Raw genomic sequence first — 56169 nt, forward strand, 5'->3', positions numbered from 1 at the left:
TTGACGCACCTCGCGGAAGCCCGACACTGACCCAGAAGCGAGCGGCCCAACGGCCACCTGCTCACTCCCTGGCGAACAGCTCCCCCGCCTCGGCGGCGTGTACGGCCCGCTGGGCCCACTCCTCCAGCTGACCCAGGTCCGCGCAGGCCATCACCCGCTCCCGGACGACATCGGGCACCGGGATGCCACGCCACTCCAGGATGCGGAGCGTCATCTCCTGACGATCCTGAATACGCCCCTGCTCCAGACCTTGCTCCAGACCTTGCTCCAGACCTTGTTCCAGACCTTGTTCCCGGCCCTCCTCGCGTACCTGTTCGGCCAGCGGGTGTCGCCAGAAGTACTGGATCGCCGTCATCAGATCCCTCCACATCTGCTTCGCCTGGGGATCGGCCAGGCAGGAGTCGACGAACTGCACGAAGACTGCGGCGCTGTCGGGGTCAATGGTCCGCAGGGCGGCGGCCAGGGATTCCAGTATGGCCGGAGCCTGCGGGCCACGCCCGTGTGTCATGGCCGAGAGCACCGCAAGGGGTACGTCCCGCTCGGCCTGCCGCTCGTCCGCGATCACCGGCACGTTGTCCGGACCCAGCACCAGCGGACGTACCGTCAGCGAGTGCCAGTCCCTGAAGCCGAGGCGGATCGGGCGGGACGCCCACCTGGCCGTAGCGCTGCTCTGGGTGATGACGATGAGCACCGGCTCGCAGCGGTACTTCTCGTACAGATAGGACAGGTAGTACGGCCAGCTGCCCCGCTTGCGCTCGTCCACCTTCCCCTGTGACTCCACCACCAGCAGATACGTGCCCTCGTCCGTCTCCGCCCGCAGCAGGGTGTCCACGCGGCGCTCGACCGGTTCGATCTCGGTGAGGTCGATGTTCAGTGCGGCGATCTCCCTCGGTTCGGGGAACGGCACGTGCAGAACCTTCTGTAACGCCTTCGTCAGCAGCGCCGGATCCTTCTGGAAGATCCGGTGCAGCGCCTCATGCGACGAGCCGACCATCAGCTCTCCTTTCCATCGCGCTGATCAACGAGCTACGCCGCCGCAAGTTCGCACCACACGTACTTCCCCCGGTCCCCGAACCGGGCCGTCGGCTGCCAGCCCCAGTAGTCCGAGCAGGCCTTCACCAACGCCAGCCCCCGCCCGTCCTCCAGTTCCAGGCCGGCCATCTGCTCCAGCGGGCGCGGCGGATCCGGCGGCGCCGGGTCGGTGTCCCACGCCCCGATCCACACCACCCCCTCCGGGCTGCGGCGGATCCTCAGCGCCGCCGGCCCCTTGGTGTGCCGTACGGCGTTGGAGACCAGCTCCGTCGCCAGCAGCTCCGCCGTGTCCACCAGTCCGATCAGACCGTGCAGGGTGAGGATCAGGCGCAGGGTGCGGCGGCAGACGGTCACCGCTCTGAGGTCGTTCGGGATGTAGAGCGTGTAGTCCCAGGTTTCGTTGTCGGGCATGCGTCATCAACTCCATTGAGGTGAAGGGGATTTCACGCAGGGTGGCAACGCCGCGTCCACGCGGTGCACTTCCGCTGCGTGTGCGTCGCGTCACTGACGGTAGACGTTAGAATTAAGGGCAGGCAAGTCGATCCCGTAATCTGACCCCCAACGAGTAGCGGAGCCCGGCACGTTGGACCAAGGAGCGGCCGATGGGGACCAAGCGCGAGCCCACCGCGCGTCAGATGCGGCTGGCCGTCGAGATGCGCAGACTTCGCGAGGCCGCGGGCCTCAGTTCCCGTGAGGCAGCGGCGCTGCTCGGCGTGAACGCCGTGCAGATCAGCCAGATCGAGGCCGGCACCTCGGGAGTGAGCGAGCAGCGTCTACGCCGCATGGCTGCCAACTACGCTTGCGCAGATGGTGGGTTCATCGACGGCTTGGTCGCGATCGCCACCGATCGAACCCAGGGCTGGTGGGAGGAGTACCGGGGTCAGCTAGCCACGCCGTTCATGGACCTGCCCGAGCTGGAGCATCACGCCCGCTTCCGCTGGGACGTGGAGTTCCTCCACATCCCCGGCCTCCTGCAGACAGAGGATTACGCCCGGTCCCTCTTCTCGTACGTCAATCCGGAGTTTCTGCCGAACGATGTCGAGCAGTGGGTTGAACACCGAATGAAGCGCAGGGTCATCATCGAGCGCCCGGACCCGGTGCCGTACGAGGCGGTCATCCACGAGGGCGCCCTGCGCATCAGGGTCGGCGACCGATCCACAGCACAGGCTCAGCTCATCCGCGTCCTGGAACTCTCCGAAGCCGACCACGTCACCGTACGCGTCATCCCCTTCGACCTGGACGACTTCGGCGGCGCGGGAAGCGCGATGGTGTACGCGGGCGGCCCCGTCCCCAAGCTGGACACTGTTGTCCGTGACGGACCCAACGGCCCGGTCTTCATCGATGCCGAAGCCCAGCTCAACCGATATCGAACGCTCTTCCGTAGGGTAGAGGCAGTGTCACTCGACCCCGACCGTTCGCGTGACTTCATCCACCGGCTGTCGAAGGAGCTGTGAGCATGCTGACCCCGGACACCTGGCGGAAGTCCTCCTTCTCCGGTGGCGGCCAGGGCGACGCCTGCGTCGAAGTCGCGCACCTGCACACCCACATAGCCATCCGCGACTCAAAGACCCCCGCAAGAGCCACCCTCACCTTCCCACCCACCACCTTCGCCTCGTTCATCAATGCCCTGAAGCAGCGAAGCTGAGAGTTGCTCAAGAACTGCACCGGAAACTGACGCGCCGTTCAGCAACGTGTGTCAGACTGCGGCGGTGGTGGATCAAGTCTTCACAGACCTCACGCTCGCCGCGCTCTACGACCACCTGAACCCCTGGGGACCGGGTGACGACTTCTACCTCGGTCTGGTGCGGGAGGCCCGCTCGGTGCTGGACATCGGGTGCGGCACCGGGCGGCTGCTGCGGCGGGCCCGGGCCGAGGGGCACCGGGGCCGGCTGATGGGCCTGGACCCGGCCCCCGCCATGCTCGTGCAGGCACGGCGCGCCCGGCCGGACGTCGAGTGGGTGCTCGGAGACATGCGCACCCGGCTGTGGGACGGGGAGTTCGAGCTCGCCGTCATGACGGGACACGCCTTCCAGGAGCTGGTCCGGGACGAGGACCTCCGCAGCTGCCTGCGCGCGGTCCGGGCGGCCCTCGCCGACGGCGGGCGGTTCGTGTTCGAGACCCGCAATCCGGCCGCCCGTGCCTGGGAGCGGTGGGTCCCGGAGCGGGTGTACGACATCACCGCCGACGACGGGACACCGGTGCACGTGTGGCACGAGGTCCAGGACGACGGGCCCGGCGGGGACCGGGTGCGGTTCACGGAGACCTACGAAGGCGACGGCTGGCCGGCCCCACGGGTGTGCCACGGCGTCCTGCGCTTCCTGGACGCGCACACGTTGCAGGACTTCCTGGCCGACGCCGGGCTGACGGTCGTGGCGCAGTACGGGGACTGGGAACGGGGGCCGCTCACCCCCACGGCCCCGGAGATCATCACCGTGGCGCGCCGCTCCTAGGGGCAGCCCCTTCAGTCCGCCGTGCCCTCCTCCAGCGCCGCCAGCGCCGGGTCCAGGACGATGTCCTCGTCCCGGGCCTCGGTGGTCGGCTCCTCCGGGAAGTGGCAGGCCGTCAGATGGCCGTCGTGGTTGCCGGAGATCCGGGTCAGCGGCGGCTCCTCGGTCGCGCACCTGTCCTGGGCCTTCCAGCAACGGGTGCGGAACCGGCAGCCGGACGGCGGGGAGATGGGGGACGGGACGTCACCGGCCAGGCGGATGCGCTCGCGTCCGCCCGCTTCCTCGGCCGCGAGGTTCACCTCGGGGACGGCGGACAGCAGGGCGTGGGTGTACGGGTGGCGCGGCCGGGTGTAGATGGAGTCGCGGTCGCCCACCTCGATGATCTTGCCGAGGTACATGACCGCCACCCGCTGCGAGAAGTGGCGGACGACGGCCAGGTCGTGGGCGATGAAGACGAACGCGATGCCCAGTTCCCTCTGGACCTTCTGGAGCAGGTTGACGACCTGCGCCTGGATGGAGACGTCGAGGGCCGAGACCGGCTCGTCCGCGACGATCAGCTTCGGCTCCAGGGCCAGCGCGCGGGCCACGCCGATGCGCTGGCGCTGGCCGCCGGAGAACTCGTGCGGGAAGCGGTTGTAGTGCTCGGGGTTGAGGCCCACGATCTCCAGGAGTTCCCGGACCCGCTTCTCACGGCCGCCCCCGGGCTGGATCCCGTTGATCTCCATCGGACTGGAGATGATCTTTCCGACCGTCTGCCGCGGGTTCAGCGACGAGTACGGGTCCTGGAAGATCATCTGGATCTCGGAGCGGATCGGGGCGAGCTGCTTGCGGGTGGCGTGGCTGATGTCCTGCCCGCGGTAGGTGATCGTGCCGCCGGTCGGCTCCAGGAGGCGGGTGATCAGCCGGCCCGTGGTCGACTTGCCGCAGCCCGACTCGCCGACCAGACCGAAGCTCTCCCCGGCGTGCACGGTGAGGTCGATCCCGTCCACGGCCTGCACCGCGCCGATCGTCCGGCGGACCGGGAAACCACCCTTGACGGGGAAGTGCTTGACCAGGCGCGAGACCCGCAACAGCGGCTCCCCCGTCGTCTCCCCTGTCGTCTCCTCTGTCATGACACTGTCCTCCTAGCCCAGACGGGGCTTGATCTCCTCGATGAAGACGGTCCGCTTCTGTTCCTCCGTGAGATGGCACGCGGAGGCCCGGTCCGGTGCCATCAGCGGACGCTCGCGCACACAGCGGCCCGTGCCCTCGACCCGGTCCTGGTAGGTGCAGCGGGGGTGGAAACGGCAGCCGGACGGCGGGGTGAGCAGTGAGGGCGGCGCACCGGGGATCGGGGACAGCTGGGCTCCGAGGTCGGAGTCCAGGCGCGGCATCGAGTTCAGCAGGCCCCAGGTGTAGGGGTGGCGCGGGGATCTGAGCACCTCGTCGACCGTGCCCCGCTCCACCGCGCTGCCCGCGTACATCACCATGATGTCGTCGGCCATGTCGGCGATCACCCCCAGGTCGTGGGTGATGAAGACGATGCCGGTTCCGAACTCCCGCTGCAGGTCCTTCAGCAGGTCCAGGATCTGCGCCTGCACCGTCACGTCCAGGGCGGTCGTCGGCTCGTCGGCGATGAGCAGGGCGGGGTCGCAGACCAGGGCCATGGCGATCATCGCGCGCTGGCGCATACCGCCGGAGAACTGGTGCGGGTAGTCCTTCGCCCGCTCAGCGGGGTTCGGGATGCCGACCTTGCCGAGCATCTCCACGGCACGCTCCCAGGCCTGCCTCTTGGAGGCGCCGTTGTGCTTCATGTACGGCTCGGCGATCTGCCGGCCGACCGTGTAGTACGGGGAGAGCGCGGTGAGCGGGTCCTGGAAGATTATGGCGACCTTGCTGCCGCGCAGCTTCTCCAGCTCGGACTCCCGGGCCGTGGTCAGCTCCTGCCCCTCCAGCAGGATTTCCCCCTCCACCATGGTGAACATGGGGTTGTGCAGGCCGAGGACGGTCAGGTTGGTCACCGACTTGCCCGAGCCGGACTCGCCGACGATGCCGAGCGTCCTGCCGCGCTCCAGGTCGAAGGAGAGCCCGTCCACGGCCCGTACGACGCCGTCCTCGGTCTTGAAACTGACGTGCAGGTCCCGTACGGAGAGGAGGGGAGTGCTCATGTGTCTCTCCTTAGGACAGCCGCACGCGCGGGTCGATGAAGGCGTAGGCGGCGTCGACGATGATGTTGAACAACAGGATCATGCTGGCGGAGAAGAGCATCACGCCGAGCAGCAGCGGCAGGTCGCTGAAGAAGACGGACTGGACGGCGAGGTTGCCCAGCCCCGGCAGACCGAAGGTGTACTCGGTGATGATGGCGCCGCCGAACAGCGAGCCCAGATCGATGCCGAAGATGGTGACGATCGGGATCAGCGAGCCGCGCCAGGCGTAGCGGAAGAAGACGTATCCGCGGGACATGCCCTTGGCCCGGGCGGTGCGGACGTGCTCCTCCTGGAGCTGTTCGATCATCGAGGAGCGCGCCATACGGGTGTACTGCGCGGCGAAGATCGTGGAGAGGATCACCCACGGAATGAGCAGGCCGGTGAACCAGGTGACCGGGTCCCGGGTGAACTCGTTGTAGGCGGGCTTGTCGAACCAGTGGGTCTGGTAGACGAGGACCGCCAGGGCCAGCGGGCCGAGGAAGTAGATCTGCAGCGAGCTGATCACCATGGCGCCGGCGGTGGCCGTCTTGTCGATCAGCGTGCCGCGCCGCCAGGCGGCGAGCAGCCCGGTGCCGAGCCCGACGATCAGGAAGCACACGGCCGCGCCCAGGGTGAGCGAGACGGTGGTGGGCAGCCGGTCCATCAGGGTGCCCCAGACCTGCTCGTTGGTGTGGTACGAGTAGCCGAAGCAGGGGGCGGGGCAGGGCCCCTGGTCGAACTGGCTGCTGCCCAGGACGAGGTTGTGCAGGAAGATCCAGTACTGCTCGGTGATGGGTTTGTCGAGGCCGAGCACATGGTGGATGTTCGCGATGCTGTCGGGGTTGCAGGTCTTGCCGCACATCATCAGCGCCGGGTCCCGGGGCACCCCGAAGAACAGCACGAACGTGACGATGCTCAGCAGGAACAGAATGACGACGGCACCGATGATCCGGCGGACGAGGAAGCGCAGCATGACAGGGCAGCTCTCAGACGTCGGCGGCCTCGGCGGTACCCGGCGCCCTCCGTCGACGGGAGCGCGCCGGGTACCGGGCGGGGACGGTTACTTGATGAAGAGGCGACGCGGGTCGACGCCGCCGATCACGTCGTCGTAGACGAGGCCGCCGACCTGGGAGCCGGCGATCTGGGCCTGCTTGTAGTACGCGGTCGGGACGACGTTGACGACGTCCTTGACGATGTACTGGTCGAGCTTCTCCCACTCGGCCGCCGACTTGACCGGGTCGGTGATCTTGTTGATCCGGTCTATCTCGCTGTTGATCTTCGGGTCGTTGACCTGCGAGTAGTTCTGCGCGCCGTCGGCGATCACCCGGCCGTCGTACAGCGGCGGGAGCACGGTCGAGGCGGACGGCCAGTCGGCACCCCACGCGGTGTGGAAGATGTCGTAGTTGTTGTTCAGCTTGGAGACCTGGTCGTAGTAGGTCTCGGAGGGGATCTCCTGGCGCTGGACGTCGAAGCCGGCCTTCTTCAGGCCCGCCGCCATGGCGGTGGAGTACTGCTGGCCCTCGGGGGTGTTGATGTAGCCGAAGGTCAGCTTCATGTTGAGCTTGCCGGCCTTCTTCAGCAGCTCACGGGCCTTGCCCGGGTCACCGGCGGGCTTCTCCTTCTTGCCCCACGGGTCGAAGGAGGGGTCGTAGCCGGAGACGGTCGGGGAGATCAGGCCGCCCGCGACCTCCATGGCGTCGGTGCCGCCGTAGGCGCGCAGGAACGGGGTGATCGGCAGCGCGTAGGCGATGGCCTCGCGGACCGTCTTGTCCTGCATGGCCTTGTGGCTCATGTTGATGTTCATCTGGCCGACGTAGGGCTGGTAGCCGGAGACCGTGCGGGACTTCATCTTCGGGTCCCTGAGGACCCGCGACAGGTTGCCCGCGTCGACCTGGTTGTTGAAGCTGATGCCGGTCCGGTCGGCGCCGCTGTCGGCCAGCAGGGCCTTGGTGGAGGTCTCGTACTGCTGGTTGAACGTGATGTTGAACTGGTCCACGTACTGGTGCCGGATCGGGTCCGTCTTCGGGTCCCAGTTCGTGTTCTTCACCAGCACCATCGACTTGCCGGACTTGAACGACTGGATCTTGTACGGGCCGGACACCACCGGGGCCTTGTCGTAGCGCTGCTTGGTGTCGCCCTTCTCCGAGACCACCGCGTAGCCGGCCATCGCCAGCGCGTAGGGCAGGTCGGGGTGCGGGGTCTTGAAGTGGAAGACGACGGTCTTCGCGTCCGGGGTCTCCAGGACGGAGTCGGGCAGGTGCTTGCCCTTGTACGGCCCGTCCGGCAGCAGCTTGCGGTAGGCAGCGCCGGAGGCGTTGGCGAGCCACTGCTGGAGGTAGGCGGGGCCCTGGTTGATGAACGGCGCGAAGAGCCGCTCGACGCTGTGCCGGATGTCCTTGGACGTGATCGGCGTGCCGTCCTGGAACTTGATGCCGTCCTTGAGCGTGTACTTCCAGGTCTTGCCGCCGTCGCTGGTGGTCCCGGAGTCGGTGGCGAGGTCGCCGACCACCTCGTGCTTGCTGCCGTCGTCGCTCGTGGCCTTGTAGCCGGTCAGACCTCTGTGCAGCAGCTGCGCCACGGACATCTGGTCCGAGACGTATATCTGGCCCGGGTCGAGGTGCGCGTACGAGTCCCGCTGGAGCACCTCCATGGTGCCGCCCGGTTTGGCGCCGGGCACGGGAGCCGCCGGGCCGGTGGAGTCCGCCGGGCCACCGAACTTGATCGACGCCTGCTGCCGCTTGGCGTTCTCCTGGTCCTTCTTGCCGTCGGCGCTGCTGTCGCTGCCGCCCTTGCTGCAGCCGGTGAGCACGAGAGCTCCGGCAGCGAGCACGGAGAGTGCGCCGTATGCGTGGCGTCCGCCCCTACTCATCACGAAATTTCCCACCCATCTGCGAAAAGTGACGATCCGTGTGGTTGACGTGGTGCCAGGTCAGCGCGCGGTCTTGGGATCGAAGGCGTCTCTGACCGAGTCCCCGAGCAGGTTGAACGCGACGACGAAGATGATCATCGAGACGCCGGGGAAGAACATGTAGGTGATGTCGTTCTGCATCACCAGTTCGGTGGACGCCTTGGAGAACATCTGCCCCCAGTCCGGCGTCGGTTCGACGATGCCGACACCCAGGTACGACAGACCGGCCTCGGCGGTCACGAAGTTGGGCAGCAGATACGTCGACTGCACCAGCAGCGGGGTGACGATGTTCGGCAGGATCTCCTTGCGGATGATCCGCCACGGCGAGGCCCCGCTGACCTTGGCCGCCTCGATGAACTCCCGTTCCCGCAGGGCGAGTGCCGTGCCCCGCAGGATCCGGCCGAGGCCCATCCAGCCCAGGAACCACTGGACCAGGATCAGGGCCACCACCCGGACGTAGGTCGGTGTCTCGTCGCGCGGGCTGACGAACAGGGAGACCACGACCGGCATGCTCGCGATGAAGAACAACTGGGCCGGGAAGGCGAGCAGGAAGTCGATGACCCGGCCGATGAAGTAGTCCGTCCTGCCGCCGAGATAGCCGGCCGCGACCCCGAGCAGGATGCCGGTCACGACCACGGCGAGGGTGACGGCGACCGAGATCATCAGAGAGGTGCGGATGCCGTAGACCAGCTTGGTGAAGACGTCGTAGCCGTTGCCGGGTTCGAGGCCGAACCAGAAATCGCCGCTGATACCGCCGTTGGGTCGCACCGGCACCCCGGCGCTGTCGAAGAGGTCCGGGCGCTCGTCCGCGTACACCGTGTACGGGTTCTTGCCGTACACCTTGGCGATCAGCGGGGCGAGCAGTCCGGTCAGGAAGAAGAAGCCCACGACGTAGGCCGAGATCACGCCCGTGCGGTCGCGCTTGAAGCGCATCCACATCAGCTGGCCGGGAGACCGGCCTTCGAGCTTGACGGTTTCGCCCTTCGCCCCCGGCCCTGGTGCACCGTCGACGACGACCGAAGTCCCGCCACCCTCAATGTCGATAGGACTTGTCACGGTTCGTCCGTTTCAAGGTATGAGTGACTCCACGCGTTCACCAACAGGAGAGGGTTTTCGTCGTCCCTCCGACACCCCTGACGGAGGGACAGACACCCCCTGGTGCTCGTGAGTCGGCACACTGTCCCCACAGTGCGCGAGACCCGTTGACCCGAGCGCTTCGCGGCTAACTATCTGCCATGGGTCGACTACCGACCACCGCCCGTAGATCTCAATTCAGTCACGGATCGTCGCGGAAGCTTCCAAAATCTGGACAAACTGTTCGACAGAAGAAGGCACGAAACGGACTTGTTACATGGCTATCGGGCAGCGATCTCCGCATGCCGGACATAGGGGTCCCGAAAACGGGTTGCAAAAAGCCCGGGTGCCCCCATCCTTGGGGGCACCCGGGCTCAACCGGTCCTGGGTCAGCCGTGCTTGGCGCGGCTCGCGGCGCGCGCCCGCTCCCGCTGGTCGAGGTTGACCTTGCGGATGCGAACGGCCTCCGGGGTCACCTCGACGCACTCGTCGTCACGGCAGAACTCCAGCGACTGCTCCAGCGACAGCTTGCGCGGCGGCACGATCGACTCGGCCACGTCGGCCGTCGAGGACCGCATGTTGGTGAGCTTCTTCTCCTTGGTGATGTTGACGTCCATGTCGTCGGAGCGGGAGTTCTCGCCGACGATCATGCCCTCGTACACCTCGGTGCCCGGCTCCACGAACAGCACGCCGCGCTCCTGCAGGTTCGTCATCGCGAACGCGGTGACCACACCGGCGCGGTCGGCGACGAGCGAGCCGTTGTTGCGGGTCTGCAGCGTGCCGAACCAGGGCTCGTGGCCCTCGTGGATGGAGTGGGCGATACCGGTGCCGCGGGTGTTGGTCAGGAACTCGGTGCGGAAACCGATCAGACCGCGGGACGGGACCACGAACTCCATGCGCACCCAGCCCGAGCCGTGGTTGGACATGTTGTCCATGCGGCCCTTGCGGACACCCATGAGCTGCGTGACGGCGCCCATGTGCTCCTCGGGCACGTCGATCGTCATGCGCTCGACCGGCTCGTAGACCTTGCCGTCGACCTCCTTGGTGACGACCTGCGGCTTGCCGACCGTCAGCTCGTAGCCCTCCCGGCGCATGGTCTCGACCAGGATGGCGAGCGCCAGCTCACCACGGCCCTGGACCTCCCAGGCGTCCGGGCGCTCGGTCTCCAGGACCCGGAGGGAGACGTTGCCGATCAGCTCGCGGTCGAGCCGGTCCTTCACCTGGCGGGCGGTGACCTTGCGGTCCTTCACGGCCGCCTTCGCGTCCGCGCCCTTGCCGGTGCCGCCCCGGCCGACCAGCGGCGAGGTGTTCGTACCGATGACCATGGAGATCGCGGGCTCGTCGACCGTGATCAGCGGCAGCGGGACCGGGTTCTCGGTGTCGGCGAGGGTCTCGCCGATCATGATGTCCGGGATACCGGCGACGGCGCAGATGTCACCGGGGCCGGCCTTCTCGGCGGGCTTGCGGGTGAGCGCCTCGGTCATCATCAGCTCGGAGATGCGGACGTTGCTGATGGAACCGTCGCGCTTGATCCAGGCGACCGTCTGGCCCTTGCGCAGCTCGCCCTGCTCGACGCGGAGCAGCGCGATACGGCCGAGGAAGTTGTCGGCGTCGAGGTTGGTGACGTGGGCCTGGAGCGGCGCGTCCTCCTCGTACGTCGGCGCCGGGATGTGCTCCAGGATCGTGGAGAAGAACGGCTCCAGGCTGTCGCTGTCGGCCGGGACCGTGCCGTTCTCGGGCTTGGTCAGCGAGGCGATGCCGTCACGGCCGCAGGCGTAGACGATCGGGAACTCGATCTGCTCCTCGTCGGCGTCCAGGTCGAGGAAGAGGTCGTAGGTCTCGTTGACGACCTCGTCGATCCGGGAGTCCGGGCGGTCCGTCTTGTTGATGCACAGGATGACGGGCAGGCGCTGCTGGAGCGCCTTGCGCAGCACGAACCGGGTCTGCGGCAGCGGGCCCTCGGAGGCGTCCACCAGCAGCACGACACCGTCGACCATCGACAGACCGCGCTCGACCTCGCCGCCGAAGTCGGCGTGGCCGGGGGTGTCGATGATGTTGATGGTGATCGGGTCCCCGCCGTCCTTCGGGTGGTACTTCACCGCGGTGTTCTTGGCGAGGATCGTGATGCCCTTCTCACGCTCCAGGTCGTTCGAGTCCATCATGCGGTCGTCGACCGAGTCGAGCTGGTGGGCGGCGAACGCGCCGGCCTGCTTCAGCATGCCGTCGACGATGGTGGTCTTGCCGTGGTCGACGTGAGCGACGATGGCGACGTTGCGGATGTCGTGGCGCGTGGCCATAAGCTGCCGTACTCCCGGAGTGGTGAGGATCGCCCTGCGCGTACGTATGTGTCGCACGGGCCCTGCCGGGCTGGACACGCCACGGCCTCACCCCATGGTACGTGGCCCTGGCGGAGTCGGCTTTCCCAGGGCCACGCGGTGATCCCCGCGCAGGTCACTTGGTGGGACTGGGGGAGATCCTCGCCCCCTTCTTCAGGAAGCCCACGTCCTCGTAGACCGGCGTCTGGAAACCGAACGCCCCGGCGTTGACCAGGTTCTTCCGCACACCCACCAGCTGGGGCCGCTGGTACAGGGGGATCGAGCCCGCCGCGGCCCAGATCCTGGAGTCCGCCTTGCGGATCAGGGAGACCTCCTCGCCCTCGTCCAGCGTCGCCACGGCCTGGTCGAAGAGCTGGTCGACCTGGTCGGTCCCCACGCGTGTGTAGTTCTGCTCGACGTTCAGGGAGCCGTCCGCCGCCGGTACCGGCTTGGCGTAGACCGGCCGGTCGTCCGTCGCCGGGAACGCGGAGGACGGCCATGAGTACAGCGCGAGGTCGTAGTCGCCGGCGGCGATGTGGTCCTTGAAGTAGCTCTCGTCGGAGACCTTGGTGATCGTCGTCCGGATCCCGAGCGGCTCCAGCATGGCCGAGATCCGCTCGGCGACCGAGTTCAGCGTCTCGGAGCCGGGGCCGGAGGGCAGCACGAAGCGGAGCGCGAGCGCCTTGCCGTCCTTGGCGAGCAGGCCCGCCGGCGCGGCGGCCGGCGCGGCCGTGCCCTTGGGGGCGTAGGCCCCGGGCACACCGTGCTTGCCCTCCTGTGCCATGTGCCGGTCCCCGCCGTCGCCGCGGCCCCCCGACTTGCCGTCCCCGCTCTGGCCGTCCCCGCTCTTGTCGTCCTCGCCGACGATGTACGCGCCGTCGTCGCCGCCGTCGGACTTGTCCTCCTTCTCCGTCCTGCCCTTCCCGTGATCGCCCTCGGAGCCGGCCGCCTTCTGGCCCTTCTTCTCCTCCTTGACCGGGCCGCCCGGCACCCAGCCGGCCTCGGCGAGCAGCGCCTGCGCCGCCTTGGCGTCCTGGTCGCCGACCGCGTCGCTGCTGTCGGCGTAGGCGGCCTGCCCGGACAGGGCGAGATGGCTGCCGACCGGGACGGCGGGCAGACCCAGCGGGGTCAGCACCAGCTTGGCCACTTCCTTGCGGTCCAGGGCGCGGGCGACGGCCCGGCGGACGCGCTCGTCGGCGAGGGGCCCCTCGGAGCCGTTGAGGGCGAGCTGGGTGAAGGCGGGCTCCAGCGACTTGCGGACCTCGACGTCGCGCAGCGCCTGCTGCTCGTCCAGGTACTCGGCGATGGCCCTGCGCAGCTTCGTCCGGCCCGCCCCGGCCGCGTCGGAGCCGAAGCCGTGCGCGAGCGCCCAGGAGCGCAGCTTGGTCAGGGAGGTCCTGCCCGATCCCTGCAGCGGGTTCACGGTGCCGCGTGCGGCGAGCCCGATCCGCTCGGCGTCGGCGGGCTCGACGTCGGCGAGGTCCACGCTGCCGTCGGCGAGCGCGACGGCCCGCTGGTCGCGGGCCACGGCGTGCAGCACGATCTCGTTCAGCTTGGCCGGCCTGCCCCACCAGCGCGGGTTGCGGGTGAGGACCACGTCCTTCGCGGCGGGGTCGACCTTGTCCACCCTGAAGGGGCCTGCGGTGACCGCCAGCCTGCGGCGGGCACCGTCGTTGAAGGCGTCCGGGGTGCCCATGACGTCCTTCGGGTACAGCGGGGAGAACAGCGACTTCCAGTCGGCGTAGGGGCGCGAGAAGGTGACCCGGACCTGGAGGTCGTTCGCGCCGCGCTCGATCTTCTCGATGCGGTCGTAGCCGGCGTTGCGGGCGGTCCAGTAGGCGCTGTTGCGTCCGGACAGGGCACGCCACTGGGCGAGGAAGTCGGCGGCACCGATCTCCCGGCCGTCGCTCCACACGGCCTGCTGGTTCAGCTTGTACAGCACGACCTGGCGCGGCTCGGTCTCGATGACCTTGGCCGACTCCAGGTAGGCGGGGTTGGGTACCACCCGGCCGGCCGCGTCCAGCCGGAACATCGACGGCAGCACGGCCTGGGCGATGCGGGTGGTGCCCGCGTCGGCGTCGGCCTGGTAGGTGTTCAGGGTCTCCGGGACGGCATCGACGGCCCACTTCAGCGTGCCGCCGTCGGCGACCAGGTCACGCGCCACCGGGACGATGTCCTGCCCGGCGAGCGGCTTGCCGGCCTCGTCCTCGTCGGAGCCGCAGCCGGCGAGCAGGGGCACGGCGAGCACACCCGCGGCCAGGAACGTGACCGAACGCATGACGCTCCGCTGGGGGTGCCGCGAGCGGGCGCCGGCGCCGTCGTGGGACATCTCTGCTACCTCCGGAGAGCCGCGGGCTTTATGCTCACATTTGTCGGTATGTGGAACTGATCACCTTTGGCGGTATATGGAGCTGATCAGATCTATGCGGCCCACTGAAGAGGAAAGGATCCGGCAACCCTTGGCGACACGGCGACGACACGCGGTAACCCCACCCGTGCGGCGCAACACCACCCCAGATGCACCCGTACGCCTCCGCCAATCGCTGCACATGCCTTCACACCGGCAGGTGCGGCGCGCAACACTCCAAGGCGCATGAACGTTGCCGCCCAGGGTTCGCCGGACCCACGGAAGTGAGGGCAAGTCATGTCCGTGCACGACGACATCACCTCGGTCCAGCGCTCCATCGACGACCTGTACCGGTCGCTGGGGCGCCTGGAGCACCAGCTCGGCCGCGGCGGCCTGGAGATGCGCCGGGTCCGGCTGGACGCCGACCATCTGCGCGAGAGCTTGGCGCTGCTGCGCGAGGCGACCGCCGCGCCGGACGCCCCGCGCGGCCCCGACCTCGTCACCATCTCCGACACGCCCTACGACATCAGCCTGTGGACGGACTCGGACGACGAGGGCCTGGGCGCCCGCGACCGCCGCGCCCCCTGACCCCCGACGACCGGAGCCTGCCTTGGCCACTGGTACGGAACCCCAACAGAACAGCGGCGGCGTACGGACCGGTACGCGTGCCGCGATCGCCGCCCCGCATCTGCGAACCGACCGCTGGTGGCTGGCGCCCGCCGTCACCGCGGCCGGTCTGCTGGCCTTCGTCGTCTACTCGACCTGGCGGGCCTTCGCCGACGCGGACTACTACGCGGCGCCCTACGTCTCGCCGTTCTACTCGCCGTGCCTGGCGCAGAGCTGCAAGGTCATGCACGCCGGGCCGAACTGGCAGCTGTTCGGCAGCTGGTGGGGCATCTCCCCCGCGATCATCATCCTGATCTTCCCGCTCGGCTTCCGGCTGACCTGCTACTACTACCGCAAGGCGTACTACCGCAGCTTCTGGGCCTCCCCGCCCGCCTGCGCGGTGGCCGAGCCGCACCGGACGTACACCGGCGAGACCCGCTTCCCGCTGGTCCTGCAGAACCTCCACCGGTACTTCTTCTACGCCGCCCTGCTGGTCGCCGGCGTGCTCACCTACGACACGGTGCTGTCCTTCCGGGACGCGCACTACCGCTGGGGCCACATGGGCCTCGGAACCCTGGTCTTCCTGGCCAACATCGTGCTGATCTGGGCGTACACGCTCTCCTGCCACTCCTGTCGGCACATCGTCGGCGGCAAGCTCAGGCACTTCTCGAAACACCCGGTGCGGTACAAGGCGTGGCAGTTCGTCGGCCGGCTCAACGCCCGCCACATGCAGCTGGCGTGGGCGTCGCTGCTGAGCGTGGCGCTCGCCGACTTCTACGTCTATCTCGTCGCGTCCGGTGTCTTCGCCGATCCCCGCTTCTTCTAGAGACCAGTGAGGTACTGAGCCGATGTCCGTGGTCGACCGCCAGGAGTGGGACGTCGTCGTGGTCGGTGCCGGCGGCGCCGGACTGCGGGCCGCCATCGAGGCACGCGAGCGGGGCGCCCGTACGGCGGTGATCTGCAAGTCGCTGTTCGGCAAGGCGCACACGGTGATGGCCGAGGGCGGCATCGCGGCGGCGATGGCCAACGCCAACGAGCACGACAACTGGCAGGTCCACTTCCGCGACACCATGCGCGGCGGCAAGTTCCTCAACCAGTGGCGGATGGCCGAGCTGCACGCCCAGGAGGCCCCGGACCGGGTGTGGGAGCTGGAGACCTGGGGGGCGCTGTTCGACCGTACGAAGGACGGCCGGATCTCGCAGCGCAACTTCGGGGGCCACGAGTACCCGCGCCTCGCCCACGTCGGCGACCGTACGGGCCTGGAGCTGATCCGCACCCTCCAGCAGAAGATCGTCGCCCTGCAGCAGGAGGACTTCAAGGAGACCGGGGACTACGAGTCCGGGCTGAAGGTCTTCCAGGAGTGCACGGTCACCCGGGTCCTGAAGGACGGCGGGCGGGTGAGCGGTGTCTTCGCCTACGACCGCGAGACCGGCCGTTTCTTCGTCCTCGAAGCCCCCGCCGTGGTGATCGCGACCGGTGGCATCGGCAAGTCCTTCAAGGTGACGTCGAACTCGTGGGAGTACACGGGCGACGGCCACGCGCTCGCCCTCCTCGCCGGGGCGCCGCTGCTGAACATGGAGTTCGTGCAGTTCCACCCGACCGGCATGGTCTGGCCGCCGTCGGTGAAGGGCATCCTCGTCACCGAGTCGGTGCGCGGCGACGGCGGGGTGCTCCGGAACTCCGAGGGCAAGCGGTTCATGTTCGACTACGTCCCGGACGTGTTCAAGGAGAAGTACGCCGAGTCGGAGGAGGAGGCCGACCGGTGGTACGAGGACCCGGACCGCAACCGGCGCCCGCCCGAACTGCTCCCCCGCGACGAGGTGGCCCGCGCGATCAACGCCGAGGTGAAGGCGGGCCGGGGTTCGCCGCACGGCGGGGTCTTCCTGGACGTGTCCACCCGGATGCCCGCCGAGGTGATCCGGCGCCGGCTGCCGTCCATGTACCACCAGTTCAAGGAGCTGGCGGACGTCGACATCACGGCGGAGGCGATGGAGGTCGGGCCGACCTGTCACTACGTGATGGGCGGCATCGCGGTCGACTCGGACACGGCCGCGGCGCGCGGCGTGCCGGGTCTGTACGCGGCCGGTGAGGTGGCCGGCGGTATGCACGGCTCCAACCGGCTCGGCGGCAACTCCCTCTCCGACCTGCTGGTCTTCGGGCGCCGCGCGGGCTGGCACGCGGCCCAGTACGCGCAGGGGCTGGCGGGCCGGCGCCCGCCGGTGGACGACGCCCAGGTCAACACGGCCGCGGCGGAGGCCCTGCGCCCGTTCTCGGCCGAGACGGACCGCGAGGGGGAGGCGGGCCCGCCGGAGAACCCGTACACCCTGCACCAGGAACTCCAGCAGACCATGAACGACCTGGTCGGCATCATCCGCCGGGAGGGCGAGATGGAGCAGGCCCTGCACAAGCTGGCCGAGCTGCGGGTACGGGCCCGCCGGGCGGGGGTCGAGGGCCACCGCCAGTTCAACCCCGGCTGGCACCTGGCGCTGGACCTGCGGAACATGCTGCTGGTCAGCGAGTGCGTGGCCCGGGCGGCGCTGGAGCGCACCGAGTCGCGCGGCGGCCACACCCGCGAGGACCATCCGGCGATGGACCGCAAGTGGCGCAACGTGAACCTGCTCTGCACCCTCGCCGACCCCACCGGCGGCCTCGCGGCGACGGACCCCGGCCGCGGCCAGATCCGCCTCAGCCGCGAGACCACCGACCCCATCCGCCCGGACCTGCTCGCCCTCTTCGAGAAGGAGGAGCTGGTCAAGTACCTCGCCGAAGAGGAGCTGTACGAGTGAGCAGCTACGAGGCCCGCTTCAAGGTGTGGCGGGGCGACGAACGGGGCGGCGGCCTGGAGGACTTCGAGGTCGAGGTCAACGACGGTGAGGTGGTGCTGGACATCATCCACCGCCTCCAGGCCACCCAGGCACCCGACCTGGCCGTGCGCTGGAACTGCAAGGCCGGCAAGTGCGGTTCGTGCTCGGCGGAGATCAACGGCCGCCCGCGGCTGATGTGCATGACCCGCATGTCGGTCTTCGACCGCGCCGAGACGATCACCGTGACTCCGCTGCGCGCGTTCCCGGTGATCCGCGATCTGGTGACGGACGTCGGCTTCAACTACCAGAAGGCGCGGGAGGTCCCGGCCTTCGTCCCGCCCGCCGGGCTCGGCCCCGGCGAGTACCGGATGATGCAGGAGGACGTGGACCGCTCGCAGGAGTTCCGCAAGTGCATCGAGTGCTTCCTGTGCCAGAACACCTGCCATGTCGTCCGGGACCACGAGGAGAACAAGACCGCCTTCGCCGGCCCGCGCTTCCTGATGCGGATCGCCGAACTCGACATGCACCCGCTGGACGCGGCGGCCGAGACGGGCCTGGACCGCAAACGCACGGCCCAGGACGAACACGGCCTCGGCTACTGCAACATCACCAAGTGCTGCACGGAGGTCTGCCCCGAGGGCATCAGGATCACCGACAACGCCCTGATCCCCCTGAAGGAGCGGGCGGTCGACCGCAAGTACGACCCGCTGGTATGGCTGGGCTCGAAGATCAGGAGGCGGTCTTCGTAGCGCCGTTCCGCGCCAGGCGTCGCTCAGCCGGCCCAGTCCTCCCGGTACGCCCGCCAGTCCGCCTCCGTCGCCGCGAAGTCGACGTACAGGGCGACGCCGAAACGGAGGCGGTCGGCGTCGGTGCGGGACAGGCCCAGGCGGACCCCCCGTACGGCGGCCGGGACGGTCTCCGCGCGGGCCCGGTGGCCGAAGCGGTTCTCGTGGTAGAAGGGCAGGCCCATGAGGAGGTCGGTGGTGTCCGGGGTGACCTCCAGGGCGAGGCTCGTCTGCTGGGCCACGTAGCCGCCGTAGAGGCTCCGCAGCGGCTGCATGGTGTCGTACGACATGACGGCGATCTGGTCCACGCGGCGGGCCACCTGCCCGAAGTAGGCCTGCGACCACCACTTGGGGTGACCGGTGGTCGCGCCCCAGAAGGAGTGGAAGGCCGGGAGGGGGTCGATCTGGTGGGCGGCGACGGAGAGCAGCGCGTGGCGGGCGCGGGTGAGGGCGCGGAGGTCGTCGAGGAGGGCGAGGTAGTTCCGGTCGCCGGAGTGGAGGGGCTCCAGGTCGAAGTGGACGCCCTGGAAGCCGGCGGCGAGGACCTGGCGGGTGGAGGCGAGGACCGCGGCGCGGGTGGCGGGGCGGTCCAGGCGCAGCCCGTCGGGGCTCTCACTGGCCAGCTTGTCGCCGAGCCAGGCCTGGACACGGAGCTGGGGGGCCGCGTCGTGCAGCGCCGCGGTCAGCCAGCGCGCCTTCGGGTACGCCGCCTCGGGGAGGGTGCCGTCGTGTTCCAGGGGGCCCGCGTGGACGTACAGGTCTCGGATGCCGGTGCTCTTCAGGCGGCGGGTGAGGGCCCGGACGTCGTGCTCGGTCTTGCGGCCGTCCACCCAGGCGTGGCCGAGCCAGAGGGCGTCCTGGTGGCGGGTGGTGGTGCCGGGCTCCGGGGTGCCGGTGTAGTTGACGCGGAGGGCGGTTTCGGCGGTGAGGACGGGGAGGAGCAGGACGACGAGGACGGCGAGGGCGTAGCGGAGGGTGCGGCGGAGGGTGCGGCGGCGTCCGGGGCGGCGCGCCCCGGGCTCCCGCGGTGCGTCCGCACCGCCGTCGGCGGCTTCGGGCCGTGCTCCCGCGGTGTCCATTTCTGCCCCCTGTCCTTCTCTTCCCCCACCCGTGTCCACTCCGCTCGCGAAGGCGTCTACCTGCCCATACGCTCCGAAATGTGACGCCCTCCCTGATCCGGGGCCGCCCCCGGCATGCCACGGCACGCATAGGGGTGCGCGCGGCGCATGCCGTGCTGGGTGCCGTGGTCGGAGCCGGGTGGCTGGTGTTGCCGGTGATGACGGCCGGTGCACAGGATCCGGTTCCCGTGGCGCACACCGGCGCGGTCGCGAGCGCCGCCGCCCCCCAGCAGGACGGGACGTCCACCGCCGATCTCGTGCTGCCCCTCGTCGCGGGGGCCGCGGCCGTGGGGCTGGCCGGATACGGCTATCTGCGCCGCACCCGCCGCGCCCGCACCCGTACGACCCCCGGGATCGTCTCCGTCGCGCCGCCCGCCCCCGGCCCGGCCGACTTCGAGCGCCAGGCTCGCGCGGCGCTGGTCCTGGCCGACGACTGCGTACGGACCAGCCGCGAGGAACTCGCCTTCGTGCAGCGGCAGCTCGGGGAGGCCGGAACCGAACCCTTCGCGCATGCCCTGCGGGCCGCCGAGACCGAGCTGACGGCCGCGTGTGCGATCTGGCGGCGGTACGAGCAGGGGGTGCCGAAGGACGCGGCGGCGCGGCGGCAGGCGCTGGTCGGTGTGGTCGGCCGGTGCGCGGAGGCGGGACGCCGGCTGGACGCGGAGGCCCCCGCGCTGGACCGGCTGCGGGGGCTGGACGCGTCGGGGCCGGCCGGGGCGCTGGAGCCGGCCGAGGGATGGTTCCGGGAGCTGACGGGGCGCACGGTGGCCGCCCAGGACACCCTGGCGGAGCTGCGCGAGCGGTACAGCGCCTCGGCCGCCGGGCCGGTCACCGGGTACGTCGAACAGGCCAAGGACCGGCTGGTGTTCGCCACCGTCCGGCTCAACGAGGCCCGTCAGGCGGCCGACGCGGGCGACGGCGGGCGAGCCGTCGGGCACCTGCGCGCCGCCGAGGGCGCGGTGGCCCAGGCCGAGGTCCTGGTGTCCGGGGTGGAGCGGCTCGCGGCCCGGCTGCGGGAGGCGGCGGAGCTGGTGCCGGCCGCGCTGACCGGCGCGGAGGCGGAGCTCGCGGCGGCCCGGAAGGGGGCCGTGCGGGAGCCGCTGACCAGCGGTGAGCTGCACGCGCGGCTGGCCCACGCGGACGGGGTGCTGGCCGCCGTACGGGAGGAGCGGACGGCGGGCCCGTACGACCCGCTGGACGCCCTGCGCCGGATCGCCCGGGCCGTGGAGCGGCTGGACACCGGCCACCTGGGCGCACCGGCCGCGGCGGCGCTGCTCGTGGCGCGGAGTTCCGTCGCCGGGGCGGAGGAGTTCGTCGCGGTGCACCGGGGCGCGGTGGGCCCGGAGGCGCGGGTTCTCCTGGCGGAGGCGGCACGGGAGCTGGGCGCGGGCCGCGCCGACCAGGCCGACGCCCTCGCCCGCGCGTCACGGGACCTGGCCGAACGGGACGTACGAGCACACGGCAACCCGTACCCGGGCGCCGACGGTGAATCGCCGGGCCTGTCCGGTGCGGTCCTGGGCGGGGTGCTCCTGGCCGAGGACCAGGACGGAGGCCCACCGGCAAGCTACGGCGGCCCCAGGACAAGGGGCCGCCACGGCTTCCGGCCACGCGCCTAGGGCCTGTGGTCCGCGTCAGAAGAGGCTCAGCAACGCCTCCGCCGGGTCGGTCAGCCCCTTCTCGCCGCCGGGCAACGGCAACTCGAACCACACCGTCTTGCCGCGCGGCGTCCGGCGGGAGCCCCACGCCGCGCTCAGCAACCCGACCAGCTGCAGCCCCCGGCCCCCCTCGTCGGTGTCCCGGGCCCGGCGCCGCCGTGGCTGCACCAGACCGGAGTCCCACACCTCGCAGACCAGCGTGCGGTCCAGCAGCAGCCGTAGCCGGATCTCCCCCTCCCCGTACCGCAGCGCGTTGGTGACCAGCTCGCTGACGAGCAGTTCCGCCGTGTCGACCAGCGGCTCCAGGTCCCAGCTCACCAGCTGCGCCCGGGCGTACTCCCGCGCCCGCCCCACACTGCGCGGCTCGCGCGGCAGCGTCCAGTCGCCGACGGAGTCGGCCGGCAGGCCCTGCACCCTCGCCATCAGCAGCGCGATGTCGTCCTCGCCATGGTGGGTGTCGAGGGTGCTCAGGACGTGGTCGCAGACGTCCTCCAGCGGGCGGGAGGGGTCGGTGAGCGCCCCGACGAAGGCCTGGAGTCCCTCGTCCAGGGGGTGGTCGCGGGATTCGACCAGGCCGTCCGTGTACAGGGCCAGCAGCGCGCCCTCGGGCAGCTCGACCTCGACCTCCTCGAAGGGCTCGCCGCCCACGCCGAGCGGCATGCCGGGCGGCACGTCCAGCATCAGGGCGGCCTCACCGGGTTCGACCAGGACCGGCGGCAGATGGCCGGCGTTGGCGAACGTACAGCGTCTGGTGACGGAGTCGTACACCGCGTAGACGCAGGTCGCGAGGTACACCTCGGACAGGTCGGCGTCCCGGGGCTGACGCGCCGTACGCGTGGCCTGCTGGACGCCCCCCGGCGTGCCGAGACCCCGGGCGATCTCGTCCAACGCCGAGAGCACCTCGGCCGGTTCGAGGTCCAGCAGGGCCAAGGTGCGCACGGCCGTGCGGAGTTCACCCATCGCGACCGCCGCCCGCAGGCCCCGCCCCATCACATCGCCCACGACCAGCGCCGTACGGTGCCCCGGCAGTTCGATCACGTCGAACCAGTCGCCGCCCACCTCGGTGGCCGCGTTGCCGGGCAGATAGCGGCAGGCGATGTCCAGCCCGGAGGCCTCGGGGTCGCCCGGCGGCAGGAGCGAGCGCTGCAGGATCAACGCCCGCTCGTGTTCCCGGCGGTACAGGCGCGCGTTGTCGATGCAGACGGCCGCGCGCGCGGCCAGCTCCACCGCCAGCTCCCGGTCGCGGTCGCCGAACGGCTCGCTGCCCTTGGTGCGGGCGAACTGGGCGAGGCCGACGACGGTGTCGTGGGCGACCATCGGCACGGCCAGCGTGGACTGCACCAGACCGCCCCCCTCGGCGGGCACCCGCTGCGGCCGGGCGGTGCGCAGGGCGTCCGCGCAGGGCGAGTTGAAGGGGAAGTGGTGGACCGCGCCGAGCTCGACGGACTCACCGGAGCTGGTGAAGGGGACGCCGGTGACGGCGCTCGCGAAGGCGACGCGGCGCAGTTCGGCGCTGCCGTCGGCGAGCCCCGGCGCGGTCTCGTCACCGGTGAGCAGCCCCTGGTAGAGGTCGACGGTGGCGAGGTCGCAGAAGCCGGGCACGACGACGTCGAGCAGCTCCCGGGCCGTGGTCTCCAGGTCGAGCGAGTTCCCTATGCGGGCGCCGGCCTCGTTGAGCAGGGCGAGATTGCGCCGGGCCGCGGCGGCTTCGCGGGCGGCGGCCCGGCGGGCGGTGATGTCGGTGCCGAGCCAGGCGATGCCGATGGGCCGGCCGCTGCCGCTGTGCACCCGGTAGAGGTTGACGGACCAGTGCCGGCGTTCCTCGGAGCCAGGGACGTACCCCGTGACATGCATGTCGGTGATGGACTCACCGGACTGCAGCACCCGGCGCAGCGTGGCCGAAACCCGCTCCGCCTCACCGCGGGGCAGATAGTCGTGCACGCCCTTGCCCCGGTGGTCGTCGGGGGTTCCGCCGAAGACGGAGGCGAACCGCTCGTTGGCCCGACGGACCCTCAGATCGGGGTCGATCAGCAGGAATCCGAACGGGGACTGGCCGAAAATCGCCTGTGACGCGGCGAGATCGGTCTCGATGCTGCGCAGGGTGCGCACGTCCACGACGATACAGACGGCGGCCCTGTCGCCCTCGCCGGTCCGGGTGGGCATCACATAGACCTCGGCGAGGCCGTCCGCACCGCGGGTACCGTCCGCCTTGTCCGGCATCCGGAAGGGCACCACCCCGGTCCACTCGCGCCCGTCGAGGATTTCGGCCATCTTGCGCTGGCCGCGCCGGCGCAGGTCGGGGTCGATGAAGGCCTCTATGGGGTCCATGCCGACGGCGTGTGCGGCGGGGATGCCGAAGAGCTGCTCGGCACGCAGGCTCCACTGCTCGACCAGCCCGCCGGGGCCGATGGAGAAGGACGCGACCTTGATGTAGTCGTAGATCGAACCGGGCGGACTGCTCTGCCACATGGCGTCGCCGGGTGCCGCGGCAGCCTCCGCGGCCTGGTGCCTCGCGCCGTCCGACGGGTCCTCGGACTCCGTGGCCTTCGCTGGTATCTCGCTCACGCGAACCGTCCCCTCCAGCTCACCGCGTCCGGCACCGGTCACCGGGGGCGGCTGCCCGCAGTATCCAGCACTACGGTGCCGCACGACACGGTGTTCACGATCACAGCTCGGTCCAGATGGTTTTCGGACCGGTCCGTGACAACACTTCCAGTCTTCTAACCAGGGAACACGCCCTCGAATCACGCATCGCGGGTCCGGCCGCGCGCCCCGAGCGCACGAGGGGTGGTCCCCCGCCGGCCGTACACCCCCGTGCCCCCTGGATGCTTCCGGCTCACCCGGGCAGCGCCAGTTCGAACCAGACGGTCTTTCCGCTCGCACCGGGCCGGGTGCCCCAGCGGCGCGAGGAGCCGGCGACCAGTTGCAGCCCGCGCCCGCTCTCGTCCTCGTCACGGGCGACGCGCTCGCGCGGCGGGTCGGGGAGCGGGTCGGAGACCTCCACCCGCAGGATGCCGGCCGGACCGCCGGGGCGTACGAGCCGTACGCCGATGGGGCCGGTGGCATGCCGAAGCGAGTTGGTGACCAGCTCGCTGACCAGCAGTGCGGCGAGATCGGCGAGGCAGTCGAGGCCCCAGCCGTGCAACTTGCCGCGGACCGCGGCGCGTGCGGTGCGCACGGCGCCCGGTTCCGCGGGAAAGGTCCACTCGGCGCAGTCGCCATCGGTGTCGATCACGCCGATCACTTCCCAGGCCAGCGAGCCCACCCATGTCCGGTTTCATGGGGTTAATGGGGACATACCCGATATCCCGGGGGCAGTACCGTGCGGGAGGGCGCACTGTGGCACGAACGGCGTAGCAGGGGGTCAACGGAAGCCGTCGGCGAGCCGGGGGGCGACTTCGCGCACGGCGGGGACGTCCTGGTCCAGCCAGGCCACGTCCCAGACCTCGGCCGGGGTGAGCCAGCGCAGCTCGTCATGGTCCTGGAGGGGCCGGGGCGCGGGTGAGCCGGGGAGCAGCCGGGCGGTCCACACCCGCAGGACGTACGGCGCCCGCAGCGGCCACTGGCCCGGCACGCGCTCGACGGCTTCGGCGTCGATGCCCAGTTCCTCGCGCAGTTCACGCACCAGGGCGTCCTCGGGTCGCTCGCCCGGCTCGACCTTGCCGCCGGGCAGCTCCCAGCGGCCCGCCAGGTCGGCGGGGGCGCTGCGGCGTGCGGCGAGCAGCCGACCGCCGTCGAGCAGGGCCGCTCCCACCACCACGATCCGGTCCGTCATGGGTGTTCTGGGCGTCGTGGGCGTCATGGGGCGGAGCCTACGGGAGGGCGCCACGCGGTCAGTTTCGGGCGCCGTCCCCGTTCTGGCCTATGCGCTCGACCCAGTAGAGCTGTTGGTGGCCCCGGTCGTCGAGGCTGTCGGCGATCTTCTGCGCCTCGGCCCGGGTCGCGTACCGTCCGACGCGATAGCGATTGCCGTTGTCGTCCTGCCGTATCACGAGCCAGGGCAGCGAGACCGTCCCCTCACTCATGGCCCCCACCGCCCGCGCCGTTCCTTCTCGCACCGCCCCACCACCCGCTTCCCGTCCCGGGCCCCCGCAGTGCCCCGCCTAAGGAAACCGCAATCCGCATATGCCCGAGCGTACGCCCTACCTTTACGCAGCGAACACGCCTTTTCACAAAGAGATACGCAACCGGCCAGAACACAGGGGGCGCACGGGAGTGAACGCGCCGTCGTGAGCGCCGTTGTCGTGCATCGCGGGTATACCCGGGTGAGCCCTGGTCACCTGGGAAAACGGCCGGATTGCAACGGCCGGTCGGCCCCGGCGGGCGTCGCGCCGGGGAGACATGCGGGCATGGGGGGAGCGTCCAGGGTGTGCGCCACCTCACCCACAGGGGCGTGCACGCCCGCCCGGGAACCGCGCCGTCACTTCACGGGCAGGTGGTACGCGACCCGGTACCGGTCGGCCGGGATCACCACGTCGGCGGTCTCCACCGGGCGGCCGGAGGCGTAGTACGTGCGCTGCACGACCAGCACCACATGGCCGGGGACACCGCCGAGGAGGTGCAGTTCCTCGGCGAGGCCGGGGCGGGCGCCGACCTCCTCGGTGACGTTGTCCACGATGACGTCGATGGCGCGCATGCGCTCGACCACCCCCATGCCGCCGAGCGGGCCCTCCTCGGGCAGCATCACGGGGGTACGGCCGGTGACGGCGAGGGGCTCCCAGGAGGTGGACAGCATCATCGGCTCACCGGCCTCGCGGAACAGGTACTTGGTGCGCATGACCCGGTCGCCGGTCTGGATCGCGAGCCGTTCGGCGATGGCAGCCCCGGCCTCGGCCTGCTCGCTGCTGGACTCCCAGGTGCCGCGCACCGAGGCGTCGGCCTGCTCCTGGCGGAAGGGCGTGGCACCCCCGGCCGGGCGGTACCCGGAGCGGGCCACCCGGCGGGGCACGGGCCGCTCGCGCACATACGTCCCGGAGCCGGAGCGCCCCTCGACCAGGCCCTCGGCCATCAGCACCTTGCGGGCCTCCAGCGCGACCGTGTCGGAGACGCCGTACTCCTCGCGGATGCGGGCCTGGGAGGGCAGGCGGGTGTGGGGGGGCAGTGAACCGTCGACGATCTTCTTGCGGAGATCACCCGCGACACGCAGGTACGCCGGCTGCTCACCGAAAGTCACTGGCCGCTCCCATCAGGTTGTACAGACAGCAACAGCCTGGCAACCCTGGGTTGTGCCACGCAAGCAAAGGCCAGAGAATCACTCGATGTGATGACATGGCGCGTGCGAGGGCTTTACCCAGGCACTTTCTCCCCCGTATAGGTGCGCTCACACCTGCAGGGTGAGCGCACCCGTGCCAGGAGGGCGCCCCGCGCCCGGGTACGGTGCTCCCCGGGGCGGCGCGCAGCGGAACGGGGGCGGAATGAGGGGGGCGACCCCGGCCGGGGGCCGGGTGACGGAGCCGAAGGTGCTCGGCGCGGGCATCGGCCTGCTGCACCGTCCGCGCCCCGTCGTCCCCGCGTCGTGCACACCGCTCCCCGACCACCCCGGCTCCGGCCCACCTCCCCGTACGGCAGCCGGGAGCCGCGGGGTGACGGCGGCGTACGGCGTGCCGGCGGACCACGATCCGCCGGCGCGGCACGAGGTGTCCGGCCCGACGGCGGCGCGGAGACCCCGCCGCAGGAACTTCCCGGGCGTGAGCGGTCTCCCGCTCGCCGCCGGGGCGGCCGGGCGGAGCGCGCCGGCCCGGTTCCAGGCGCCGGGCTTCCGCGCCGCCGCGGTCACGGCGTTCGGGGCGGTGGCGGTCGGCACGCCGCCTGCGCCGCGCTACGTCACGGCGCCGGTCGAGGCCGCCTTCGACCGCCCCTTCGGCTTCCTCGCGCCGCACCGGCACTCGTGGCCGGTGCCGGCGGCGGGGTGGGTGACGGATCCACTGCCGTTCCCCGAGGACACATACGCGACAACCGGACGAGGAGCGGGCAGCGCCTCGTGGGAGGACGACCAGTGAGCAAGGTGACCGCCGAGACGGTCCGTCGGGTGAACGGGCTGACGGCCCGCTGGGCGCAGGCACTGCCCCAGGGCACCGTCTTCTCCGCGCCCGGGGTCTGGCCCCTGCTGGCCTTCCTGGCCGACGGCGCGAGCGGGCCGGCGCGGACGGAGCTGAGCCAGGCCCTCGGCCTGCCGGCGGACCAGGCGGCGGGCGCGGCACGGGAGTTGCTGGGGGCCCTGGGGGCGGTGTCCGGGCTGGAGGCGGCGCTCGGCCTGTGGACGCACCACGCGCTCGCCCTGCGCGAGGAGTGGCGGGCGGGGCTGCCCGCCGGGACGTGCGGGGTGTTCGGGGACGACCTCGTCACCGCGCAGGAGCGGCTGGACGCCTGGGCGGCCGAGCGGACCGGCGGGCTGGTCGAGCGCATGCCGGTGACGCTGACCCGGGACACACGGCTGGTGCTGGCCGGCGCGCTCGCGCTGCGCACGACCTGGCGGCAGCCCTTCACGGAGCTGCCGCTCCGGCCGGACTCCGGCCCCTGGCAGGGGCGATCGCTGCGCGGGCTGCACCGGCGGAGCGTACGCCCGGACCGGGTGGGCGTGACGGGCACCCCGGACGGCTTCGTCACCGCGCTGACGGTGCCCGGCGACAACGGCGTCGACGTCCATCTGCTGCTCGGCGAGGAGCGCATGACGCCGGGCCAGGTGCTCGCCGCGGGCGTGGGGATCGTGGAGCGGGCGCTGCCGCTCACCGGGGGCGGCTCACTGCCGCTCGGGCACGTGGGGCCGGGTCTGCACGTGGAGCGGCAGCCGGCCGTGGAGCCGGGACCGCCGGTGCTGGACGTGCGGACGGTGGTGTACGAGGTGCGCGCCGACCACGATCTGCTCGCCCTGCCGGACCTCTTCGGCCTGACCTCGGCGTCGGACACCCGGGGCGGCCACTTCCCGGGGGCGAGCACCGCCCGGCTGGCCGTCGGGGAGGCCCGCCAGTCGGCCGTGGCCCAGTTCGGCGCGCTCGGCTTCCGGGCGGCGGCGGTGACGGCGGTCGCCGAGGTGTACGGCGGCGCGCCGCCGCGGTACCGCTGCGAGTCCACGGTCGTCCGGGCCGTCTACGACCGCCCGTTCGGCTTCCTCGCCGTGGACCGCGAGTCCCGGCTGGTGCTGACGGCGGGCTGGGTGACGGATCCGGCGCCGGAGCCCGTGGTCAGCTTCCCGGGCGCTGTTCCTCCAGGACTCTGACGCAGCGCGCGAGCAGATCCTCCAGGGCGTCCCGCTCCGCGTCGGTGAACTCCGCGGCGAGGGCCCGCTCGACGCGTACGGCGGACGCGTCGGCGTCGGCGAGTACGGCACGGCCCTCGTCCGTGAGGCGGGTCTCCAGGACGTTCCTGTGCCACTCGTGCGGGCTGCGGGTGATCAGATCGCGGTCCTGGAGGTTCTTCAGGACCGTGTTCATGGTCGGCGGGGTGACCCCGCACAGCCGGGCCAGGGCCGCCGCGGAGATGCCGGGGTGGGCGGAGAGGTGGAGCAGCGCGGCGTACTGGGCGACGGTCAGGCCCGCGGGCTTCAGGACCGCCGCCTTGGTCGCGCTGAGGGCCTGCTCGGCCCGCTTGAGGTGGGAGCCGAGGCGCTCGGACGCGGGCATGGAGGTCACCTGGCCACATTAATGCCTGGATAGCCATTAATACCCTGGCGATGATTAGAGCTCTAATGTAAGTTCGCAGTCATCATCCAGTGAGCAGCCGAACCGAGAGGCACCGTCGTGTCCCGTTCGATCCACCGCCGTACCTTCCTGACCGGTGCCGCCGCGGCGGCCGTGGCCGTCGCCGCGCCCACCGCGAGCGCGACCACCGGCCCGCGTGTCTCCACCGCCTTCACCCTCCCCGACGAGCGCGCCTACCCCGAGGGCATCGCCCTCGACCCGCGCACGGGTGACGCGTACGTCGGCTCCTTCACGACCGGCGCGATCTACCGCGCCGCCGCCGGCAGCCGCACCGCCGAGGTCTTCCTGCCCGCGGGCGCCGACGGCCGGACCACCGCCAACGGCCTGAAGGCCGACCGGGCGGGCCGGCTGTGGGTCACCGACCACACCACCGGGATCGACGTCTACGACCTGCACGACCGCTCCCTGCTGGCCCGCTTCGAGATACCGGGGGGCGACCAGCGCTTCCTGAACGACCTCGTGATCACCGCTGACGGCACGGCCTACGCCACCGACAGCGTGCGCCCGGTGATCTACCGCGCCACCCCGGCCGACCTGGCCCGCGCCCGCGGCGGCCGCGCGCCGCTGACCGCGCACTTCGACCTCAGCGGCGCCGTACCCGCACACTCGCCGGACGCCTACACCCTCAACGGCATCGTCGCCGGCCCCGCCGGACGCCTGCTGTTCGCCGTCGACATGACCGGCGGCGGCCTGTACCGGGTCGGCGTGACCGACGGCTCCGTACGCCAAGTGACCCTTGAGGGCGGCGACTTGAAGCACGGCGACGGCCTGGAGCTGGCCCACGGCACCCTGTGGGCCGCCCACAACGCGACCAACACGCTCACCCGCTGGCGCCTCTCCCCCGACGGCACCAGGGCCCGCCTGACCCGCAGCCTGACCACCCCCGCCCTGCAGACCCCCACCACCCTGGCCCGCGACCACCACGGCCTCCTCGTCGTCCGCTCCCAGTTCGACAAGGGCGGACCGATGGGCCCGGGGGTGCCCCGGACGCCGTTCACCGTGGCGCGGGTGACGGGGATGTGATCTCAGGACCCGGGGCCTCACCGAGGCGCCCCGCCACACCGAGCTGATCGATGGAGCTCTCGTCTTCAGGCTGTCGCCGCAGCGGTGCTGGCACAGCCGCCTCGTCACCATGCTCACCGTCGCTCTCATGGAGCAGGCGCCCGCCGATGTCCAGGTCGGCCGGGAGATGACCATGAGGCTCGACGAGCGCAATCGTCCGGGGCCGGACCTGCTCCTGACGAAGGCCGACTTCGACGGCGATCGCACCTGGTTCGCCCCGGACGAGGTGCACCTCGTGAGCGAGGTCGTCTCCCCCGAGTCCGCGCACCGCGACCGCACGGTCAAGCTGCGCAAGTACGCGGCGGCCGGCATCCCGCACTACTGGTGCATCGAGGAGGAGAACGGCGCCCCCGTCGTCCACGTCTACGAACTCGACGGACCGACCGGCGTCTACGCGCCCGCCGGTATCTTCCGGGGCGCCCCGAAGCGCCCGGTGCCGTTCGAGATCAGCCTGGACCTCGACCAGCTCCTCCCGGCGCGTAACACCTGAGTCGAGCGCCAGTCACCGGTTCGCTCGCGGGTGGCGCTCGTACACCGTCACCCGCCGGCCGCGGACCTGCTCGTCCGCCACCACGGTGAAGTACTTCTCCAGCACGGCGAGCTTCACGCGGTCCCGCTCTGCCGTCACCGGCCTCGCCACCCCCGTGGCGTCCGTGACCAGCAGGATCCGCCGCTGGGCCAGCATCGCCGTCCGGATCCGGGCCGGAGTCGTCTCCTCACCCTTCAGCGTCCCGGACGCCACCGGGCCCTCCCCCAGCGCGATGTCCCGCAGGCCGGTGAACGCGTCGGGGGACACCAGCGCGGTGTCCCGTCGGGCCGCCGGTACGAAGAGGGTCGCGTCCCCGGTCTCCTTCAGGCGCCGCACGTCGGCCGCCACCGCCAGGACGTCGTCGACGCGGCTCGACGGGGACCGCTTGGCCAGCGACTGCGGGAGCAGCGCCACGAAGGCCACGACGACCGCCACGGGGACGAGCCACGACGACGCCTTCGGGAAGCGTGGTGCGGCCGCCCTTACCGCCGCGCCCAGGGCCGCACCGATCAACAGCGCCAGACCGAGCAGGCTGAACAGGATGTATCGGTCCACGAACAGGGGCTTGGCCAACGAGATGCCGATCAGGGCGAGTTGCGGCACCGCGAGCAGCGGCAGTCCGACGGCCGCCGCCGACAGCCGACCCGCTTCCGGCCGGTCCAGCAGGGCTCCGAGGCCGCCGATGGCCAGCAGGACCGCCGGGCCGATCAGCATGTGCCAGGTCAGCGGCGGTATCCACGTCACCTGGTCGGACTGGCTGCGGCTGAAGAGGATCAACGGCAGGTCGCCTGCCACGGCGGCCACCGCGGCGGCCGTCCAGCGCACCCACACGCCGCGCCCGCTCCGGGTCCACAGGAGTGTCCCGGCGTGCGCGGGCAGGATCAGCAGGGACAGCCAGTTCAGCAGACCGCACGTGAGGACCGTTCCGGCGTACGCCACCCAGCCGATCGCCCGGCCGCGCCCTTCCCGCTGGGTCACCAGCAGCAGTGTCGAGATCCCGGCCCCGGCCGCCACCAGCGCGTACGGGCGGCCCTCCTGGAGATAGAACTGCGCGGAGGGCAGCAGCCCGAGCGCCAGCCCCGCCCCCAGGCCCGCCCATGCCCCGGCGAGCCGGTGGCCCAGGGCGGCCACACAGGCCGCCGCCACCGCCATCGCCAGCACGGAGGGCAGCCGCAGGGTGGTGGTGCTGGGGCCGCACCAGGCGAAGAGTGTGTGCATCAGCAGGTAGTAGAGCCCGTGCACGACGTCGACGTGCGCCAGCATGTGCCAGATGTCGGCCGTGGACCGCCGGGCCACCTGCCAGGTCGCGGCCTCGTCCCGCCACACGCTGTGCTGCCGGGACAGCCCCCACAGGCCGAGGGCGAGGGTCCACAGCATCGCTACGGGCCAGACGGGAAGAGCACGCCGGGGTACGGACGGGGCAGACGTCATCAGGATCCAGGTCTTGGGGGAGGGAGCGGACGGAACGCGGAAGAGAGCGACTGGCCAAGGCGTGGCGGCCGTCGACTTCGGTCGTACAAATACGGCCATGTGGCTGAATCACCCCTACAGGGGAACGGCTACCGGGCGAGGGCCGGTGGCACCGCGTCGAGCACCGTGTCCAGCATGGCGCGAGATGCGCGCAGGGCCTCGATCTCCCTGGTGATCCGCTGTCGCTCGCCGTGGAGTCGGCGGACGAGTTCCGGACACGTGGGGACCAGGCGGTCGCCGGCGTCGGCGACGCAGGGCAGCACCTGAGCGATCACAGAGGTGGAGAGGCCGGCCGTCAGCAGGCTGCGGATACGGCGCACCGTCTCCACGTCCGCCTCGCTGTACTCCCGGTACCCGCTGGGCAGCCGGGTCGGCGCGAGCAGCCCCTGCTGCTCGTAGTAGCGGAGCAGCCGTTCGTGCACGCCCGTCCGCCGGACCATCTCCTTCATCCGCACGAGACGCCGTCCCCCCAGGGCTTGACTCTGACACCGGTGTAGGAGTTTAGCGTCGCGGCCATGAGCGATGACCAGGCCCTTCTCGAAGGGAACCTCGATGTGTACGTACAGGGCAGCGGGCCTGCCCTCCTGCTGGCGCATGGCGCCGGGGGCAGTGTCGAAGGCAACTTCGGGCTGGTCCTCGACGACCTGGCGAAGGACCACACGGTGATCGGTCCGCACTACCCGGGAGCGGGCGGCACACCGGTCGCCACGAAGCCCCTGGACCTCGACGAACTGGCGGACACGCTGGTCGCCTCCGCGGTGGCCCGCGGACACGAGACGTTCACCGTCCTCGGGGAGTCCCTGGGAACCACCGTCGCGGTACGCGCGGCGACCCGCCATCCCGAGCGGGTGACCGGTCTGGTGCTCACGGCCGGGTTCCCGGTGGCCGATCCGGTCCTCGCACATGCCGCCCGCCTCATCACCCTGCTCGGCAGGACCGGCGAGTGGGACGAGGTGGCCCGGCTGGCGTTCCTTGCGTGCCTGTCCGAGAGCCGGCTGAACGGGATGTCACCGGCCGAGGTGGCGGAGGGGGCGGCGCAGGTGAAGGCCTCCATGCCGGCAGGCATGCTCGACCACTTCGACCTGGTCTCCCGGGTGGACGTCCGCCGCGACCTCACCGATGTCACGGCCCCACCCTCGTGTTCGCGCCGACCGGAGACCGTCTGGTGCTTCCCGAGAGCTCGCGCCGCCTCAGCGCGGGAATCCCGGGAGCCACGCTGATCGAACTGCCCGGGGCGGGCCACATCCCCGACCCGGAATCCCGGGCCCTCTGGCTCCGCCATGTACGCCGGTTCCTCGCGTCCCTTGAGACCGCTCGGGGGTGGCGCCGTCGGGGCTGACGGCGATCACGGCGCGCCGCCGAGCCCGGTCAGCCTCGTCTGCTCGGCCGACGGCCGGCGCACGCCGGACCGGACCGGGTCGGCTTCGCGTTCAGTCGCGGCAGTGTTCCAGCAGAGCGGAGATCGGGCTGTCGACGAGTCGATAGCGCACGATCCGGCCGTCCTTCTCGCCCTGGACGATTCCCGCGGTGCGCAGCAGACGCAGGGCCTGGGACACGGCGGTGTCCCGCATCCCGGTGGCGACGGCCAGGTCGGAGACGGCGATGGGGCCCGCCCGGTGGAGGGCGAGCAGCAGGGAGAGGCGTCCGGGATCGGAGAGCAGGGAGAAGCGGTCGGCCCAGGCGCGTACGCGTTCGGGCTCGCCGACGGCGGCGATGGCGTCGCAGACCCGATGACCGTCGATGGTGCGCTGCCCGGCGCGTTCCACAGGGACGAGATGCATCCACTCATCATCGCAGTCACCGCCCGCCTCCTCCATACCTGATCAGTTGTGCAGCCTTGCAGCCAGGACCTGCGGCCTTCTAGGGTGGGCGGGCCGTGGTGTTCGGGAAGACCGGTGACAGTCCCTCAGGGGCTCAGTCCGGAGCGGCCCTCGCCACTGTGATCGGGGAGTTCCCGCCCCATGCGTTGCCACTGGCCTCACGGCCGGGAAGGCAGGGGCGGGCACGGTGACCCGTCAGCCAGGAGACCGGCCACGGCAGCACGAAGCTGATCCACGAGGTGCTGGAGCGTGACCGTATGACCCTGTCCGAAGGCGTGCCCGAAACCGCCGCCGCCCCGTCCTTCCACTGGCGCCGCGAGGACACCGTCCGGACCACCGGCCTCCTGGCCGTGATCGTCGCCCTGCACGTGGTCGCCTTCGGGATCCTCTTCCTGCTCGTGGTGCCGCGGCACTACGAGGTCGGCACCCAGGCGTTCGGGGTCGGCCTCGGCATCACGGCCTACACCCTCGGCATGCGGCACGCCTTCGACGCCGACCACATCGCCGCCATCGACAACACCACCCGGAAGCTGATGGCCGACGGCCAGCGGCCGGTGTCGGTGGGCTTCTGGTTCGCGCTGGGCCACTCCAGCGTGGTGGTCGTCATGGCCGCGCTGGTCGCCGGCGGCGCCAAGCTCGCCGGCACGCTGATGAGCGACAACTCCCGTACCCACCAGGTCCTCGGCACCGTGGGCACCACGGTCTCGGGCGGCTTCCTGTACCTCATCGCCGCCCTCAACCTCGTCGCGTTGGTCGGCATCGCCCGCGTGTTCAAGGCGATGCGCGCCGGACGCTACGACGAGGCCGAGCTGGAAGCCCATCTCGACTCGCGCGGCTTCATGAACCGCATCCTGGGCCGGCTCACCAAGTCCATCCGCCGCCCCGGCCAGATGTTCCCCCTCGGCTTCCTCTTCGGTATCGGCTTCGACACCACCACCGAGGTCCTGCTGCTCGCCCTGGCCGGCAACGGCGCCGCCGCCGGCCTGCCCTGGTACGCGGTCCTGTGCCTGCCCCTTCTCTTCGCCGCCGGCATGAGCCTGTTCGACACGCTCGACGGCACCTTCATGAACTTCGCCTACCAGTGGGCCTTCTCCAACCCGGTGCGGAAGGTCTTCTACAACCTCACCATCACCGGCCTGTCCATCGCGGTGGCCTTCTTCGTCGGCACGATCGAGCTGGTCGGGGTGCTGCACGACAAGCTGGGTCTGAGTGACGACGTCTCCGGCTGGATCGCGGGCCTGGACCTGGACAACGTCGGCTACGTCATCGTCGGCCTGTTCGTGGTGGTCTGGGCCGTGGCCATCGGCTACTGGCGCCTGGCCAAGGTCGAGGAGCGGTGGAACACCCGCACCGCGGAAGGCGGCTGACGGCAGAGGACAGACGACAGGAAGGCTCCCGTGAGGATCTGCCTCGCGGGAGCCTTCCGTTGTGCCGCCTGCCGACGTGAAGGGTGAGAAGACGATCACGGGGCAGGACGCCTGGGGTGTCTACGCCGTCACGGCCTGAGCAGCAGGCTGTCGCCGCGCTCCTTGGCGGCGGCGTAGCGCTTGGCCACGTCCTGCCAGTTGACGACCTGCCACATGGCCTCGATGAAGTCCACCTTCTGGTTCTTGTACTGCAGGTAGAAGGCGTGCTCCCAGGCGTCGAAGACCAGGATCGGGGTCGAGCCCTGACCGACGTTGCCCTGGTGGTCGTAGACCTGCTCCACGATCAGCCGGTCGCTGAGCGGCTCGTACGCCAGCACGCCCCAGCCCGAACCCTGAGTGGTGGCCGCCGCCTTGGACAGCTGCGCCTTGAAGCCGGCGAAGGACCCGAAGGACTCGGTGATCGCGTCCGCCAGGTCGCCGACACCGTCCTGGGCCAGCGGCTCGCCGCCGCCGTCCTTGGGACCGGTCATGTTCTGCCAGTAGATGCTGTGCAGGATGTGGCCGGACAGGTGGAAGGCCAGGTTCTTCTCCAGGCCGTTGATCGAGCCCCACGACTCCTTGTCCCGCGCCTCGGCCAGCTGCTCCAGCGTGTCGTTCGCACCCTTCACGTACGCCGCGTGGTGCTTGTCGTGGTGCAGCTCGATGATCTCCGGGCTGATGACCGGGGCGAGCGCCGAGTAGTCGTACGGAAGTTCCGGGAGCGTGTAAAGCGCCATGTCCAACATCCTCCCACGTTATTGCGAATCATGTGCAGCTGCACGCTAGCAGCAAGAACGGTACCTTGCGATCAGTCGTCGGACCTAGGACCGTCGGTATGCTCGCCGCCATGCCCCGCAGTCCGGACGGACGACACGGATGACTAGGAGCACGGTGTTCGACTACGAGAAGGACGGCGCGGCCATCTACCGCCAGTCCTTTGCCACGATCCGCGCCGAGGCGGACCTCGCGGGCCTGCCCGCCGATGTCAGCCAGGTCGCGGTGCGGATGATCCACGCCTGCGGGATGGTCGACCTCGTACGGGACCTGGCCTACACGCCCGGCGTGTTGGCCCGGGCCCGTGAGGCGCTGCGCGCCGGCGCGCCGATCTTCTGCGATGTGCAGATGGTGGCCAGCGGCGTGACCCGCAAGCGGCTGCCGGCCGACAACGACGTGCTCTGCACGCTCTCCGACCCCTCCGTGCCCGGGCTGGCGGCCAAGCTGGGCACCACGCGCAGCGCGGCCGCGCTGGAGCTGTGGCGCGACCGGCTGGAGGGCGCGGTCGTCGCCGTCGGCAATGCCCCCACCGCGCTCTTCCGGCTGCTGGAGATGATCGAGGAGGGCGCGCCCCGCCCGGCCGCCGTCATCGGCGTGCCCGTGGGGTTCGTCGGTGCCGCCGAGTCCAAGGACGCGCTCGCCGGACACGCCTCCGGCCTTGAGCACATGGTGGTCCGTGGCCGTCGGGGCGGCAGCGCCATCGCGGCGGCGGCCCTCAACGCGATCGCGAGCGAGGAAGAGTGAGACGGTCCGGGCGGTCGAGGTGATCGCCGAGGCGGACGTGGTCGCGTACCACAGCGCCCCGGCACGGCCGGTCGATCGCGCGGTCCGTCGCGGCGAAGCACATCCGCGAAGACCACGTCGAGGGCGGCGCCGCTCCCCCGTGGAGCTGCGCCGCGAGCGGTGCTATTCGGCGGTCTGTTCCACCGGTGCCGGCCGGGCCAGGCCCGCCGTCCACTTCTCCTCGATGCGGCCGGCCTTCCACACCAGCAGGGCGATCGCCCAGGTGGCGAAGAACAGGCCGACGATGACGTAGCCGATGATGTTCAGGTCCAGGCCGGAGACCCAGTCCCAGAACGGGCCGTGCAGGTGGGCCTTCTCGGCGATCAGACCCAGCAGCTCGACCGTGCCGATGATGAGCGCGACGGCGACGGACAGGCCGGTGATGGTGAGGTTGTAGTAGACCTTGCGGACCGGCTTGGAGAAGGCCCAGCCGTAGGCGAAGTTCATGAACGAGCCGTCGATCGTGTCCAGCAGGGACATGCCGGCCGCGAAGAGGACCGGCAGGCAGAGGATCGCGTACCAGGGCAGGCCCGAAGCCGCGCCCGAGCCGGCGAGGACGAGCAGCGCGATCTCGGTCGCCGTGTCGAAGCCGAGGCCGAAGAGGAGGCCGAGGGGGTACATCTGCCACGGCTTGGTGATCGACTTCATCAGGCGGCCGAGGATGCGGTTCATGAAGCCGCGGTTGTTGAGCTGCTCCTCCAGCGCGGCCTCGTCGAAGTGGCCGGAGCGCATCTGCCGGAACACCTTCCAGATGCCGGCCATGATCAGCAGGTTGATGATCGCGATGACGTAGAGGAAGGTCCCGGAGACGGTCGTACCGATCCAGCCGGTGATGCTGTGCAGCTCGGAGTCGTCGTTCTCGACCGGCCCCGCCAGTTCCTTCACGCCGAGGGAGAGCAGGAAGGCCAGTCCGAAGACGATGCTGGAGTGGCCGAGGGAGAACCAGAAGCCGACCGACAGCGGGCGCTGCCCCTCGTTCATCAGCTTCCGGGTGGTGTTGTCGATGGCGGCGATGTGGTCGGCGTCGAAGGCGTGCCGCATGCCGAGGGTGTAGGCGGTGACGCCGATGCCGATGCCGAAGGCCTGGGTGCCGACCTTGTAGTGCTCGGGAGCGACGATCGCCGCCAGCGTGAACCAGCCGACGAGGTGCAGAGCCAGGATGAAGGCGGCCATCCCGCCGACGCTCGCCCATTCCCCGCTGGTCATGGACGTGCGTATGCGGTGCCACGAGATACCGCGGCCGGTGCCTGGGGAGGCAGGGCGGGGAGAAGCGGGATCCGGAGCGGTTGTCATGGGGACGCGGGCCTTACTGTGTGGCGAACGGCTGTTTTCAGACGCGCCTTCCAGGTTTCTGCCAACAGGTTGCAACAACAACCCTGCCGCAGCAAAGCCCCGGCCAGGATTCAGTCATCGACTCGGAAACCATCCAGGTCAAGGCGCTCGCCGAGCCACTGGACCGCCTGCCCGGGATCGTCCACCACGCACACCCCTTCGGGCACCGGGGGCCGGCGGACGACGACCACGGGCAGCCCGGCCTCCCTGGCCGCCGTGAGCTTCGGAGCGGTGGCGGCTCCCCCGCTGTCCTTCGTCACGACCACGTCGACGCGGTGGCGGCGCAACACCCCGCGCTCCCCGTCGAGGGTGAAGGGGCCCCGGTCGATCAGCACCTCCGTGTGGAGCGGGTGCGGTGGCTCGGGCGCGTCCACGGAGCGTACGAGGAACCACAGGTCGTCCAGGTGCGCGAAGGCGGCCAAGCCCATGCGCCCGGTGGTCAGGAACACGCGCCGCCCCAGCGCGGGCAGCAGGTCCGCGGCCTCCTCCAGCGAGCCGGCCTCGTGCCAGACGTCTCCCTCGCCGGGGACCCAGCCGGGCCGGCGCAGGGCGAGCAGGGGAACATGGGCGGTGGCGGCGGCCGCGGCCGCGTTGAGGCTGATCGTTCCGGCGAAGGGGTGGGTGGCGTCGATGAGCGCGTCCACGTCGTGCGCGACCAGCCACTCCGCCAGGCCCTCGGCGCCGCCGAAGCCGCCGACGCGCACCTCGCCCGGCGGCAGCCGGGGGGCGGCCACCCGCCCGGCCAGGGACGACGTGACCTTCACGTCCGGGGCATCGGCGGCCAGGGTCTCGGCGAGGCGGCGGGCCTCGGTCGTCCCGCCGAGGATCAGCACGTGCACGACGACTCCGTCCCGTCCATCCAGGTTCCGTTTCCAGCAGTGAATTCGAGCAGTGATCCAGCAGTGATTTCGAGCAGTGAGGCATGAGCAGCAGCGAGGCGAAGGGCGGCCGCAGCGCCCAACTGAAGCACACCGGCCTGCGCCCCGGCTGGACCACCGGCGCCTGCGCGACCGGCGCGGCCACCGCCGCGTACACCGCGCTGCTGACCGGCGACTTCCCCGACCCGGTGACGATCACCCTGCCCAGGGGCCAGACACCGGCGTTCGCGCTCGCCGCGGAGGAGCTGACCGGCTCCTACGCCATGGCGGGCATCGTGAAGGACGCGGGCGACGACCCGGACGTCACGCACGGCGCGGTGGTGCGCGCCACTGTGCGACGGCTCCCGGCCGGTTCGGGCGTCGTCTTCAGGGCGGGGCCAGGGGTCGGTACCGTCACCCGCCCCGGACTGCCGCTGCCGGTCGGTGAACCGGCCGTCAACCCCGTGCCCCGGCAGATGATGCGGGACCACATCGCGGCGGTGGCCCGGCACCACGGCGACGGGGGCGACGTGGAGATCACGGTCTCCGTCGACAACGGCGAGGAGATCGCCCGCTCCACCTGGAACCCGCGCCTCGGCATCCTCGGCGGTCTGTCCATCCTGGGCACGACCGGGATCGTGGTGCCGTACTCCTGCTCGGCGTGGATCGACTCCATCCGCCGCGGGGTCGACGTGGCCCGGGCGGCCGGACGCACCCACGTGGCGGGCTGCACGGGCTCCACCTCGGAGAAGACCGTGACCGCCGTGCACAGGCTGCCGGAGGACGCCCTGCTCGACATGGGCGATTTCGCCGGCGCGGTCCTGAAGTACATACGCCGGCACCCCGTCGACCGCCTCACCCTCTGCGGCGGCTTCGCCAAGCTGTCGAAACTGGCGGCCGGCCACCTGGACCTGCACTCCGCCCGCTCCCAGGTCGACAACGGCTTCCTCGCCGAGTTGGCCCGGCGGGGCGGCGCGGACGAGGCAGTGGCCGATGAGGTCGCGAACGCCAACACCGGTCTGGCCGCCCTCCGGCTGTGCACGGCGGCCGGAGTCCCGCTGGGTGACCTGGTCGCGGTGGCCGCCCGCGACGAGGCACTGGCCGTGCTGCGGGGCGCGCCCGTCGCGGTCGACGTGATCTGCATCGACCGGGCGGGCACGATCGTGGGACGCAGCACGGTCCGCTAGCCGCCGAGGGCGAACCGCAGCTCGGGCCGCTCCCGGGTCACTTGCGGCGGTTTGGGGCCCCCTTTTCGCCCCGAGTCGCCGGGTGCGCGCGCCGGCGCAGGCCCCTACCCGGGGACCGACCAGGACGAGCTCTGGTCGGTTTGGGCGAAGTGGCTGGGCCTGCCGCCCTGCTGGACCACGCGGCCCAGCCGGGCCGCCCTGGCCCGGGGCATGAGGGTCCAGGTGCCGTCGGAGCGGTGCAGGGCGGCGGAGTGCCAGGGCGTGGTCCACGCGTCCGGGGCGTCGAGGAGGCGGATGCCGAACTTCGGGGCGCCGATGGGCTGGGGGTGGATGGAGAGGCGTACGGCGCGGGGGTGGTGTTCGGCGATCAGGGTGCCCCAGGCGCGGCTGCGTTGTATGACGCCGTAGGCGCGTTGCCGGCACGACCGCTGGAGGGCGGAGCGGGTGCCGGTCCAGTCGGCGGTGTCCTCGACGAGGAACCGGGTGATGCCCCGGTAGAGGGCGAGGGACTGGTCGTCGACGCGGGTCTCGGCGCGGAGGGCCGCCAGTGTGGGGGCGTAGCGCTCGTGTATGCGGGTGCGTTTGGTGTCGTGCGGGAGATCGCCGAGGACGTCGCGCAGGTCGAAGACGGACAGTCTGTGCAGGCCCATCCGACCTATCTGCACGCGTAGGTCGTCGGCGTAGGCGTCGATGTGGTCGTCGGGGACACCGATGAGGTCGCCGAAGACGTGGCCGTCGGAGCAGATGATCACGTGGGCACCTGGCGGGTAGATCCGCTCGATGTCGGTGCACAGGGTGTTCAGGAAGGTCAGGGAGAGGCGTTCGCCCTGGTCGGGGAGGTGGCCGAGGACCTTGGCGGGGTTGGGTGACTTGCAGGGGAAGCCGGGCAGGGTGAAGAGCACGGGCGAGCCGTCGCGTACGAAGGCGGAGATGCGGCCCAGCTGATGCGGGAACGCTTCCGCGGGAGCGGGGACGCGGTCGGTCGTGCGGTGGTGGGGCAGGAGCAGGTTCAGGATCCGGCTGCCGGTACGGGTGGTGAGGGTGTCCCGTGCGGTCGTCAGTGGCATGTCGTTCCTCCTGGGGTACGCGGGTGTGCGCGGGCACGTCGACATGGCGCCGTGGCGGGCGGGGAAGCCAGGCGCCTGGGGTCGGTGGGCGTGGGTCAGCCGGGGCCGGGTCGGCTGATGCGGCCTGACCCGGTCAGCGGTACCCGGGTGTCAGAGGCGGCGGTCGTAGCCGACGGGGAGGTGGTTGGTGCCGCGGCCGAGGACGGCCGGGATCCACTCGATGTCCTCGTCTCCGACGGCCAGACGGAGGCCGGGCAGGCGGGCGAGCAGGGTGCCGAGGGCGATCTGGAGTTCGGCGCGGGCCAGGGCGGCGCCGGGGCAGAAGTGGATGCCGTGGCCGAAGGCGAGGTGCGGGTTGGGCGAGCGGTCGAAGTCCAGGGTGTCCGGGGCGGGGAAGCGGCGCGGGTCGCGGTTGGCCGCGCACAGGGAGACGATCACCGAGTCCCCGCCGGGCACGCGCGTGCCGTGCAGGTCGCTGTCCTTGTCGAAGAAGCGCCAGGTGGTGAGCTCGAAGGCGCTGTCGTAGCGGAGGAGTTCCTCGACGGCGCGGGGCAGCAGGTCCGGGTTGTCGCGCAGGCGGGTGAGCTGGTCCGGGTTGCGGAACAGGGCGATCAGGGCGGTGGTGATCTGGTTGGTGACCGGCTCCTGGCCCGCGACGAGGAGCTGGAAGATCATCGAGTCCAGTTCCTCCTGGGACAGTTCGCGGCGGTCGCGGGCCACGACGAGGCGGCTGAGCAGGTCGTCGTCCCAGTGTTCACGCTTGTGGTCCACGACGTCGGCGATGTAGCTCTGCAGGCCGTGCAGGCGGGCCTCGTAGAGGGGGCGTCCGGGGTCGGTGGGTCCGACGGGCTGGACGACCTTGCCCCAGTCGCGGTCGAAGCGGGCCGCGAGTTCCCGCGGGAGGCCGATGACCTCGGCGAGGACCTGGAAGGGGAAGTGGGCGGCGAAGCCCGTGACGAGGTCCGCGGGGCCGTGCTCCGGCAGGGCGTCGACGAGGGTGTCGGCCAGTTCCCGGAAGCGCGGGCGGAGCCGGTCCATGCGGCGCGGGGCGAAGGCGTCCGTCACGAAGCGGCGCATCCGGGTGTGCTGGGGCGGGTCCTGGTGGAGGAGGTGCACCTGGAGCTGGGAGTGCTGCGGCTCGGGCATGATCGAGGCGCGGGCGCGCCAGCGGTCGTTGCCGCGGTCGTGGTTCTTGCCGAGGCGGTCGTCGTTCAGCGCGGCGTGGGCGGCGTCGTAGCCGGTGACGAGCCAGGCCTGGACGCCGCTGGGGAAGAGGACCCGGTGGACGGGGCCGGCCTCGCGCATCTGCTCGTACAGGGGGTAGGGGTTGCTCTTGTACGGGCAGCCCATCAGCGGCACCGGGTCGGACGAGGTGTCCGGACCGGTGACTGGCTGCTGTTCCTGGAGGGTCATGGGGAGGCTCCTCAGAGGGCGAGTTCGGGCCGGTAGTGGTCCAGCCAGAGGGAGAGGTCGACGACGCGTTCGAGGCGCAGGCGCTGTCCCCACTCCAGTCGGTCGGGCGGGGTGTCGAGGCAGGGCTTGACGCGGGTCTCGTCGGCCAGGGCGCGGACCTGTTCGGTGGCGAGCGCGTCGCGGGCCATGTTCTGCAGGCCGCGGTTGTAGTCGGGGTGGTGGGTGGCCGGGTAGTGGTTCTTGGGGCGGTGCAGCACCGAGTCCGGGGCGAGGCCGGCGCCCATCGCGCGCAGCAGGCTCTTCTCCCGTCCGTCGAAGCTCTTCAGCGCCCAGGGGGTGGCGAAGGCGTACTCGACGAGCCGGTGGTCGCAGTACGGGACGCGGACCTCCAGCCCCTGGGCCATGCTGAGGCGGTCCTTGCGGTGCAGGAGCTGGCGCAGCCAGCGGGTCAGGGACAGGTGCTGCATCTCCCGCTGGCGGTGTTCGGCGGGGCTCTCGCCGTCCGTGTGCGGTACGGCGGCCAGGGCGCTGCGGTAGGTGTCGTCGCGGAACTCGGCGATCCGCAGGCCGAGTTCGGGGTTCAGGGGCATGGCGGCCTCGTCGCCCGTCACCAGCAGCCACGGGAAGGTCTCCGCGGCGAGCGCCTTCGGGTTGTGGAACCAGGGGTATCCGCCGAAGACCTCGTCGGCCGCCTCACCGGAGAGGGCGACGGTGGAGTGCTTGCGGATCTCGCCGAACAGCAGGTACAGCGAGGTGTCCATGTCGCCGACACCGATGGGTGAGTCGCGGGCCACGACGACGGCCTTGCGGTGCTCGGGGTCGAGCAGGGCGTGCGGGTCGAGGACGACGGTGCTGTGGTCGGTGCCGATGAAGGCGCCGGCCTCGGTGGCGTAGGGCGTGTCGTGGCCGGTGCGCAGGACGTCGCCGGTGAACTGTTCCGCCTGGTCGCTGTAGTCGACGGCGTAGGAGCGGATGCGGGCGTCCGGGCCCTCGCGCAGGCGGAGTTCGTCGGCCAGCAGGGCGGTCAGGACGGTGGAGTCGATACCGCCGGAGAGCAGGCTGCACAGCGGGACGTCCGCTTCGAGCTGACGGCGCGCCGCGCCACCGACCAGGGCGCGGATCCGCTCGACGGCCGCGTCCCGGTCGTCGGTGTGGCCGGTGGCCGCCAGCTGCCAGTAGCGGCGTTCGCGGATGCCGCCCCGGTCCAGGACGAGCACGCCGCCCGGCTCGACCTCCCTGACTCCGCACCACACGGTCGGGCCGGTGTTGAACAGCAGGCTGTACGCCTCCCGCAGGCCGTCCGCGTCGACCCGGGGCCGTATCTCCGGGTGGGCGAACAGGGCCTTGGGCTCGGAGGCGAAGGCGAGGCCGCCGTCGACAGCGGCCCAGAACAGGGGCTTCACCCCGAGCCGGTCGCGGACCAGCACCAGCCGCTGGGCGCGCTCGTCCCAGACCGCGAACGCGAACATGCCCTCCAGGTGGTCGGCGACGTCCTCACCCCACTCCGCGTAGGCCCGCAGCACCACCTCGGTGTCACTGCGCGTGCGGAACACATGGCCCCGGCCGCGCAGTTCGGCGCGCAGTTCGTGGTGGTTGTAGACCTCGCCGCTGTAGCTGAGCACGATGGCCGGCTCGCCGGGCCGGTCGGTCATCGGCTGTACGCCGCCTTCGAGGTCGATGACGGCCAGGCGCCGGTGGCCGATCGCGGCCCGCTCGCCGAGCCGGACGCCTCCGGCGTCGGGGCCGCGCGGGGTGAGGGCGGCGGTCATGGCCTCGATGACCGGGGCCTGGGTACGGGCGTCGCTGTGGAAGGACACCCAGCCGGTGATTCCGCACATGGGGACGACTCCTCGGTCAGGGGTGGTGGGCGGCGGGAGCCGCGTCGGTGGACGTCTCGCGCACGAGCGCCGGCCCGCGCCCTCGCAGCGCGAGCAGGGGTACGGCGATGCAGGCGGCGCCCGCCGCCAGGACCAGCCCGGCCGTCACGCCGTCATCGCCTCCGGCCAGGCCCCAGGCGGCGGTGGCCAGGGCGGGGCCGAGGGTGAAGCCGAGGCTGCGGGCCAGCTGTACGGACGAGCCCACGGTCGCCGTGCGGTCCGGTGGGGCGGCACCCATGACGAGGGCCTGGGTGGGGCCGCCGTTCAGACCCATGCCGAGGCCCGCCAGCGCCAGCCGCCAGGCCACGTCCACCGGCGGCCAGCCATCCCCCAGCGGAACGAGGAGGACCAGACCGGCGGCGGTGAGGGCGGCCCCGGCGACCGCCACCGGACGGGCCCCCCACCGGTCGGCGAGGCGGCCACCGGCCGGCCCGGCCAGCCCCATGCCGAGCGGGAAGGCGAGCACGGTCAGCCCGGTCGTGGTGGCGCTGACGCCGTCGTCGCGCTGGAGGTGCAGGGCGACGACGTAGTGCATGGCGGCGAAACCGGCCGCCAGCGCCAGCACCGCCGTATGGGCCCGGACCAGCCCGGTCGCCCGCAGTACGCCGAGCACCGGGCGGCCGCCCGGTCCCCGCAGCCACCACCACAACGGCGGTACGGCGGCGAGCGCGAGCACCAGCCACACCGGGCTTCCCGGCGCCAGGGTCAGGGCCAGCAGCAGGGCGGCCACCCCGGCACCCACCAGCAGCGCATCCGCCGCCGACCGCCGGTCGGGCAGCCGCAGGCCGCCGTCCCCCGGCAGCGCCCGCCACGCCACGACCAGGGCCAGCAGGCAGAACGGGATCTTGACCAGGAACACGGCACGCCAGCCCAGGTGGTCCAGCAGCAGTCCGCCCACCGCCGGACCGGTGACCGCGCCCAGCGGCCCCAGCGTCGCGGGCACGCTCATGGCCCGCCCGCGCAGTTCCGGCCGTACCGAGCGCAGGGCGAGAACCGGCATCAGAACGAAGAGCACGGCCCCGAGCGCGCCCTGCGCGAGGCGGGCGGCGATCAGCCAGGACGCCCAGGGGGCGGCGGCCGCCAGCGCGCTGCACAGACCGAAGCCCGCGGTCGCGGCCAGCAGGGCGGAGCGCGTCCCGACCCCGTCCAGCCACCGGCCGACGGGCAGCAGCAGGGCGGCCACCGGGAGTTGATATCCCAGGACCGCCCACTGGGCGGTCGCGGCGGAGACGTGCAGACCGTCGGCGATGTCCGCCAGGGCCACGTTGACGATGTTCATGTCCAGCATCGCCACGAACGACAGCAGACCGGCCACCGCGACGAGCAGCCAGCGGTCCTCGCCGCCGCCGGGTATGTGGCCGGGCTGTTGAGAACCGGGACTGTGGCCTGTCACCGTTGCCGCCCCTCACGGTCGTGGACGGGCTGCCGGACGGCAGCCTCGTCCCACAAGTCGGGAGGGATCGCACACGAGTTCCCGGACACGTCCGAAAATCATGACGGGCGGGCTGAAACCGGCGTCTCCAGCGGCACGGCCGTCGGTGCCTCGTCCGCCGGCGTCCGGTGGTCGAAGGCGATGAGCGGGTCACCGGTCAGGGGATGGTCGACGACCGCCGCGCGCACCCCGAACACCTCCGCCAACAGCGCGGGCGTGAGGACGTGCCGCGGCGGGCCGGAGGCGACGACCGCTCCGTCGTGCAGGACGTGGAGACGGTCGCAGACGGAGGCCGCGGCATTCAGGTCGTGCAGCGACACCAGCGTCGTACGGCGCTGGGCACGCAGGAGGGCGAGCAGGTCGACCTGGTGGCGGATGTCGAGGTGGTTGGTCGGTTCGTCCAGCACCAGGACGTCCGGGTTCTGGGCGAAGGCCCTTGCCAGCAGCACGCGCTGACGCTCGCCGCCGGACAGGGCCGTGAAGCGGCGTCCGGCCGCCTCCGCCATGCCGACGTCGGTGAGCGCCTGTACGACGATGTCCCGGTCGGCGGCGTCCTCCCCGGCGAAGGCCCGCTTGTAGGGCGTACGGCCCATCGCGACGACCTCGCGCACGGTCAGCTCGAAGTCGCTCCCGCGCTCCTGCGGCAGGGCGGCCACGTGCCGCGCCGACTGAAGGGGGGTCATCTCCCGCAGGTCGGTGCCGGCGAGCAGGACCCGCCCGGCGGTGGGCTTCAGGTGCCGGTACACGGTGCGCAGGAGCGTGGACTTGCCGCTGCCGTTCGGGCCGACCAGGCCGGTGATCTCGCCCTCGGCGGCGACGAGACGGGCGCCCGCGACCACCGTACGGCCGGCGTAGGCGACGTGCAGGTCCTCGATGTCGATCCTCAACTGCCGCTCCCCAGGCGCCGGTCCAGCAGATACAGCAGGGCCGGAGCCCCGAGCAGCGAGGTGACCACGCCGACCGGCAGCTCCTGCGTGTCCATCGCCGTACGGCACACGATGTCGACCACCACCAGCAGCAGAGCGCCGAACAACGCGGAGAGCGGCAGGAGGCGCCGGTGGTCACCTCCCACGACCAGGCGGCAGACATGCGGCACCATCAGCGCGACGAACGCGATCGCGCCGGAGACCGCCACCAGGACACCGGTCAGCACGCTGGTGACGGTGAACAGCTCGCGGCGCAGCCGGGTGACGTCGACGCCGAGTCCGGCGGCCGTCTCGTCGCCCATCAGCAGCGCGTTCAGGCCCCGGGCGCGGGCCTGGAGCCACAGCAGGGCGGCGGGTACGGCGACGGCGGGTACCGCGAGCAGTTCCCAGGTCGCGCCGCTGAGGCTGCCCATGAGCCAGAACAGGACGCTGTGGGTCTGCTGCTCGTCCCCGGCCCGCAACACCAGGTAGCTGGTGAACCCGGAGAGGAACTGGCCGATCGCGACCCCGGCCAGCACCAGCCGCAGCGGCGCGAACCCGCCCCCGCGCCGGGCCACCGCCCACACCAGCGCGAACGTCGCCAGCGCGCCGGCGAAGGCCGCCCCGGACAGGCCCAGGCCCAGAGCACCGCCCGCGCCGAGGCCGAGGACGATCGCGGCGACCGCGCCGAGGGAGGCGCCGTTGGAGATGCCCAGCAGGTAGGGGTCGGCGAGCGGGTTGCGCACCAGCGCCTGGACGGCCGTACCGACGACACCGAGTCCCGCGCCGACGAGGGCGGCGAGCAGGGCCCGCGGGACTCGGAGTTGACAGACGATGAGGTCGTCCGTTCCGGGGCGCGGTGCCTCGCCGGACAGCCGCCGCCACACCACACCCCACACCTCCCCGGGCGGGATCGACGTCGAGCCCCAGGCCACGGCCGCCGTCAGCGCGGCCAGCAGTGCCACGGCCAGAACCGCCGCCAGTGGACCGGCCGGCAGGCTGCCGCGCTCCTCCCCGGCCGCGGCCTTCCGGCGCACCAGTGTGAAGGCCACGGTCAGGCGACCTTGCCCGGGTAGAGGGTCTTGGCGATGGCCTCGACCGTGTCGGCGTTCTCGACGCCTGCGATGGTGGTCCGCTCGGAGCCGATGCGCAGGAAGTGGCCCTCCTTGACCGCCTTCAGCCCCTTGGTGGCGGGGTTCGACTTCAGCCACTGCCCGGCCTCGTCGAACGCCTTCTTGTTCGCCGCCTCGCTACCGCGGTCGCGGACGCCGAGCTGGATCCAGTCGGGGTTCTTCGCGATGACGTCCTCCCAGCCGACCTGCTGGTAGTCGCCGTCGCAGTCGGCGAAGACGTTGCGGGCTCCGGCCAGGGTGATCACGGCGTTGCCGATCTGGCGGTTGCAGAGGACGGAGGGCTGTTTCGTACCGGCGTCGTAGTCGAAGAAGAAGTACGTCGGCCGGTTGCCCTGCGCCGTACCGCCGACCGCCTTCTGGACGGCGGCCACCTTCGCCTTCATCCCGGCGACGAGTTTCTGCGCCTGAGCGCTCGTGCCCGTGACCGCGCCGAGGGAGGTGATGTCGGCCTCGACGGCGGACAGGTCGGTCACCGGGGTCCTGCTCTGGGCGGCGCAGGCGGTGGACTTCAGGTAGATGTGCTGGATCCCGGCCGCCTTGAACTCCTCCGCCGTCGGCGCGTCCCCCATCCCACCGCCGCCCATGCCGCCCATGGAGGCGAAGGTGTCGATGTACAGGTCGGCGCCGGAGCCGAGCAGCTTCTCCTTGGGGATCACGGTCCGGCCGAGCACCTTGACCTTCCGCGCCTGGGCGTCGAGCGTGCCGGGCAGCGTGCCCTTGCCGGGCGGGAAGCCGGTGCCGATCACCCGGTCGCCGGCGCCGAGGCGGAGCAGCAGCTCCAGGCTGGAGGCGTTGCTGGTGACGATTCGCTTCGGGGCGCTGGAGAAGGTGGTCCTGGCGCCCGTGCAGTCGGTGACGGACACCGGGTAGCCGCCGGATGCCGCCTTCCCGGCCTGCCCCGCATGCCCGTCCGCCGTGTCCTTCCCCCCGCCACCGCAGCCCGCCAGCAGCAGGCCGCCGAGCACGGCGGCCGCGGTACCGCCCCACACACGAGAACGCATCGAACAACTCCCGGATCCACTCGGTACACGGGCGAGCCTTCGCCACCCGCTCCAGTAGTCGGGGCGAAGGCGCCCCGAGTTCCCGGCCGGTTGGCGATCGGGCTCGGACGAGCCGCTCCCGGTACTCCGGCGGCGAGGGTGCCGGTGCCGTTCTTCCAGCCGGCACCGGCACCCTGCCGGCTTGTCAGGCCGCCAGCGCGGCGGGCTGGTCCTCCCCCACTGCCTTGACGGCGTGGGAGGTGCCCCCATCGTCCAGCAGGTCCATCAACGTCGCGCGGGCCCGGGCCACGCGGGAGCGGACCGTGCCGATCGGGCAGTCGCTCACCGCGGCGGCCTCCGCATAGGGCAGGCCGAGCAGCTGCGTGAGGGTGAACGCCTCCCGGCGGTCGTCGGGCAGCGAGGCCAGCAGATCGAGCAGGGCGATGCCGTCGTCGAAGCCGGGCAGGTCGCGGGGCTGGGCCAGTTCGGCGGCCAGCTGCCAGTCCGGTACGTGCGACAGCCGGGGGCGGGCGGCGGCGTGCCGGTAGCTGTCGATCACCGCTCGGCGGGCGATGGACAGCAGCCAGGCACGGGCCGAGGAACGCCCTTCGAAGCGGTGCAGGCTGCCGAGCGCGCGCAGGAACGTGTCCTGTGCCAGATCGTCCACAGCCTGGGGATCGCCGCACAGATGGGCGACGTAGCGCTGGACGTCGCGGTGCAGGGCGCCCACGAACTGCTCGACCGCGTCCGCGTCACCGCCTCGGGCGGCCAGCGCCCACGCGGTGATCGATTCGTCGCTCTGGTCGCTTCTGGCGCGCGAGGTGGGCAGGGCGGAGGTGGGCAGGGCAGAGGTAATCACCTGGTGTCCTTCTCGGGTCAACCGTGATCCGGACCAGGGCGCGCCACAGCGCGCGGTCCGGTGAAAGAGGGAGAGCCGGCCCTACGGCGTCACTGTGGCGCTACGGCGCCGGTGCGGTCGTACGGCCGTGGCCCGAGGCGCACACGGGCAGCCGGGCGGCCTCGGGAAACCAGCTGTCTTTCAGACGACAGCCGTTCCCACCGGCGGACCCCGAGAAGTGATGGCGTGGACGAGCAGGAGGAGACGCGGCGCCCGGTCCGAGCGGCGGCGCCGCGGGTGGACGCGCGGGCGGTCGGGGGTACCGGGCAGGGCGAGCAGCAGCCGCAGCGGCGCCGCCAGCCATCCGGCCGTCGCCCGCAGGATCCGGAAGGCGGCCTTCTCGCCGTACGCCAGCCACAGGCCGCACAGCACCGCGGCGAGCAGGTGGGCGGCGAGCATGCCGAACGACGACGTACCGCCGTCCATGGAGTGCCCCATGTGGTCCATGGGGCTCATGCCCGTGTGGCCCGTATGCATGGCGCCCATGTCCATGGAGCTGTGCATGGCGTCCATGCCGCTCATGCCCATGGCGGCGGGGCCGCCGGACGTGCCGGACGTGCCGGACGCCGACTGGGCGTAGGAGAACGCCTCGTGCAGCACCGTCTGGGCGGCGACCACGACCGTCACGATCAGCGGCAGCCCGCGCTCACGCCCCGCCAGACACCAGCCCACGGCACCGGTCGCGGCCCCGCCGGCGGCCAGCGCCCACGCGGGCACGTCGGTGCCGGACATCAGGACGTGGCCCAGGGCAGCGAGCAGCACGCACATGGCCGCGAACACCGCGGCCCGTATCGCGCGAGCACACCACCCTGCTGTCATGGCGCCTCATCCTCGCATCCGGGCTTCGGTCGTCATGCGTGGGTACGGACATCCACGGGGGACCGTACTCAATCCGCAGGATGTGATCCAGCCCACGACAACCGGCTGGAACTCGACGGCACTCCGCCCCGACGTCTAGGAGAGGACTTCTCCGCCCTCGGCGCAGCCGGTCACGGACCGCTGTCGCTCGGGCGGACCACCACCGCGAGCGTCTCGACCGGCGCGCTGCGCTCGAAGTGCAGCGTGAACGGCACGAGGTCGCCCGCCCGCCAGCCCGCCCCGGCCCGCAGCGTCACGTCCACACCGCGGGGCGACAGGGACAGCACGCCGCCCGCGGGGACGCCGGCCGAGGTCACGTCCGCCTTGTACGCGGCCCGGCCGCCCAGCATGCGGTGCCCGCTGAGGGCGATCCGGCCGTGTGCGGCGGTGGACGTCACGCTCACCAGCCGGTCGTCCGCGCCACCGGCGTTGGCGATGTCGAAGAGTGCCGCGGTGTCCGTGCTGTCCCCGTACGGCAGCAGGACCCGCGCGTTCGAGACGGTGATCCGGGCCGGGCTGCCCGCCTTCCCGGCCCCGGCCCAGGTCGTCAGCCCGCCCAGGGCGAGGCTGCACGCGGCCACGGGGGCGAGCGCGGCCAGCAGGGTGTCGGTCAGCCGGCGGCGAGTGGGCCGCCAGGGATGCTGCTCGGTCATCGGGTACGCCTCCGGGCGGGAGCGGGTGCGGGCTGCCAGGCGCGCAGCCGCAGGCTGTTGCCCACGACCAGCAGCGAACTCACCGACATCGCCGCCGCGGCGAGCATCGGGTTGAGCAGGCCGACCATGGCCAGCGGCACGGTCACGGCGTTGTAGCCGAAGGCCCAGACGAGGTTGGCCCGGATCGTGCCCAGCGTGCGCCGGGCGAGCCGGACCGCGTCCGCCAACGCCTCGATGTCCCCGCGTACCAGCGTCACGTCGGCGGCCCCGATGGCCACGTCCGCGCCGCTGCCCATGGCGATGCCCAGGTCGGCTCCGGCCAGGGCTGCGGCGTCGTTCACCCCGTCGCCGATGACCGCGACGCGGCGGCCCTGCTCCTGCAGGTCCCGTACCAGGGCGGCCTTGGCCTCGGGGGTGCAGCGGGCGTGCACCTCGTCGATGCCGAGGGCGGCGGCCACGGCCTGCGCGGGCGCGTCGCGGTCACCGGTGGCGAGCACCGGCCGCACGCCGAGGCGCCGCAGCCGGTCCACGGCCCGGTAGGCGCCGGGCCGTACGACGTCCCCGACCTCGATCAGGGCCTCGGCCACACCGTCCACCCGGACCAGGACGGGCGTGTGGGCGGCGGCCTCGGCCACCGGCAGCGCGTCCGCCAGGGCATGGGGCAACTCGCCGTCCGCAGAGAGGACTTCCACCAGCCGGCCCTCGACCAGGCCGCGCACGCCCCGCCCCGGCACAGCGGCGAACTCACGCACGTCCGGCAGCGGTCCCCCGGGGAGCTCCCGCCGGGCGTACGCGGCGATCGCCCGGCCCAGGGGATGCTCCGAGCCGTGCTCGACGGCCCCGGCCAGTCGCAGCAGCGCCTCCCTGCCGAGCCCGCCCGGTATGACCGTGACGCGGGCGACGGTCATGTGGCCGGAGGTGAGGGTGCCGGTCTTGTCCAGGACGACCGTGTCGATGTGCTGGAGCCCCTCCAGCGCCTGCGGTCCGCCGACCAGGACGCCCAGTTGGGCACCGCGGCCGGTCGCGGCCATCAGCGCGGTCGGCGTGGCCAGGCCGAGCGCGCACGGGCAGGCCACGACGAGCACGGCCACGCACGCGGTGACGGCGGCCTGCGGGTCGGCCCCGGCGCCGAGCCAGAAGCCGAGACAGGTGACGGCCAGCGTCAGCACGACGGGGACGAACACTCCGGCCACCGTGTCGGCCAGCCGCTGCGCCCGCGCCTTGCCGGCCTGCGCCTCGGTCACCAGCCGGGTGATCCGGGCGAGCCGGGTGTCGGCACCGACGGCCGTGGCCTTCACCAGCAGCAGCCCGCCGGCGTTGACGGCGCCGCCGACCACCGCCGACCCCGGCCCGACCTCGACGGGCTCGCTCTCCCCGGTGACCAGGGACAGGTCGACGGCCGAACTGCCCTCCACCACCCGCCCGTCGGTGGCCACCCGCTCCCCCGGCCGCACGACGAAGACCTGCCCCGGCCTCAACCATTCGATGGGAACGAGCCGTTCGCCGTCGCCTTCCCGTATCGCCACCTCCTTGGCGGCGAGTTGGGCCAGCGATCCGAGCGCCGCCCCGGTCCCGCGCCGGGCCCGCGCCTCCAGGAACCGCCCCGCCAGCACGAACAGCGGTACGCCGACGGCCGCTTCGAGATAGAGGTGCGCGGCGCCGTCCGATGCCGAGGGCACCAGAGTGAACGGCATCCGCATGCCGGGCGCCCCGGCGCCGCCGAGGAAGAGCGCGTACGCGGACCAGGAGAAGGACGCCACCACACCCAGCGACACCAGCGTGTCCATGGTCGCCGCCGCATGCCGGAGCCCGCGCGCCGCACGCACATGGAAGGGCGACGCGCCCCACACCGCGACCGGCGCGGCCAGCGCGAAGCACAGCCACTGCCAGTTGCGGAACTGCAGCGCGGGCACCATCGACAGCACGAGCACGGGCAGCGCGAGCAGCGCGGTGATCAGCAGCCGGTCCCGCTCCTGGCGAGCGCCTTCGGACTCGCCCGTCCGCTGGGGCGGTTCGGGCTGCCTGGGCGGTTCGGGCAGGGCAGCCGTGTAGCCGGCCCTCTCGACGGCGGCGACGAGTTCCCCGGGCCCGATCCGCGGCGGGTGGCTCACACGCGCCCGCCCGGTGGCCAGATTGACGGTCGCCGTGACCCCGTCCAGCTTGCCGAGCTTCTTCTCGACGCGCCGCACACAGGCCGCGCACGTCATGCCGCCGACGGTCAGGTCGGTCGTCACCAGGTCCACGGCCACCGCTTCCCCGCCCATCAGTGGCCACCCCCGTGCATGCCCCCCATGTCGTCCGCGCCGCCGCCCCCGCCGGGACCGCCGTCGCCCCGGCTCTGGCCGGTGCCGTGCATGCCGGGCGCGACGGGCCCGGCGGAGGCACCGACGGCGTACGACACCGCGAACACCAGCGCCAGCAGGAGAAGGAATCCGCACAGGGCGGGCGGAGGCACCGGCTTCCGCAGCACCGCGCCCGCGCCGGAGGAGGTTTGCCGGGACTCGTCCATCAACCGCGTCTCCAGATCACGTCGTACGGCGACACTCGGATCGCGCCGTACTGCCTCAGGAGTCGGGGCCGCCGGGGGGCGAGTTCCGGAGCGGCCTTGTGGTCCGCGTCACCTGAGGGACAGCTGTGCCCAGGGACTGCGGCGACGGCCACCGCCGGCAGGGCAGGTGCGCTACTCCACCCGGGACCCGGCGGACCGGCCCCGCACGACGGCGAGGCCCGCCACCGCGAGGCCCGGCACGCTGTACAGCCCGACACCTGCCCAGCACAGGAGCTGCAACCCAGCAGGGGACGACCCAGGGGCTAATAGCGATAGCGCGCTGCGAGGATCACGATCTCCTTGTCCGTGACCAGATAGACAAGCCGGTGCTCATCGTCGATCCGCCTCGACCACACCCCGGGCAAGTGGTACTTGAGTGGCTCGGGCTTGCCGATCCCCGTGAAGGGGTCACGCTTGACGTCCTCGATGAGCTTGTTGATCCGAGCGAGCGTCTTGCGGTCGTTCTTGATGGTGGCCAGGGCGTTCTCGTATGCCTTGAGCAACCGGCGAGCATTCGCCGGAGAGCGCAGCAGATACGAGCCCTCCCGCAGAGCCGCGTAGTCCTCGGCCGAGACGAGTACGGCGTTGCCGTGCTTGGAGACGATCTCGATGGCCTCGTGATCGTCGTTGACCTTCTTGATCAGAGGAAAGAGAGCCTTGCGGGCTTCGCTCGCGGTTATCGACATGGGCTGACTCCCTACCTCAAGTGGTACCGAATAACGGTCAGCTGCCTACTCCAGCACGGGAAACAGCAAGGGGCCGGCTCCCGGAAGAGCCGACCCCATCTGAACTGCACGTTTGCCGGGCTGCCAGCGTGCTGTTACTGCACTCGCTCACACGTTGAAGCGGAACTCCACCACATCCCCGTCCTGCATCACATACTCCTTGCCCTCCATCCGGGCCTTGCCCTTGGCGCGGGCCTCGGCTACCGAGCCGGCCTGGACCAGGTCCTCGAAGGAGATGACCTCGGCCTTGATGAAGCCCTTCTGGAAGTCGGTGTGGATCACGCCGGCCGCCTCGGGGGCCGTGGCGCCCTTCTTGATCGTCCAGGCGCGGGACTCCTTGGGGCCGGCCGTCAGGTAGGTCTGCAGGCCGAGGGTGTTGAAGCCGACGCGGGCGAGGGTGGCGAGGCCGGGCTCGTGCTGGCCGACGGACTCCAGCAGCTCCAGGGCCTCCTCCTCGTCCAGCTCGGCGAGGTCCGCCTCCAGCTTGGCGTTGAGGAAGATCGCCTCGGCCGGGGCGACCAGGGCGCGCTGCTCGTTCTTGAACTCCTCGTCGACCAGTTCCTCCTCGTCGACGTTGAAGACGTAGAGGAAGGGCTTGGTGGTGAGCAGGTGCAGGTCGTGGAGGAGTTCGTTGCGCTCCGTGCCCTGGACGATGCCGTGCGCGAAGAGCGTGTCGCCCTTCTCCAGGATCTCCTTGGCCTCCTCGACCGCCTTGACCTTCGGGGCCACGTCCTTCTTGATGCGCGACTCCTTCTGGAGGCGCGGCAGGACCTTCTCGATCGTCTGGAGGTCGGCGAGGATCAGCTCGGTGTTGATCGTCTCGATGTCGTCCTTCGGCGAGACCTTGCCGTCGACGTGGACGACGTTCTCGTCCTTGAAGGCGCGGATGACCTGGCAGATCGCGTCGGACTCGCGGATGTTCGCGAGGAACTTGTTGCCGAGGCCCTCGCCCTCGGAGGCGCCGCGCACGATGCCCGCGATGTCGACGAAGTCGACCGTGGCCGGGAGGATGCGCTCCGAAGAGAAGATCGACGCCAGCTTGGCCAGGCGGGCGTCGGGGACGCCCACCACGCCGACGTTCGGCTCGATCGTGGCGAACGGGTAGTTGGCCGCCAGCACGTCGTTCTTGGTCAGGGCGTTGAACAGGGTCGACTTGCCGACATTGGGCAGGCCGACGATTCCGATCGTGAGCGACACGTTGCGACTTCCCGTAGATGAGTGGGCCAGGGGGCTGTCAGGGGCCAGAGACCGACACTGGCCGATCCCCCAGTTTACGGGGTCCGCGCCTACCGCCTCGCGGGAGCTTCGAACGCCCGGCCAGGGGCTGCGCACCGGCGTGTCGGATGGGTGATTCGGCACATAAACAGACCTAAGTTGGTCCAGTGGAGCAACGCAGAACGCGACCCCCGAACGACGGAGCGCGACGCGGCTCGCGGAAGCCCGCGCACCTGCCCCCGCAGGCCGGGCGCAGGCCGGGCGGCGAGCGCAGGCCGGGGGCGCGGCGGCC

General features: G+C 71.4%; 52 protein-coding genes, 2 pseudogenes and 1 riboswitch (1 of these 55 only partly in view). Of the genes and pseudogenes, 17 read left to right on the plus strand and 37 right to left on the minus strand.

The genetic code is table 11. The features are described 5' to 3' along the window. Positions 1 to 61: 61 nt before the first annotated feature. Complete coding sequence (locus ABT171_RS01180; protein ID WP_351238422.1) at positions 62 to 994, minus strand: RpnC/YadD family protein; 933 nt, start codon at positions 992 to 994, stop codon at positions 62 to 64. Between the two features lie 32 nt (positions 995 to 1026). Then, the gene (locus ABT171_RS01185; protein ID WP_351238424.1) at positions 1027 to 1443 is read right to left on the minus strand and encodes an ATP-binding protein; all 417 of its coding nucleotides are present in this window, start codon (positions 1441 to 1443) and stop codon (positions 1027 to 1029) included. A gap of 191 nt (positions 1444 to 1634) precedes the next feature. Here ABT171_RS01185 and ABT171_RS01190 point away from each other — a divergent pair, with 191 nt between their 5' ends. The 3 genes from ABT171_RS01190 to ABT171_RS01200 all read left to right on the plus strand — a co-directional run bounded on the left by ABT171_RS01190 (position 1635) and on the right by ABT171_RS01200 (position 3482). Then, a complete protein-coding gene (locus tag ABT171_RS01190; RefSeq protein WP_351238426.1) occupies positions 1635 to 2486 on the plus strand; it encodes a helix-turn-helix domain-containing protein in 852 nt (283 codons plus the stop codon). A gap of 2 nt (positions 2487 to 2488) precedes the next feature. Continuing rightward, positions 2489 to 2677, plus strand: a complete 189-nt coding sequence (locus ABT171_RS01195; protein ID WP_351238428.1) for a DUF397 domain-containing protein — start codon at positions 2489 to 2491, stop codon at positions 2675 to 2677. Positions 2678 to 2741: 64 nt separating this feature from the next. Beyond that, positions 2742 to 3482, plus strand: coding sequence for a class I SAM-dependent methyltransferase (locus ABT171_RS01200; RefSeq protein WP_351238430.1), 741 nt, complete (start codon positions 2742 to 2744; stop codon positions 3480 to 3482). Between the two features lie 11 nt (positions 3483 to 3493). Here ABT171_RS01200 and ABT171_RS01205 read toward each other — a convergent pair whose 3' ends face one another. The 7 genes from ABT171_RS01205 to ABT171_RS01235 all read right to left on the minus strand — a co-directional run bounded on the left by ABT171_RS01205 (position 3494) and on the right by ABT171_RS01235 (position 14270). Beyond that, on the minus strand, positions 3494 to 4591 hold the full coding sequence (locus ABT171_RS01205; protein ID WP_351238432.1) for an ABC transporter ATP-binding protein: 1098 nt from the start codon (positions 4589 to 4591) through the stop codon (positions 3494 to 3496). A 12-nt stretch (positions 4592 to 4603) separates the two neighbouring features. Next, on the minus strand, positions 4604 to 5626 hold the full coding sequence (locus tag ABT171_RS01210; protein WP_351238434.1) for an ABC transporter ATP-binding protein: 1023 nt from the start codon (positions 5624 to 5626) through the stop codon (positions 4604 to 4606). Positions 5627 to 5636: 10 nt separating this feature from the next. After that, the gene (locus ABT171_RS01215; protein WP_351238435.1) at positions 5637 to 6617 is read right to left on the minus strand and encodes an ABC transporter permease; all 981 of its coding nucleotides are present in this window, start codon (positions 6615 to 6617) and stop codon (positions 5637 to 5639) included. Between the two features lie 87 nt (positions 6618 to 6704). Continuing rightward, a complete protein-coding gene (locus ABT171_RS01220) occupies positions 6705 to 8513 on the minus strand; it encodes an ABC transporter substrate-binding protein (RefSeq protein ID WP_351238436.1) in 1809 nt (602 codons plus the stop codon). Between the two features lie 60 nt (positions 8514 to 8573). Then, positions 8574 to 9608 (minus strand): ABC transporter permease, encoded by a 1035-nt coding sequence (locus ABT171_RS01225; RefSeq protein ID WP_351238437.1) that lies wholly within the window; start codon positions 9606 to 9608, stop codon positions 8574 to 8576. A 407-nt stretch (positions 9609 to 10015) separates the two neighbouring features. Continuing rightward, the gene (typA, locus tag ABT171_RS01230) at positions 10016 to 11923 is read right to left on the minus strand and encodes a translational GTPase TypA (protein ID WP_351238438.1); all 1908 of its coding nucleotides are present in this window, start codon (positions 11921 to 11923) and stop codon (positions 10016 to 10018) included. 154 nt (positions 11924 to 12077) lie between these two features. Beyond that, positions 12078 to 14270, minus strand: a complete 2193-nt coding sequence (locus ABT171_RS01235) for an ABC transporter family substrate-binding protein (RefSeq protein WP_351238440.1) — start codon at positions 14268 to 14270, stop codon at positions 12078 to 12080. A 315-nt stretch (positions 14271 to 14585) separates the two neighbouring features. On the opposite strand from ABT171_RS01235, the gene ABT171_RS01240 reads away from it, so the two are divergent. Genes ABT171_RS01240 through ABT171_RS01255 form a run of 4 tightly spaced genes read left to right on the plus strand, consistent with a single transcriptional unit; the run spans position 14586 to position 18447 of the window. Continuing rightward, the gene (locus ABT171_RS01240; protein WP_351238442.1) at positions 14586 to 14876 is read left to right on the plus strand and encodes an Rv0250c family protein; all 291 of its coding nucleotides are present in this window, start codon (positions 14586 to 14588) and stop codon (positions 14874 to 14876) included. Positions 14877 to 14898: 22 nt separating this feature from the next. Continuing rightward, complete coding sequence (gene sdhC, locus ABT171_RS01245) at positions 14899 to 15720, plus strand: succinate dehydrogenase subunit SdhC (protein WP_351238444.1); 822 nt, start codon at positions 14899 to 14901, stop codon at positions 15718 to 15720. Between the two features lie 22 nt (positions 15721 to 15742). After that, positions 15743 to 17680 carry a fumarate reductase/succinate dehydrogenase flavoprotein subunit gene (locus ABT171_RS01250; protein WP_351238446.1) on the plus strand — a complete coding sequence of 646 codons (1938 nt, stop codon included), beginning with the start codon at positions 15743 to 15745 and terminating at the stop codon, positions 17678 to 17680. Continuing rightward, complete coding sequence (locus tag ABT171_RS01255) at positions 17677 to 18447, plus strand: succinate dehydrogenase/fumarate reductase iron-sulfur subunit (protein ID WP_351238448.1); 771 nt, start codon at positions 17677 to 17679, stop codon at positions 18445 to 18447. Before ABT171_RS01250 ends, ABT171_RS01255 begins: the two co-directional genes overlap by 4 nt. A gap of 23 nt (positions 18448 to 18470) precedes the next feature. On the opposite strand, the gene ABT171_RS01260 is transcribed toward ABT171_RS01255, so the two are convergent. Continuing rightward, entirely contained in the window at positions 18471 to 19562 is a 1092-nt protein-coding gene (locus tag ABT171_RS01260; protein ID WP_351238450.1) for a glycoside hydrolase family 18 protein, read from the minus strand. Positions 19563 to 19642: 80 nt separating this feature from the next. Between ABT171_RS01260 and ABT171_RS01265 the strand changes: the two genes are divergently transcribed. Next, positions 19643 to 21217 carry a hypothetical protein gene (locus ABT171_RS01265; RefSeq protein ID WP_351238452.1) on the plus strand — a complete coding sequence of 525 codons (1575 nt, stop codon included), beginning with the start codon at positions 19643 to 19645 and terminating at the stop codon, positions 21215 to 21217. Between the two features lie 15 nt (positions 21218 to 21232). On the opposite strand, the gene ABT171_RS01270 is transcribed toward ABT171_RS01265, so the two are convergent. From ABT171_RS01270 to ABT171_RS01290, 5 genes are all read right to left on the minus strand, one after another. After that, the gene (locus tag ABT171_RS01270) at positions 21233 to 23821 is read right to left on the minus strand and encodes a SpoIIE family protein phosphatase (RefSeq protein ID WP_351238454.1); all 2589 of its coding nucleotides are present in this window, start codon (positions 23819 to 23821) and stop codon (positions 21233 to 21235) included. Between the two features lie 271 nt (positions 23822 to 24092). Beyond that, the gene (locus ABT171_RS01275) at positions 24093 to 24521 is read right to left on the minus strand and encodes an ATP-binding protein (RefSeq protein ID WP_351238456.1); all 429 of its coding nucleotides are present in this window, start codon (positions 24519 to 24521) and stop codon (positions 24093 to 24095) included. 99 nt (positions 24522 to 24620) lie between these two features. Then, positions 24621 to 25031 (minus strand): (deoxy)nucleoside triphosphate pyrophosphohydrolase, encoded by a 411-nt coding sequence (locus ABT171_RS01280; protein WP_351239093.1) that lies wholly within the window; start codon positions 25029 to 25031, stop codon positions 24621 to 24623. A gap of 58 nt (positions 25032 to 25089) precedes the next feature. Next, the gene (locus ABT171_RS01285) at positions 25090 to 25281 is read right to left on the minus strand and encodes an SPOR domain-containing protein (RefSeq protein ID WP_351238458.1); all 192 of its coding nucleotides are present in this window, start codon (positions 25279 to 25281) and stop codon (positions 25090 to 25092) included. A 395-nt stretch (positions 25282 to 25676) separates the two neighbouring features. Continuing rightward, a complete protein-coding gene (locus ABT171_RS01290; RefSeq protein WP_351238460.1) occupies positions 25677 to 26429 on the minus strand; it encodes a GntR family transcriptional regulator in 753 nt (250 codons plus the stop codon). A gap of 241 nt (positions 26430 to 26670) precedes the next feature. Here ABT171_RS01290 and ABT171_RS01295 point away from each other — a divergent pair, with 241 nt between their 5' ends. Together ABT171_RS01295 and ABT171_RS01300 are read left to right on the plus strand one after the other, a co-directional pair. Next, complete coding sequence (locus tag ABT171_RS01295) at positions 26671 to 27255, plus strand: hypothetical protein (RefSeq protein WP_351238462.1); 585 nt, start codon at positions 26671 to 26673, stop codon at positions 27253 to 27255. After that, entirely contained in the window at positions 27252 to 28472 is a 1221-nt protein-coding gene (locus ABT171_RS01300) for a serpin family protein (RefSeq protein WP_351238464.1), read from the plus strand. The genes ABT171_RS01295 and ABT171_RS01300 overlap by 4 nt, the downstream gene beginning before the upstream one ends. Here the strand turns inward: ABT171_RS01300 and ABT171_RS01305 are convergent. Continuing rightward, on the minus strand, positions 28438 to 28875 hold the full coding sequence (locus ABT171_RS01305; protein ID WP_351238466.1) for a MarR family winged helix-turn-helix transcriptional regulator: 438 nt from the start codon (positions 28873 to 28875) through the stop codon (positions 28438 to 28440). The two genes, ABT171_RS01300 and ABT171_RS01305, sit on opposite strands and share 35 nt — an antisense overlap. Before the next feature lie 117 nt (positions 28876 to 28992). On the opposite strand from ABT171_RS01305, the gene ABT171_RS01310 reads away from it, so the two are divergent. Further along, positions 28993 to 29976 (plus strand): SMP-30/gluconolactonase/LRE family protein, encoded by a 984-nt coding sequence (locus ABT171_RS01310; RefSeq protein ID WP_351238468.1) that lies wholly within the window; start codon positions 28993 to 28995, stop codon positions 29974 to 29976. Between the two features lie 16 nt (positions 29977 to 29992). Continuing rightward, positions 29993 to 30505 (plus strand): annotated as a pseudogene (locus tag ABT171_RS01315) (Uma2 family endonuclease); the annotation flags it as partial. 12 nt (positions 30506 to 30517) lie between these two features. Here ABT171_RS01315 and ABT171_RS01320 read toward each other — a convergent pair. Together ABT171_RS01320 and ABT171_RS01325 are read right to left on the minus strand one after the other, a co-directional pair. Beyond that, a complete protein-coding gene (locus ABT171_RS01320; protein WP_351238470.1) occupies positions 30518 to 31921 on the minus strand; it encodes a glycosyltransferase family protein in 1404 nt (467 codons plus the stop codon). 182 nt (positions 31922 to 32103) lie between these two features. Beyond that, a complete protein-coding gene (locus tag ABT171_RS01325) occupies positions 32104 to 32469 on the minus strand; it encodes a MerR family transcriptional regulator (protein WP_351238472.1) in 366 nt (121 codons plus the stop codon). Positions 32470 to 32529: 60 nt separating this feature from the next. Between ABT171_RS01325 and ABT171_RS01330 the strand changes: the two genes are divergently transcribed. Then, positions 32530 to 33234 (plus strand): alpha/beta fold hydrolase, encoded by a 705-nt coding sequence (locus ABT171_RS01330; RefSeq protein WP_351238474.1) that lies wholly within the window; start codon positions 32530 to 32532, stop codon positions 33232 to 33234. Between the two features lie 210 nt (positions 33235 to 33444). Here the strand turns inward: ABT171_RS01330 and ABT171_RS01335 are convergent, their stop codons facing one another. Beyond that, positions 33445 to 33795, minus strand: a complete 351-nt coding sequence (locus tag ABT171_RS01335; RefSeq protein WP_351238476.1) for an ArsR/SmtB family transcription factor — start codon at positions 33793 to 33795, stop codon at positions 33445 to 33447. Between the two features lie 79 nt (positions 33796 to 33874). Further along, positions 33875 to 34064, plus strand: a riboswitch (cobalamin riboswitch). A gap of 27 nt (positions 34065 to 34091) precedes the next feature. On the opposite strand from ABT171_RS01335, the gene nicT (ABT171_RS01340) reads away from it, so the two are divergent. After that, entirely contained in the window at positions 34092 to 35201 is a 1110-nt protein-coding gene (gene nicT / locus ABT171_RS01340; RefSeq protein ID WP_351238478.1) for a Nickel transporter NicT, read from the plus strand. A gap of 128 nt (positions 35202 to 35329) precedes the next feature. Here nicT (ABT171_RS01340) and ABT171_RS01345 read toward each other — a convergent pair whose 3' ends face one another. Then, positions 35330 to 35977, minus strand: coding sequence for a superoxide dismutase (locus ABT171_RS01345; RefSeq protein WP_351238480.1), 648 nt, complete (start codon positions 35975 to 35977; stop codon positions 35330 to 35332). A gap of 139 nt (positions 35978 to 36116) precedes the next feature. Between ABT171_RS01345 and ABT171_RS01350 the strand changes: the two genes are divergently transcribed. After that, on the plus strand, positions 36117 to 36758 hold the full coding sequence (locus ABT171_RS01350; RefSeq protein ID WP_351238482.1) for a precorrin-8X methylmutase: 642 nt from the start codon (positions 36117 to 36119) through the stop codon (positions 36756 to 36758). Positions 36759 to 36920: 162 nt separating this feature from the next. Here ABT171_RS01350 and nicT (ABT171_RS01355) read toward each other — a convergent pair whose 3' ends face one another. Further along, positions 36921 to 38090 (minus strand): Nickel transporter NicT, encoded by a 1170-nt coding sequence (gene nicT / locus ABT171_RS01355; RefSeq protein WP_503072614.1) that lies wholly within the window; start codon positions 38088 to 38090, stop codon positions 36921 to 36923. 110 nt (positions 38091 to 38200) lie between these two features. Beyond that, positions 38201 to 38968, minus strand: coding sequence for a cobalt-precorrin-6A reductase (locus tag ABT171_RS01360; RefSeq protein ID WP_351238486.1), 768 nt, complete (start codon positions 38966 to 38968; stop codon positions 38201 to 38203). A gap of 83 nt (positions 38969 to 39051) precedes the next feature. On the opposite strand from ABT171_RS01360, the gene ABT171_RS01365 reads away from it, so the two are divergent. Beyond that, entirely contained in the window at positions 39052 to 40173 is a 1122-nt protein-coding gene (locus ABT171_RS01365; protein ID WP_351238488.1) for a cobalt-precorrin-5B (C(1))-methyltransferase, read from the plus strand. 104 nt (positions 40174 to 40277) lie between these two features. On the opposite strand, the gene ABT171_RS01370 is transcribed toward ABT171_RS01365, so the two are convergent. The 15 genes and pseudogenes from ABT171_RS01370 to ychF all read right to left on the minus strand — a co-directional run bounded on the left by ABT171_RS01370 (position 40278) and on the right by ychF (position 55859). Then, positions 40278 to 41240, minus strand: a complete 963-nt coding sequence (locus ABT171_RS01370) for an L-tyrosine/L-tryptophan isonitrile synthase family protein (RefSeq protein WP_351238490.1) — start codon at positions 41238 to 41240, stop codon at positions 40278 to 40280. Between the two features lie 150 nt (positions 41241 to 41390). Beyond that, on the minus strand, positions 41391 to 42653 hold the full coding sequence (locus ABT171_RS01375; RefSeq protein ID WP_351238492.1) for a cytochrome P450 family protein: 1263 nt from the start codon (positions 42651 to 42653) through the stop codon (positions 41391 to 41393). 11 nt (positions 42654 to 42664) lie between these two features. After that, a complete protein-coding gene (asnB, locus tag ABT171_RS01380; protein WP_351238494.1) occupies positions 42665 to 44491 on the minus strand; it encodes an asparagine synthase (glutamine-hydrolyzing) in 1827 nt (608 codons plus the stop codon). A gap of 16 nt (positions 44492 to 44507) precedes the next feature. After that, on the minus strand, positions 44508 to 45923 hold the full coding sequence (locus tag ABT171_RS01385; RefSeq protein ID WP_351238496.1) for an MFS transporter: 1416 nt from the start codon (positions 45921 to 45923) through the stop codon (positions 44508 to 44510). 98 nt (positions 45924 to 46021) lie between these two features. Next, complete coding sequence (locus tag ABT171_RS01390) at positions 46022 to 46849, minus strand: ABC transporter ATP-binding protein (RefSeq protein WP_351238498.1); 828 nt, start codon at positions 46847 to 46849, stop codon at positions 46022 to 46024. Then, a complete protein-coding gene (locus ABT171_RS01395; RefSeq protein ID WP_351238500.1) occupies positions 46846 to 47919 on the minus strand; it encodes a FecCD family ABC transporter permease in 1074 nt (357 codons plus the stop codon). Before ABT171_RS01395 ends, ABT171_RS01390 begins: the two co-directional genes overlap by 4 nt. A 2-nt stretch (positions 47920 to 47921) precedes the next feature. Then, entirely contained in the window at positions 47922 to 49001 is a 1080-nt protein-coding gene (locus ABT171_RS01400; RefSeq protein ID WP_351238502.1) for an ABC transporter substrate-binding protein, read from the minus strand. Between the two features lie 184 nt (positions 49002 to 49185). Next, the gene (locus tag ABT171_RS01405) at positions 49186 to 49839 is read right to left on the minus strand and encodes a sigma-70 family RNA polymerase sigma factor (protein ID WP_503072615.1); all 654 of its coding nucleotides are present in this window, start codon (positions 49837 to 49839) and stop codon (positions 49186 to 49188) included. 180 nt (positions 49840 to 50019) lie between these two features. Next, the gene (locus ABT171_RS01410) at positions 50020 to 50697 is read right to left on the minus strand and encodes a hypothetical protein (RefSeq protein WP_351238504.1); all 678 of its coding nucleotides are present in this window, start codon (positions 50695 to 50697) and stop codon (positions 50020 to 50022) included. Between the two features lie 170 nt (positions 50698 to 50867). Further along, on the minus strand, positions 50868 to 51389 hold the full coding sequence (locus ABT171_RS01415; protein ID WP_351238506.1) for a copper chaperone PCu(A)C: 522 nt from the start codon (positions 51387 to 51389) through the stop codon (positions 50868 to 50870). Beyond that, positions 51386 to 53653: a heavy metal translocating P-type ATPase gene (locus tag ABT171_RS01420; RefSeq protein ID WP_351238508.1), complete on the minus strand. Its 2268-nt coding sequence runs from the start codon at positions 53651 to 53653 to the stop codon at positions 51386 to 51388. The genes ABT171_RS01415 and ABT171_RS01420 overlap by 4 nt, the downstream gene beginning before the upstream one ends. Further along, entirely contained in the window at positions 53653 to 53898 is a 246-nt protein-coding gene (locus ABT171_RS01425) for a hypothetical protein (RefSeq protein WP_351238510.1), read from the minus strand. Before ABT171_RS01425 ends, ABT171_RS01420 begins: the two co-directional genes overlap by 1 nt. Before the next feature lie 302 nt (positions 53899 to 54200). Further along, entirely contained in the window at positions 54201 to 54440 is a 240-nt protein-coding gene (locus ABT171_RS01430; RefSeq protein ID WP_351239097.1) for a Txe/YoeB family addiction module toxin, read from the minus strand. A 48-nt stretch (positions 54441 to 54488) separates the two neighbouring features. Then, positions 54489 to 54623: pseudogene (locus tag ABT171_RS01435) on the minus strand (type II toxin-antitoxin system Phd/YefM family antitoxin); the annotation flags it as partial. 147 nt (positions 54624 to 54770) lie between these two features. Then, positions 54771 to 55859: a redox-regulated ATPase YchF gene (gene ychF / locus ABT171_RS01440; protein ID WP_351238512.1), complete on the minus strand. Its 1089-nt coding sequence runs from the start codon at positions 55857 to 55859 to the stop codon at positions 54771 to 54773. Positions 55860 to 56044: 185 nt separating this feature from the next. On the opposite strand from ychF, the gene ABT171_RS01445 reads away from it, so the two are divergent. Then, positions 56045 to 56169, plus strand: the start of a protein-coding gene (locus ABT171_RS01445; RefSeq protein ID WP_351238514.1) for a DUF6542 domain-containing protein. Its footprint extends 430 nt past the window's final position; only the first 125 of its 555 coding nucleotides appear in the window; it begins with the start codon at positions 56045 to 56047; the stop codon falls past the right edge of the window.

The sequence above is a fragment of the Streptomyces sp. NPDC001851 genome (genome assembly GCF_040297165.1).
In the GTDB taxonomy this organism is placed as follows: domain Bacteria; phylum Actinomycetota; class Actinomycetes; order Streptomycetales; family Streptomycetaceae; genus Streptomyces.

What these genes read in the sequence shown, in the direction of transcription:
- nicT (WP_503072614.1), bottom strand. Translation starts at nt 38,090, where the DNA reads ATGACAACCGCTCCGGATCCCGCTTCTCCCCGCCCTGCCTCCCCAGGC.
- ABT171_RS01210 (WP_351238434.1), bottom strand. Translation starts at nt 5,626, where the DNA reads ATGAGCACTCCCCTCCTCTCCGTACGGGACCTGCACGTCAGTTTCAAG.
- nicT (WP_351238478.1), top strand. Translation starts at nt 34,092, where the DNA reads ATGACCCTGTCCGAAGGCGTGCCCGAAACCGCCGCCGCCCCGTCCTTC.
- ABT171_RS01190 (WP_351238426.1), top strand. Translation starts at nt 1,635, where the DNA reads ATGGGGACCAAGCGCGAGCCCACCGCGCGTCAGATGCGGCTGGCCGTC.
- ABT171_RS01305 (WP_351238466.1), bottom strand. Translation starts at nt 28,875, where the DNA reads ATGCCCGCGTCCGAGCGCCTCGGCTCCCACCTCAAGCGGGCCGAGCAG.
- ABT171_RS01285 (WP_351238458.1), bottom strand. Translation starts at nt 25,281, where the DNA reads ATGAGTGAGGGGACGGTCTCGCTGCCCTGGCTCGTGATACGGCAGGAC.
- ABT171_RS01400 (WP_351238502.1), bottom strand. Translation starts at nt 49,001, where the DNA reads ATGCGTTCTCGTGTGTGGGGCGGTACCGCGGCCGCCGTGCTCGGCGGC.
- ABT171_RS01250 (WP_351238446.1), top strand. Translation starts at nt 15,743, where the DNA reads ATGTCCGTGGTCGACCGCCAGGAGTGGGACGTCGTCGTGGTCGGTGCC.
- ABT171_RS01410 (WP_351238504.1), bottom strand. Translation starts at nt 50,697, where the DNA reads ATGACAGCAGGGTGGTGTGCTCGCGCGATACGGGCCGCGGTGTTCGCG.
- ABT171_RS01420 (WP_351238508.1), bottom strand. Translation starts at nt 53,653, where the DNA reads ATGGGCGGGGAAGCGGTGGCCGTGGACCTGGTGACGACCGACCTGACC.
- ABT171_RS01320 (WP_351238470.1), bottom strand. Translation starts at nt 31,921, where the DNA reads ATGCTGTGGACCCTCGCCCTCGGCCTGTGGGGGCTGTCCCGGCAGCAC.
- ABT171_RS01205 (WP_351238432.1), bottom strand. Translation starts at nt 4,591, where the DNA reads ATGACAGAGGAGACGACAGGGGAGACGACGGGGGAGCCGCTGTTGCGG.
- ABT171_RS01240 (WP_351238442.1), top strand. Translation starts at nt 14,586, where the DNA reads ATGTCCGTGCACGACGACATCACCTCGGTCCAGCGCTCCATCGACGAC.
- ABT171_RS01180 (WP_351238422.1), bottom strand. Translation starts at nt 994, where the DNA reads ATGGTCGGCTCGTCGCATGAGGCGCTGCACCGGATCTTCCAGAAGGAT.
- ABT171_RS01415 (WP_351238506.1), bottom strand. Translation starts at nt 51,389, where the DNA reads ATGACCGAGCAGCATCCCTGGCGGCCCACTCGCCGCCGGCTGACCGAC.
- ABT171_RS01375 (WP_351238492.1), bottom strand. Translation starts at nt 42,653, where the DNA reads ATGACCCTCCAGGAACAGCAGCCAGTCACCGGTCCGGACACCTCGTCC.
- ABT171_RS01365 (WP_351238488.1), top strand. Translation starts at nt 39,052, where the DNA reads ATGAGCAGCAGCGAGGCGAAGGGCGGCCGCAGCGCCCAACTGAAGCAC.
- ABT171_RS01220 (WP_351238436.1), bottom strand. Translation starts at nt 8,513, where the DNA reads ATGAGTAGGGGCGGACGCCACGCATACGGCGCACTCTCCGTGCTCGCT.
- ABT171_RS01370 (WP_351238490.1), bottom strand. Translation starts at nt 41,240, where the DNA reads ATGCCACTGACGACCGCACGGGACACCCTCACCACCCGTACCGGCAGC.
- ABT171_RS01345 (WP_351238480.1), bottom strand. Translation starts at nt 35,977, where the DNA reads ATGGCGCTTTACACGCTCCCGGAACTTCCGTACGACTACTCGGCGCTC.
- ABT171_RS01335 (WP_351238476.1), bottom strand. Translation starts at nt 33,795, where the DNA reads ATGCATCTCGTCCCTGTGGAACGCGCCGGGCAGCGCACCATCGACGGT.
- ABT171_RS01185 (WP_351238424.1), bottom strand. Translation starts at nt 1,443, where the DNA reads ATGCCCGACAACGAAACCTGGGACTACACGCTCTACATCCCGAACGAC.
- typA (WP_351238438.1), bottom strand. Translation starts at nt 11,923, where the DNA reads ATGGCCACGCGCCACGACATCCGCAACGTCGCCATCGTCGCTCACGTC.
- ABT171_RS01350 (WP_351238482.1), top strand. Translation starts at nt 36,117, where the DNA reads ATGACTAGGAGCACGGTGTTCGACTACGAGAAGGACGGCGCGGCCATC.
- ABT171_RS01295 (WP_351238462.1), top strand. Translation starts at nt 26,671, where the DNA reads ATGAGGGGGGCGACCCCGGCCGGGGGCCGGGTGACGGAGCCGAAGGTG.
- ABT171_RS01260 (WP_351238450.1), bottom strand. Translation starts at nt 19,562, where the DNA reads ATGGACACCGCGGGAGCACGGCCCGAAGCCGCCGACGGCGGTGCGGAC.
- asnB (WP_351238494.1), bottom strand. Translation starts at nt 44,491, where the DNA reads ATGTGCGGAATCACCGGCTGGGTGTCCTTCCACAGCGACGCCCGTACC.
- ABT171_RS01425 (WP_351238510.1), bottom strand. Translation starts at nt 53,898, where the DNA reads ATGGACGAGTCCCGGCAAACCTCCTCCGGCGCGGGCGCGGTGCTGCGG.
- ABT171_RS01235 (WP_351238440.1), bottom strand. Translation starts at nt 14,270, where the DNA reads ATGTCCCACGACGGCGCCGGCGCCCGCTCGCGGCACCCCCAGCGGAGC.
- ABT171_RS01195 (WP_351238428.1), top strand. Translation starts at nt 2,489, where the DNA reads ATGCTGACCCCGGACACCTGGCGGAAGTCCTCCTTCTCCGGTGGCGGC.
- ABT171_RS01330 (WP_351238474.1), top strand. Translation starts at nt 32,530, where the DNA reads ATGAGCGATGACCAGGCCCTTCTCGAAGGGAACCTCGATGTGTACGTA.
- ABT171_RS01280 (WP_351239093.1), bottom strand. Translation starts at nt 25,031, where the DNA reads ATGACGGACCGGATCGTGGTGGTGGGAGCGGCCCTGCTCGACGGCGGT.
- ABT171_RS01215 (WP_351238435.1), bottom strand. Translation starts at nt 6,617, where the DNA reads ATGCTGCGCTTCCTCGTCCGCCGGATCATCGGTGCCGTCGTCATTCTG.